48 protein-coding genes, 1 pseudogene and 2 riboswitches (2 of these 51 running past the window's edge) are annotated in these 57671 nt (G+C 42.3%); of the genes and pseudogenes, 25 read left to right on the top strand and 24 right to left on the bottom strand.

Annotated elements, in window-relative coordinates; all coding sequences use genetic code 11:
- Window positions 1–1056, top strand: partial view of a TonB-dependent siderophore receptor gene (locus H5123_RS13320; RefSeq protein ID WP_182698278.1) — the 3' end only. 1077 nt of this gene lie to the left of the window's left edge; 1056 of the gene's 2133 nt are visible here — the last part of the coding sequence; the start codon falls outside the window, past its left edge; its stop codon occupies window positions 1054–1056.
- Window positions 1057–1246: 190 nt separating this feature from the next.
- On the opposite strand, the gene H5123_RS13315 is transcribed toward H5123_RS13320, so the two are convergent.
- The gene (locus H5123_RS13315; RefSeq protein WP_182698277.1) at window positions 1247–2035 is read right to left on the bottom strand and encodes a helix-turn-helix domain-containing protein; all 789 of its coding nucleotides are present in this window, start codon (window positions 2033–2035) and stop codon (window positions 1247–1249) included.
- Window positions 2036–2152: 117 nt separating this feature from the next.
- Between H5123_RS13315 and H5123_RS13310 the strand changes: the two genes are divergently transcribed.
- The gene (locus H5123_RS13310) at window positions 2153–3352 is read left to right on the top strand and encodes an MFS transporter (RefSeq protein WP_310736142.1); all 1200 of its coding nucleotides are present in this window, start codon (window positions 2153–2155) and stop codon (window positions 3350–3352) included.
- A gap of 56 nt (window positions 3353–3408) precedes the next feature.
- Here H5123_RS13310 and H5123_RS13305 read toward each other — a convergent pair whose 3' ends face one another.
- The 4 genes from H5123_RS13305 to H5123_RS13290 all read right to left on the bottom strand — a co-directional run bounded on the left by H5123_RS13305 (window position 3409) and on the right by H5123_RS13290 (window position 6051).
- Window positions 3409–3576, bottom strand: coding sequence for a hypothetical protein (locus H5123_RS13305; protein ID WP_182698275.1), 168 nt, complete (start codon window positions 3574–3576; stop codon window positions 3409–3411).
- Window positions 3577–3612: 36 nt separating this feature from the next.
- Window positions 3613–4821 carry a CynX/NimT family MFS transporter gene (locus H5123_RS13300; protein WP_182698274.1) on the bottom strand — a complete coding sequence of 403 codons (1209 nt, stop codon included), beginning with the start codon at window positions 4819–4821 and terminating at the stop codon, window positions 3613–3615.
- A gap of 72 nt (window positions 4822–4893) precedes the next feature.
- Complete coding sequence (gene cynS / locus H5123_RS13295) at window positions 4894–5364, bottom strand: cyanase (protein WP_182698273.1); 471 nt, start codon at window positions 5362–5364, stop codon at window positions 4894–4896.
- A gap of 24 nt (window positions 5365–5388) precedes the next feature.
- Window positions 5389–6051 carry a carbonic anhydrase gene (locus H5123_RS13290; protein WP_273698276.1) on the bottom strand — a complete coding sequence of 221 codons (663 nt, stop codon included), beginning with the start codon at window positions 6049–6051 and terminating at the stop codon, window positions 5389–5391.
- A 107-nt stretch (window positions 6052–6158) separates the two neighbouring features.
- Between H5123_RS13290 and cynR the strand changes: the two genes are divergently transcribed.
- The 5 genes from cynR (at window position 6159) to H5123_RS13265 (ending at window position 15479) form a co-directional block, all read left to right on the top strand.
- The gene (gene cynR, locus H5123_RS13285; protein WP_182698272.1) at window positions 6159–7070 is read left to right on the top strand and encodes a transcriptional regulator CynR; all 912 of its coding nucleotides are present in this window, start codon (window positions 6159–6161) and stop codon (window positions 7068–7070) included.
- 687 nt (window positions 7071–7757) lie between these two features.
- Window positions 7758–9050 carry an aerolysin family beta-barrel pore-forming toxin gene (locus tag H5123_RS13280; protein WP_182698271.1) on the top strand — a complete coding sequence of 431 codons (1293 nt, stop codon included), beginning with the start codon at window positions 7758–7760 and terminating at the stop codon, window positions 9048–9050.
- Window positions 9051–9683: 633 nt separating this feature from the next.
- The gene (locus tag H5123_RS13275; RefSeq protein WP_182698270.1) at window positions 9684–11573 is read left to right on the top strand and encodes a S8 family peptidase; all 1890 of its coding nucleotides are present in this window, start codon (window positions 9684–9686) and stop codon (window positions 11571–11573) included.
- A gap of 634 nt (window positions 11574–12207) precedes the next feature.
- Entirely contained in the window at window positions 12208–13179 is a 972-nt protein-coding gene (locus H5123_RS13270; RefSeq protein ID WP_182698269.1) for a GGDEF domain-containing protein, read from the top strand.
- Window positions 13180–13607: 428 nt separating this feature from the next.
- Window positions 13608–15479: a methyl-accepting chemotaxis protein gene (locus H5123_RS13265; RefSeq protein ID WP_182698268.1), complete on the top strand. Its 1872-nt coding sequence runs from the start codon at window positions 13608–13610 to the stop codon at window positions 15477–15479.
- A gap of 190 nt (window positions 15480–15669) precedes the next feature.
- Here H5123_RS13265 and H5123_RS13260 read toward each other — a convergent pair whose 3' ends face one another.
- Window positions 15670–16452: a class I SAM-dependent methyltransferase gene (locus tag H5123_RS13260; RefSeq protein ID WP_182698301.1), complete on the bottom strand. Its 783-nt coding sequence runs from the start codon at window positions 16450–16452 to the stop codon at window positions 15670–15672.
- A 130-nt stretch (window positions 16453–16582) separates the two neighbouring features.
- Between H5123_RS13260 and H5123_RS13255 the strand changes: the two genes are divergently transcribed.
- Window positions 16583–17428, top strand: a complete 846-nt coding sequence (locus tag H5123_RS13255; RefSeq protein ID WP_124016746.1) for a 23S rRNA (adenine(2030)-N(6))-methyltransferase RlmJ — start codon at window positions 16583–16585, stop codon at window positions 17426–17428.
- A gap of 268 nt (window positions 17429–17696) precedes the next feature.
- Here H5123_RS13255 and H5123_RS13250 read toward each other — a convergent pair whose 3' ends face one another.
- The 5 genes and pseudogenes from H5123_RS13250 to H5123_RS13230 form a co-directional block, all read right to left on the bottom strand.
- Window positions 17697–19055, bottom strand: a complete 1359-nt coding sequence (locus tag H5123_RS13250; RefSeq protein ID WP_404948313.1) for a M28 family peptidase — start codon at window positions 19053–19055, stop codon at window positions 17697–17699.
- 91 nt (window positions 19056–19146) lie between these two features.
- Window positions 19147–19770 (bottom strand): annotated as a pseudogene (locus tag H5123_RS13245) (lytic transglycosylase domain-containing protein); the annotation flags it as partial.
- 361 nt (window positions 19771–20131) lie between these two features.
- On the bottom strand, window positions 20132–20671 hold the full coding sequence (locus H5123_RS13240) for a hypothetical protein (protein ID WP_124016744.1): 540 nt from the start codon (window positions 20669–20671) through the stop codon (window positions 20132–20134).
- 419 nt (window positions 20672–21090) lie between these two features.
- Window positions 21091–24246, bottom strand: coding sequence for an efflux RND transporter permease subunit (locus H5123_RS13235; RefSeq protein WP_124016743.1), 3156 nt, complete (start codon window positions 24244–24246; stop codon window positions 21091–21093).
- Window positions 24247–24255: 9 nt separating this feature from the next.
- The gene (locus tag H5123_RS13230) at window positions 24256–25404 is read right to left on the bottom strand and encodes an efflux RND transporter periplasmic adaptor subunit (protein ID WP_124016742.1); all 1149 of its coding nucleotides are present in this window, start codon (window positions 25402–25404) and stop codon (window positions 24256–24258) included.
- 972 nt (window positions 25405–26376) lie between these two features.
- Here H5123_RS13230 and H5123_RS13225 point away from each other — a divergent pair.
- A complete protein-coding gene (locus H5123_RS13225; protein ID WP_124016741.1) occupies window positions 26377–26994 on the top strand; it encodes a TetR/AcrR family transcriptional regulator C-terminal domain-containing protein in 618 nt (205 codons plus the stop codon).
- A 24-nt stretch (window positions 26995–27018) separates the two neighbouring features.
- Here the strand turns inward: H5123_RS13225 and H5123_RS13220 are convergent, their stop codons facing one another.
- Both H5123_RS13220 and H5123_RS13215 read right to left on the bottom strand, forming a co-directional pair.
- Window positions 27019–27708, bottom strand: coding sequence for a DNA-3-methyladenine glycosylase I (locus H5123_RS13220; RefSeq protein WP_124016740.1), 690 nt, complete (start codon window positions 27706–27708; stop codon window positions 27019–27021).
- A 100-nt stretch (window positions 27709–27808) separates the two neighbouring features.
- Complete coding sequence (locus tag H5123_RS13215; RefSeq protein WP_182698266.1) at window positions 27809–28339, bottom strand: thioesterase family protein; 531 nt, start codon at window positions 28337–28339, stop codon at window positions 27809–27811.
- A gap of 270 nt (window positions 28340–28609) precedes the next feature.
- Window positions 28610–28780: riboswitch (FMN riboswitch) on the top strand.
- Window positions 28781–28873: 93 nt separating this feature from the next.
- Between H5123_RS13215 and ribB the strand changes: the two genes are divergently transcribed.
- The 5 genes from ribB (at window position 28874) to H5123_RS13190 (ending at window position 31853) form a co-directional block, all read left to right on the top strand.
- Window positions 28874–29530, top strand: a complete 657-nt coding sequence (ribB, locus tag H5123_RS13210) for a 3,4-dihydroxy-2-butanone-4-phosphate synthase (protein ID WP_011639277.1) — start codon at window positions 28874–28876, stop codon at window positions 29528–29530.
- A 611-nt stretch (window positions 29531–30141) separates the two neighbouring features.
- The gene (locus H5123_RS13205) at window positions 30142–30528 is read left to right on the top strand and encodes a DUF3703 domain-containing protein (protein ID WP_182698265.1); all 387 of its coding nucleotides are present in this window, start codon (window positions 30142–30144) and stop codon (window positions 30526–30528) included.
- A 102-nt stretch (window positions 30529–30630) separates the two neighbouring features.
- Window positions 30631–31017, top strand: a complete 387-nt coding sequence (locus H5123_RS13200; RefSeq protein WP_182698264.1) for a VOC family protein — start codon at window positions 30631–30633, stop codon at window positions 31015–31017.
- A 37-nt stretch (window positions 31018–31054) separates the two neighbouring features.
- Window positions 31055–31414: a MerR family transcriptional regulator gene (locus H5123_RS13195; protein WP_259395666.1), complete on the top strand. Its 360-nt coding sequence runs from the start codon at window positions 31055–31057 to the stop codon at window positions 31412–31414.
- A 58-nt stretch (window positions 31415–31472) separates the two neighbouring features.
- Window positions 31473–31853, top strand: coding sequence for a carboxymuconolactone decarboxylase family protein (locus tag H5123_RS13190; protein ID WP_182698263.1), 381 nt, complete (start codon window positions 31473–31475; stop codon window positions 31851–31853).
- 100 nt (window positions 31854–31953) lie between these two features.
- On the opposite strand, the gene H5123_RS13185 is transcribed toward H5123_RS13190, so the two are convergent.
- A complete protein-coding gene (locus tag H5123_RS13185; RefSeq protein ID WP_259395665.1) occupies window positions 31954–32616 on the bottom strand; it encodes a PilZ domain-containing protein in 663 nt (220 codons plus the stop codon).
- A 215-nt stretch (window positions 32617–32831) separates the two neighbouring features.
- Window positions 32832–34871, bottom strand: coding sequence for an oligopeptidase A (gene prlC / locus H5123_RS13180; RefSeq protein WP_182698262.1), 2040 nt, complete (start codon window positions 34869–34871; stop codon window positions 32832–32834).
- A gap of 470 nt (window positions 34872–35341) precedes the next feature.
- Between prlC and H5123_RS13175 the strand changes: the two genes are divergently transcribed.
- From H5123_RS13175 to gorA, 3 genes are all read left to right on the top strand, one after another.
- Window positions 35342–36001, top strand: a complete 660-nt coding sequence (locus H5123_RS13175) for a hypothetical protein (RefSeq protein WP_259395297.1) — start codon at window positions 35342–35344, stop codon at window positions 35999–36001.
- A 72-nt stretch (window positions 36002–36073) separates the two neighbouring features.
- A complete protein-coding gene (locus tag H5123_RS13170) occupies window positions 36074–36595 on the top strand; it encodes a hypothetical protein (RefSeq protein ID WP_182698260.1) in 522 nt (173 codons plus the stop codon).
- A gap of 88 nt (window positions 36596–36683) precedes the next feature.
- Window positions 36684–38039 (top strand): glutathione-disulfide reductase, encoded by a 1356-nt coding sequence (gene gorA, locus H5123_RS13165; protein WP_182698259.1) that lies wholly within the window; start codon window positions 36684–36686, stop codon window positions 38037–38039.
- A gap of 122 nt (window positions 38040–38161) precedes the next feature.
- Here gorA and gbpA read toward each other — a convergent pair whose 3' ends face one another.
- Together gbpA and H5123_RS13155 are read right to left on the bottom strand one after the other, a co-directional pair.
- Complete coding sequence (gene gbpA / locus H5123_RS13160; RefSeq protein ID WP_182698258.1) at window positions 38162–39607, bottom strand: N-acetylglucosamine-binding protein GbpA; 1446 nt, start codon at window positions 39605–39607, stop codon at window positions 38162–38164.
- Between the two features lie 130 nt (window positions 39608–39737).
- Window positions 39738–39836, bottom strand: a riboswitch (cyclic di-GMP riboswitch).
- A 423-nt stretch (window positions 39837–40259) separates the two neighbouring features.
- A complete protein-coding gene (locus tag H5123_RS13155; protein WP_182698257.1) occupies window positions 40260–40892 on the bottom strand; it encodes a TetR/AcrR family transcriptional regulator in 633 nt (210 codons plus the stop codon).
- A gap of 121 nt (window positions 40893–41013) precedes the next feature.
- Between H5123_RS13155 and H5123_RS13150 the strand changes: the two genes are divergently transcribed.
- Window positions 41014–41880 carry a LysR family transcriptional regulator gene (locus tag H5123_RS13150; RefSeq protein WP_182698256.1) on the top strand — a complete coding sequence of 289 codons (867 nt, stop codon included), beginning with the start codon at window positions 41014–41016 and terminating at the stop codon, window positions 41878–41880.
- Window positions 41881–41913: 33 nt separating this feature from the next.
- Here H5123_RS13150 and H5123_RS13145 read toward each other — a convergent pair whose 3' ends face one another.
- The 3 genes from H5123_RS13145 to H5123_RS13135 form a co-directional block, all read right to left on the bottom strand.
- Window positions 41914–43215, bottom strand: coding sequence for an anaerobic C4-dicarboxylate transporter (locus H5123_RS13145; protein ID WP_182698255.1), 1302 nt, complete (start codon window positions 43213–43215; stop codon window positions 41914–41916).
- Between the two features lie 344 nt (window positions 43216–43559).
- Window positions 43560–43913 carry a cytochrome c3 family protein gene (locus H5123_RS13140; protein WP_124016726.1) on the bottom strand — a complete coding sequence of 118 codons (354 nt, stop codon included), beginning with the start codon at window positions 43911–43913 and terminating at the stop codon, window positions 43560–43562.
- A gap of 28 nt (window positions 43914–43941) precedes the next feature.
- On the bottom strand, window positions 43942–45462 hold the full coding sequence (locus H5123_RS13135) for a flavocytochrome c (RefSeq protein WP_182698254.1): 1521 nt from the start codon (window positions 45460–45462) through the stop codon (window positions 43942–43944).
- A gap of 290 nt (window positions 45463–45752) precedes the next feature.
- Between H5123_RS13135 and H5123_RS13130 the strand changes: the two genes are divergently transcribed.
- The 4 genes from H5123_RS13130 to H5123_RS13115 are packed head-to-tail and all read left to right on the top strand — an operon-like array spanning window position 45753 to window position 49365.
- Window positions 45753–46556 carry a hypothetical protein gene (locus H5123_RS13130; RefSeq protein WP_259395296.1) on the top strand — a complete coding sequence of 268 codons (804 nt, stop codon included), beginning with the start codon at window positions 45753–45755 and terminating at the stop codon, window positions 46554–46556.
- A gap of 25 nt (window positions 46557–46581) precedes the next feature.
- The gene (locus H5123_RS13125) at window positions 46582–47340 is read left to right on the top strand and encodes a hypothetical protein (protein ID WP_124016724.1); all 759 of its coding nucleotides are present in this window, start codon (window positions 46582–46584) and stop codon (window positions 47338–47340) included.
- A 43-nt stretch (window positions 47341–47383) separates the two neighbouring features.
- A complete protein-coding gene (locus H5123_RS13120; RefSeq protein ID WP_182698253.1) occupies window positions 47384–48061 on the top strand; it encodes a response regulator transcription factor in 678 nt (225 codons plus the stop codon).
- The gene (locus H5123_RS13115; RefSeq protein WP_182698252.1) at window positions 48025–49365 is read left to right on the top strand and encodes a HAMP domain-containing sensor histidine kinase; all 1341 of its coding nucleotides are present in this window, start codon (window positions 48025–48027) and stop codon (window positions 49363–49365) included. Before H5123_RS13120 ends, H5123_RS13115 begins: the two co-directional genes overlap by 37 nt.
- Before the next feature lie 63 nt (window positions 49366–49428).
- Here H5123_RS13115 and H5123_RS13110 read toward each other — a convergent pair whose 3' ends face one another.
- Window positions 49429–50964 (bottom strand): DUF3612 domain-containing protein, encoded by a 1536-nt coding sequence (locus tag H5123_RS13110; RefSeq protein WP_182698251.1) that lies wholly within the window; start codon window positions 50962–50964, stop codon window positions 49429–49431.
- A gap of 152 nt (window positions 50965–51116) precedes the next feature.
- On the opposite strand from H5123_RS13110, the gene H5123_RS13105 reads away from it, so the two are divergent.
- Entirely contained in the window at window positions 51117–51629 is a 513-nt protein-coding gene (locus H5123_RS13105) for a malate synthase (protein WP_259395664.1), read from the top strand.
- 156 nt (window positions 51630–51785) lie between these two features.
- Here the strand turns inward: H5123_RS13105 and ccoG are convergent, their stop codons facing one another.
- The 3 genes from ccoG to H5123_RS13090 all read right to left on the bottom strand — a co-directional run bounded on the left by ccoG (window position 51786) and on the right by H5123_RS13090 (window position 55718).
- The gene (gene ccoG / locus H5123_RS13100; RefSeq protein ID WP_182698249.1) at window positions 51786–53249 is read right to left on the bottom strand and encodes a cytochrome c oxidase accessory protein CcoG; all 1464 of its coding nucleotides are present in this window, start codon (window positions 53247–53249) and stop codon (window positions 51786–51788) included.
- A gap of 172 nt (window positions 53250–53421) precedes the next feature.
- Window positions 53422–54864, bottom strand: coding sequence for a sigma-54-dependent Fis family transcriptional regulator (locus tag H5123_RS13095; protein ID WP_182698248.1), 1443 nt, complete (start codon window positions 54862–54864; stop codon window positions 53422–53424).
- A 203-nt stretch (window positions 54865–55067) separates the two neighbouring features.
- Window positions 55068–55718, bottom strand: a complete 651-nt coding sequence (locus tag H5123_RS13090; protein WP_182698247.1) for a paraquat-inducible protein A — start codon at window positions 55716–55718, stop codon at window positions 55068–55070.
- A 160-nt stretch (window positions 55719–55878) separates the two neighbouring features.
- Here H5123_RS13090 and H5123_RS13085 point away from each other — a divergent pair, with 160 nt between their 5' ends.
- Both H5123_RS13085 and H5123_RS13080 read left to right on the top strand, forming a co-directional pair.
- Complete coding sequence (locus H5123_RS13085) at window positions 55879–56574, top strand: methylamine utilization protein (RefSeq protein ID WP_259395663.1); 696 nt, start codon at window positions 55879–55881, stop codon at window positions 56572–56574.
- Window positions 56564–57671, top strand: partial view of a bifunctional diguanylate cyclase/phosphodiesterase gene (locus H5123_RS13080; RefSeq protein ID WP_182698245.1) — the 5' end (the start) only. The gene runs 1202 nt beyond the window's last position; the window shows 1108 of its 2310 coding nt (coding positions 1–1108); the start codon lies at window positions 56564–56566; the stop codon falls past the right edge of the window. The genes H5123_RS13085 and H5123_RS13080 overlap by 11 nt, the downstream gene beginning before the upstream one ends.

Below are 57671 nucleotides of genomic sequence, written 5' to 3'. Positions count from 1 at the left end.
TTTACCGTGTTTGGTATCGAACCCACGACAAGTCTTCTTATTGATGGCGATATCAGTCAGCATATTATTGCTGGTGTACGTTACGTTAATGAAGACATTAGTTATCAACTTAACCACATAGACAAATCGTCACAAGTCGCAACTCGACCACGTGACTGGCAGATGGATACCAATGCCATGGCTTACTATGTCAGCAACAAACTGGGCTTTTTTGATGATACATTATCGATTACCCCAGGCCTGAGATATGAAGATGTTCATATGACCTTTAGCAATCTTGGTCAAGACTATAGCCAAGATAACCATGTTACCGAATGGCTACCTGGGATCACCTTAGGTTATGAATTCAGTTCAAATTGGTTTGCTTATACCAATGCGCAACGTTCACTTAGAACACCACAAATTTCACAGTTATGGCCTAAAGATCAAACTCTGGAGTCAGAGCTATCTTGGAACTATGAAGCCGGTGTGCGCTTTACCCCCACACCAAGAAGTAACTTAAGTATTGCGGCATACCGTATCGATTTTGAAAACAAAATTGAATACGACAACGATATCAGAATGTTTGTGAATATTGGCCAAACGCGTAACCAAGGTATTGAATTAGAAGGCACATATTCACCAATGGCTCTTCCAGATTTGATATTAAGTGGCAGCTATAATTATTTAGATACCGAACAACTTGACGGCGAATTTGCGGGGAACGAATTAGCATATGTGTCTAAACATCAACTGTCTGCCAGTGCTATGTATAGCATCAACGAGATAGATTTAGGCTTGATGGCGTTCTACTACAGCAAGTCATTTTCTGATCTGGCTAACACAGTAGAAGAAAATGTTTCAGGCACAGCAGGCGAAGTGCCTGCTTATACCGTGGTTAACTTCAATATTGGCACTGAGTTTTTCAAACAAGATAATCACGGCTTAAAAGTCGGTTTATCGGTTAACAATCTATTTGATAACCAGTATTACTTTAGAGGCTTAGATGTTTCTCCCGCTGGACGAGTTGCCGCGGCAGGTCGCTCACTTAGCTTAGATGTTGGTTATACCTTCTAATCAAGCAAGGTTGCTAAGATGAGTATTGTCAGCTCAACGAGCATATTCATCGCATACCAAACTGCTATATAAAACCCAGCCTCAACACAAATGTTGGGGCTTTTTTATCCGTTATTCAAATACCATTTTATGCTAAAATATCACCAATAAATTGCAGCCGAGTTGCTTGTTTGATAAGCCTAGATTGAGGCTAGTAAGCCTTTAATTCGCTCATGTATTTCATCGGCGATTTTTTCATGACTTTTTTAAACATGGTAATAAAAGCACTGACCGACTCATAGCCTAATAACTCAGAAACATGCTGCACACTGTGCTTATCTGATAGCGCTTGCAGTGAGGTAATAATATGAATTTGGGTGCGCCACTTTCCAAATGTCATACCGGTTTCTTTTTTGATCAGCCGCGCTAATGTGCGCTCGGTTAATGCAAATTGTTCGGCCCATTGTGGTAGTGTTTTTCTGTCGCTAGGTTGGCTTATCAATTGTTGACTCATCGCCTGAATAACAACATGTTTAGACAAGGCAACATCTAAATGCTGAATAGGCATCTCAATCAGTTGATCCAATAAAACCTGCGCTAATCGTGCCGTGTTACTGGATAAATCATAATGCTGATCACGCCCTGCAAGCTCACACATCAGCTCTTTTACTAAGGGCGTAATCGCCAAAGTACAAGTATTGAGCGGCATTTTGAACATCGTATTGTCAATAAATAAGTGACATAACTGGGCATTGTCTGATGCGCGGTTACTGTGGACTTTATTTGCCGGGATCCAAATGGCACTATGGGTTGGCACCATCCACATTTTTGCAGACACCTCACAGGTGACATAACCATGCAAAGCTAAAATCAACTGCCCTTTAGGGTGAGTGTGTAACGGAATTTCGTGGCTGGCACAGGTATGCTCAATTTTGGCGATAATAGCTTGCGGCATATCTTCAAAATTCTTGATTTCATCCCAGCCAATTGCATCAAACATCGTTTTGTCAGTTTTCAATCATTAAATGTCACTATTTCTAAATTATAACGTCCGGCAAATCTTTATACTAGCGACCATTATTGACGTTAAAAACAAAAAAACGGTATGACTTCAGCTATCTTACATAACAAACCGAAATCGCGCTTCTCAGGCATATTACTGGTGCTGGGCATTTTGCTTATTGCAGCAAATTTACGCGCGCCTTTTACTGGGATTGCCCCAGTACTGGAGCAAATTATTAGTCACTTTGGCCTGACCGGATCGCAAGCAGGCTTTTTAACGACATTACCGTTAATTGCCTTTGCCGTTATTTCACCGATGGCGGCAGTGTTTGCTAGAAAACAAGGTTTAGAACACGCATTATTTACCGCGTTAATCTTGATCTTCTTAGGTATTGCCGCTCGGTTTATCGACTCCTCAACCATGCTCTTTATCGGTACCGCTATTATTGGTGTCGGAATCGCGATTGCCAACGTGTTATTACCCAGTCTGATTAAACGTGATTTTGCCACGAAAGTAGCACTGATGACCTCAGCCTACGTGCTGACTATGGGAGTCACCTCTGGTGGGTTTTCAACCTTGGTATTTCCCCTTAGCCAACTCAATGGTTTAGGCTGGCAATTTGCTCTGGGCTCGGCAGCCATCATTACAATTGCCAGCTTAATCGTCTGGACAGCTCAGCTGGGTAAACACACTAAACCAAGCTATTGTGCACATCAATCGGCTGCCTCAAAAAGTGTTTGGCGTTATCTTTTAGCCTGGCAAATTAGTTTGTTATTAGGCCTAAACTCATTTCTGAATTACATCATTATTACTTGGTTGCCAAGCATACTGACTGATACTGGCCACTCAGCCGTTGAAGCCGGGGCGTATCATGGCGCTTTTCAAATTGCGACAGCACTGCCAGGCTTAGTATTAATTCCGTTACTGGCTAAGTTAAAAGATCAAAGTGCGCTGAGCTTTATTCTGGCACTACTCAGTGCGCTCAGTGCCCTTGGTCTGCTGTATATGCCTCACTTTGCTTTTGTGTGGACACTAATGCTGGGCTTTTGCTCTGGGGCTTGTTTTATTTTAGGCTTATCGTTTATTAGTTTGCGCACCGATAACCCGCACCAAGCCGCATCACTTTCTGGTATGTCACAAAGTGTCGGCTATTTACTGGCAGCCGTTGGACCTATGGTCGCAGGCGCGCTACACACTGCAACCGGCAGTTGGGATGTTCCATTATGGTTATGTGCGATTGCAGGCGTATTGTGTGCTTTATGCGGTTTAGGTGGTGGCAGAAACACCACCTTAAGCAAGTCAGTTCGCGGATAAAAAACCACCAAGCGGCTATTACAACATCGTTATAGCCGTTATGTTATTAGCAAATATTACACACTGCGGTTGAGATATTTAAGCGCTTTTTTATTGCCTAATTCAGCACTTTGTTTTATCCATTTATCACCCTCAGCTTGATCTTGGTTGGCAATTAATCGTGTTCCCAAAACATATTGAGCATCGCTCTGCCCAAGCTCAGCAGCTTTAATTGGCGCGCTCAAAGCATCCCTATAGTATGTAACTCTAACCATAAGCCTTTAAGCGGCGGTTAAATTCATTGCCTTAGCATATCTGCTAGGCGAAAACGTTATGGTAACCAAAAACATAAATGTAAGGGTCACTATCACCATAAGCCAGGAAGTTTGAAAACTGCCACTCCATTGGCGAAGGGCTCCAGCGATATAAGGGATAACCGCTGTCACGATAAAACCAACACCTTGGACAAAAGCGGTTAATGCTCCGGCCAGTTTAGGTGAAGATAAGTGGTCAAGCGTTACGGTCAGAGTCAGCGCAAAGCAGCCACCAAGGCCGTAGCCGATCATCGCAACCCATGAGGTTAACATTAACTCAGGCGCTAACATTAATCCGCAAAATCCAACTAGCTGAATACCGACCGCAAAAAATAACCAAGGACGTCTATCAAGACGACCAGCAGATAATGCCGGAGCTGCCAGAGCACCAACTACTTGAAATATCGTCATAATCCCAATGAGTTCACCGCTATCTTGAGCGCTCCAACCTAATTCCTGAGCATAACTTGGTAACCATGCAATCATGCAGGCGTAACCGCCGTTAGCCAGCCCAAAGTAGCAAGCCAGTAACCATGCACGGCGATTAGTAAAAAAATTAATCTTAACGCTATTGTCGCTAATATGTAGATTTTCTCTGGGCCTTGTCCACCACAATAACAGTGCTATCAAGGCCGGTATTAGCCAAATACCAAGCCCAGATTGCCAATGACCTTGATGGTTAGCCACTAGCGGGCTAATGACTGCGGCTATACCTCCACCAGCCATAAGTGAGGCAGAATATCCTCCCATTGCTAGTGGCACACGTTGTGGATACCAGCGTTTAACTAAACCAGGAAGTATCGCCTGTACAATTGCGATGCCTGTACCCGCCAGCAATGCACTGGCAATCAGCGCGCCACTATCGTTGAGCCATAAACGCCAAAAACTCGCCAAAGCAATTGCAACAAGGCCTGCAGTTATCCACACACTCTCGCTAAATAATCTGCCCAACCAAGGCAGCAATAAGGCAAATATCCCCATACATAACATAGGTAACACTGTAAGTAAGGATGCGGCTTGTAAGCCTAAACCGGTAGTGGCAGTAATGTCGTCCAGCAAAGGGCCTATGGCGGTAAGTGTCGGCCGTAAATTGATTGCCATCCCAGCAATAATGAGCATCGGCCACAACATGGATAATACCGACTGGCGTGCTGCGGTAGTATGATCTTCACTCATGAGTAATGGATAATCCTATTGGTGAAAAAAATAATCGGCACTAAGTGCCGACTATGGTGAAATGATTTGGTTTTAAAAAGGCTTGTAGGGTAAGAATTTACCATCAAGGGTAATCACTGCGCGCGAGCCACCTTCAGGATCTTCAACCTTCTTGATATCCATTTTAAAATTGATTGCGCTGATTATCCCATCACCGAACTGTTCGTGCACTAAGGATTTTAAGGTCGTACCGTATACTTGCATCATCTCGTAGAAACGATAAATCGTCGGATCTGTAGGGATACTATTTTCAACACTGCCGCGTAATGGGATAGCTTGCAGCAACGTAATCGCACTAGCATCAAGACCAAGCGTTTCGCCAACTTGCTTAGCGGCGTCGGCTGGCAAAGGCTGCTGACCTAGCAAAGCCGCTGTAACGAATACATCACTTAAGCCAGTACCCTGGGCGATTTGTTCAAATGAAAGATTCTTTTCTGCTTTGGCTGCAATAATGAGATCGGTTAATGCTTGGCGAGCAGTATGGCTAATTTGTGATTGGATCATAATAATACCTCTATTGTGTTTTATTTACACAGCAACCTTTAGCTGTGTGTGGGTTGCACGGACATCAGGATAGTCCGCAAGGGAAACGAAAGTATTGGTGTGGTAGTCCAAGGCATCAATACTGCCTGACTCGATATCGTAGACCCAGCCGTGCAAAGCCAGACGGCCTTCTCCTAACGCGAGGCGGACCGAGGGATGCGTTCTAATATTATCAAGCTGAGCGATGACATTTTCTCGCACCATAGCTTCAATCCGTGCGCGTTCACTTGTGTGCTGGCGGGCTTCATTGACGATACGAGCAGAGTCGGCATAGCGCAGCCAACTGCCCACCGCAGGCATGTGATCCATACACTTGCAGGTGGCAATCGCGGTCATCGCTCCACAATCAGAATGTCCACAGATAACAACGTCGGTGACTTGTAATGCGGTTACGGCGTACTCCACCGATGCCGAAACACCGCCGGGTTCAGGCCCATAAGACGGTACAATATTACCGGCGTTACGAATAACAAACAGGCCACCCGGTTCATGCTGGGTCACCAACTCAGGCACTAAGCGACTGTCCGAGCAAGAAATGAATAATGTGCGTGGATGTTGGCTGGTAGCCAAACTCTTGAACATCTCTGCACGTTCGGGGAATACGTCAGTTTTAAACTTTAAAAAACCTTCAATAATATTTTTCATCATAGTGACCTCTGCCTTGCAATACAGTGAATGCTACGCCCACACTAGAATAAGGTAAAATACTGGTTTATTATGATATCGATAAGCAATACTTATACATCGGATCGCATATGCTATTACGACACATCAACTATTTTCTCGCGGTGGCGGAATATCGCAGCTTCACTCGGGCTGCAACTTCACTGTATGTTTCACAACCGGCGTTATCTCAGCAGATCAAACAATTAGAAGAACAATTAGGTTGCCAGCTATTTGATCGTTCAGGACGCAGCGTACGTCTAACAGATGCTGGAGAAATGTATGCCCGCTATGCGCGTAACGCCCTCCAGGATCTACAAGAAGGCAAGCGAGCGATTAATGATGTGAAAAACCTCAGTAGTGGAGAACTGCGTATTGCTATTACACCAACCTTTACGACCTACCTTATCGGTCCTTTGATAAAAGTATTTCATGAGCGTTACCCCAAGGTGACACTGAGCATGAAGGAAATGTCACAGGAGCAAATGGAACAGCGATTGCTGGAAGACGAATTTGATGTCGGTATCGCATTTGAAAATGTGTATTCTGCGGATATTGAATCGCAGACTCTTCTGGTAGAAACCTTGGCATTAGTCGTGAGAAAAGATCACCCTCTTGCGCAAGAGTCAGTCGTTAATCTGCAAATATTAAACCAGCAGTCAATGGTATTATTAAGTAATGAATTTGCTACCCGTGAACAAATTGAACGTTATTGCCGTCAGCATCAAGTACAACCAAAGGTGTTGATGGAGGCTAACTCACTCAGTGCAGTTATTGAGATTGTGCGCAATACTCAGCTTGCCACTTTGCTGCCGTCAAACATTACTGGCGAGCGAGATGAACTCGTCGCTATCGCCCTAACCCCCTCTTTACTGCAACGTACAGCAGTATTGCTCCAGCGAAAAGGAGCCTACCAAACCGCGGCGGCGAAGGCGTTTATAACCTTAGCACATCAGCATTGTCAGCCAGATAACTGTGTTGAAAGCGACAGCGAACAACATTAGGTCGCTAGTTCAGTGATTATGGCTGTGTGGATCAAGCTGTTTATTAATGTGGTAGGTATTTTAAGGTAAGGTATTGGATTATTATAATTCGCAGTGACCTATTAGCTATCGTCGCTGCGATTTTCGACGGCAATATATACTCTTATAAACTTTCTTCACTAAACGAAGATAAATAATAGAAGACTTATTTAGATAATATTAGAAAACCTATCAATATATTACCCTACTTATGCTACTACTATAGCTTTCTCTTAAAATAGATAAGTAAACCATGACAATTAACATATTAAGTATGCCATGCTATTAAACCCATACAACACATCATATTGTTTAATGAATTAAATCGATTATATTACTTAAGATATTAAGCATGCCGTATTATTTAATATAGAATAAAATTTACTTTAAAGTAAACATACTAATTACAGCGTAAATAAATCATTAAAAATAAAGTAAATACACTATTAAAATAAAGCGGGATCAATTTAAAAACCACACTAATTAACAAATTTAACAATAACAAAACAACTTTAGATTTAATATATTTTTATTTTGTTTAAAAAATATAAAAGTGTTAGCTTTTAAATGCGCATAGTAGTAATGATTAAATATATGTTTCCTGAGTACATATAATATCTATTTGCGCGCTCAATGAAGGACACTTTTAATTAAAATAAAGGAATAATCATGAGAACAAAATCAAATATAAAAATATTAACCTTATCCTGTTTAACTGCTTTAGGAGCAACCTCTTACTTTGTGGAAGCTGCTATCCCTAATACTATTCCAAAACTGTCTATGGTAGAGCACGCCGCCCCTGATCTTGATTCACTTAAAAATGATGTTATTTCTAACCCATCGTTTATCAGCTCACTATTCTCCCTAGGTCATCACCTTGGGTATGCTTGGGCTGGTGGTACCGCATCACAGTATGTTGGTCAGGATATAGAAGTAAGAAGAGAATCGGGCAACGAGTATAGTCTCAAAGCACGCTATAATAGCAATGATCCACATGCTGGCGGCTACCGCTCAAGTGAGCGTTTGAAGGTTAATTTACAAAATATACATTTTGTAACTAACCCTCAAGACTTACGGTTAGGTTCTGCTCAAGTTTATGATCGCGAAGCTATTTATACTGCTCCCGTGGTGATTTATAACTGGGGAGACACCGAAGATACCGGTGTAGCCACCCTAAATTATGACTACACCACCAGTTGGGCAAAAACTGATAATTTCTCCTTCTCTGAAAAAATTGGTGTCACCAATAAATACGAAGTGGGTATTCCTGGAATTGGCGGAGCGAGTTCTGAAATCAGCGCCGAATTTTCTGCAAGCCAAGGCTGGAGTGAAACCGACGGCAAAAGTACAACGATTTCTAGCCAAGCACAATATCGAGCAATGATGCCGCCTCGTAGCAAACGTTATATATCAATCACCCTATTTAAACAAAAGGCGGATGTTCCTTATACCTCCAGTTTATTTATGATGTACGATATAAAATATGAGAACTTCTTAAAATGGGGTGGTAATGCGCATATTGATCATCCGACAAATAGACCTAACTTCCCTTATACTTTTGGTGGAGCGAATGCGAATAATCTTAATGGGCCAGAAGCCTTAGTTGATCAATATCTTCATCAGGATATTAACGGTTACGGTGTATGGGATTGGCCTACTGCAGTTAACTCCGCAAACAGTAAAAACAATTTCGAATGGATATTGGCTAATATTAGTCGACAACATGGTGCGCCTATTAGTGGTAAGTTTACCGCTATCGATTCGAGTCAATTTAATATTGATGCTAGTGAAGCATATCCACTAACAGCTGAAGATATCGCTAACCGTCCCGAAAATTTACAAAGATCAGGACTTAATAGCAATATTCAAATGACTGTCGGTGACATCCAAAATGATGACTACGACGGTTTAATCAGAAATCTGAATATTTCGAAATCAAACCAAGTCATGTTAAATAATTAAAGTACCTTATACTTTTACCTAGTCAATGCGTTACAAAAAAGCTACTCATTCGAGTAGCTTTTCTTTAGCAGTTATTCCTGCATAATTTAGTTATTCAATAAAGTCAGTAAACTTTTATACGATCCGCTTAATATAAAATCAAAGTGATAAGTTAAGCCTAGATAAAAATGATTCGGGCTGAAAGTTACCGACTGAGTATCACTAAGTCCACAACTTTAGGATGACAAATTTGAGAGTAAGCAGGCGACGTTATGTTATTAAGTGTAAAAGATTTCACAAAACGATGCATTTACAACTTATGTATGACGGCATAAAAACTTACTCAACCTAAAGGCTGACAAATTTCAAGCTAACTGAAAAAATTTAACATCAGAATACTAAACCATAATAAGCAATTCATTGTCATTATTGATATTTTTTAAGTATTTCGTTGCCACCTACTTTTGTACTAAGACTTTTTTTACAACGTTTATCCTAATAAGGTATTTTAAGCTCGAGATGTAACTAAATAGTTACAATTGATAATCGTTTGTCATTTCCTAATCAAACCATTTTTAATAAAAATATGGCTGCATATCCTACTTTTTAGAGGTCTCGTCGTTTATGGAGACTATAAAAAAAATGGAGAATCGTATGGAACACAAACATAAAATAGCCCTCGCAGTATTGGCAGCCCTGAGCACACTTCCAATGCAATCCCAAGCAGCACAATTACTTCCAGTGAACAGTAACAAAGCCATTAAAGATACCTATATAGTGGTCTTTAATACCCCGAGTATTTTAAATCTACAAGATACATCCGCGTTAGCTAATTTTTCCACTCAACAAGCCAACATTCTCGCTAATGATTACAATATTAGCGTGGTGAAAAACTTCGGTAACGCACTAAATGGCGTATTGATTAAAGCCAATGCCAAGCAGATCGCTGAACTTCAAGATGACCCTAAAATTAAATACATAGAACAAGATCAAATGATGTCGATCTCCCCTATTATGTCTGCCAGTAGCGATCAAGGCAGTCCAACGTGGGGCTTAGACAGAATAGATCAGCGAGATCTGCCTTTCGATAACAACTACCATTACGATTATGATGGTACAGGGGTCACCGCCTATATTATCGATACAGGGGTACTCAATAGCCATAATGAATTTGGTGGACGAGCCACCAGTGGATATGACTTTATCGATAACGACTCAGATACCACAGACTGTAATGGCCATGGTACTCATGTTGCGGGCACAATCGGTGGTGCCAGCTATGGGGTTGCAAAAAATGTCAATATTGTTGGGGTACGGGTACTCAGTTGTAGTGGTTCAGGCAGTAACTCTGGAGTGATTGCAGGCATTAATTGGGTCAAAAATAATGCCTCTGGTCCTTCTGTAGCCAACATGAGCCTAGGTGGTGGTGCATCACAAGCAACAGATGATGCCGTTAATGCTGCGGTTGCTGCAGGGATTAGTTTTGTGGTTGCTGCAGGTAATGACAATAGCAATGCTTGTAATTACTCTCCAGCTCGTGCCGCCGATGCGATTACTGTGGGATCAACAACCAGCTCTGATTCACGCTCAAGCTTTTCAAACTATGGTACTTGTCTTGATATTTATGCCCCAGGCTCAAGCATCACCTCGGCTTGGTACACTTCAAACAGTGCAACTAACACCATTAGTGGTACTTCAATGGCCGCGCCACATGTTGCGGGGGTTGCTGCGCTATATCTTAATGAAACCCCCAGTATGACTCCAACACAAGTGACTAACTTGCTGGCGACAAGAGCAAGTAGCGGTAAGGTATCTGATGCAAAAACTGGATCGCCAAATTCACTGCTGTTCTCACTGGATGGCGATGGTGGTTGTGGTGATAACTGTCCGCCGCCGCCTTCTGACACTGAACTTCTTGATGGTCAAGCTATTGCAACAAGCGGGGGCCAGGGCTCAACAAGTTACTATTTCATTGATGTGCCAACCAATGCAACCAGCCTTGCGGTTACCTTAGCTGGTGGTTCTGGTGATGCCGATATGTATGTCAGCCAAGGGGTTAAACCGACCATTAATAGTTATCAATGTCGTCCATTTCAAAATGGTAATAATGAAAGCTGCGACTTCACTAATCCTGCTGCTGGTAAATGGTACGTTATGATCCAAGGTTACTCAGCCTTCGCTAATGCTAACCTTACTGCGGACTACAATCTAGGTGGCGGAAGTAGTTGTACAGACAGTGATTGTCTTGTTAATGGTGTTCCAAGAACAGGATTAAGCGGTGCAAGCAGTTCACAAACCTTTTATAAGGTCGTCGTACCAGCTAATAACACCCTCAATGTGACCATGAGTGGTGGTAGCGGTGATGCCGATATATACGTCAAAGCCGGCACACAACCGACCACAGGCAGTTTTGATTGTCGTCCCTACAAAAATGGTAACAATGAAAGCTGTTCTTTCACCCCAACGGTTGAAACGACTTATCATGTGATGCTAAGAGGTTACACTAACTATTCGGGGGTAAACCTAGTAGCAAACTATGAGTAAATAACCTTAAACGAGAAGTAAAAAATACCGGCTATTTCTGATTGAAGTAGACGGTATTTTTTTCACTAAACATTTGCCGCTTTAGCGCACGTTTATTCGTCACTATAAAAGTCTTTATCCGATTTCACTCTGCACGATTATGCTCAAAATATCGGCTTGAATAACCGATAATCATCCATTTTAACTATTATTCATAGCTGTAATTTAATTGTGGCCAAATACCGCCCAGATGACATTCAGGTGGTATTTATACCGACAATATAGAACAAGCATTCTGATAGACAATGTCGATAATAGTTGGCGAGCAACCGCTCAAATATAGGCTTAATAATCAGTTTTCTAAATCACTAAAGCAGAATAATTTGAATACCCCTGCTCATTTATTATCGCCTTAAATTATCGTTAACAGCTGAGTGTGGGCTAGCTTGGTTATATCATTCCCAATGACGTTGCTAACCTCACCGGACAGTAAAGTGACAGAAACAGACATGTATCTAGGCATCAGCATTGAATCTCAATTGGATAGCATTTTATGTAAACAAATTGCTGCTGACATATTTTCAAGTAAAAAAGGTTTCCACTTGGTAATATGTAGCCTGATAAGAATAATCATTCATTTTACTGCGAGAGCATTATGATCAATCAACTACAGCAAAAATATCAACTGTCATTATTTTTGCTACTGGGTACTGTGGCTATAATGGGTGTTTTTCCATTTGTAGTAATACGTTACCTCGATGGTAACTTTATTGCTGCTGGTATTGATATAACGCTCATACTAGGCATAGTCGCATTGGTCGCTTATGCATATTTCTCTAAAAAAATCCGCATAGTAAGCGCAATAGCAGCGGTATTTATTAATACCGGTGTTGTAGCCATAGTGATAGCAAATGGAATCGACAGTTTTTTGTGGGTTTATCCTGTCTTCGCAAGTACTTTTATTCTAGTCAGACCGCTTGAGGCCTTATGTATTAATTTCGTCGCTGGCGTTGCTATGGTGGCCATGTCTGATATTTTTAATACAATTTCATTAAACTCCTTTGTTATAACAATCTTGATGTTATCAATGAGTGCATTTATTCATGCCAGTCATGGCGTGAAGCAGTTTCTCTTACTAAAAAAGCTCAACACTATTGATGAACTCACTGGCGCATTTAATCGCCGCGCCATGAGCTCAGATATAAAAGCGGCTTTATCTAATGCAGAAAATAATGGTATTGAGCAATTATTGGCTATTCTAGATTTAGATTACTTTAAGACAGTCAATGACAAGTTCGGCCATGCTGTTGGAGACCAAGTACTAAAAGATTTTGTAACTATCACCACCTCACATATTGGTAAATACGATCGACTTTATCGGTTCGGGGGCGAAGAGTTTGTATTATTAATTCCCAATATGAGTGATCAACATATGTTTATTGATAATCTTAAAACGGCGATTAAGCAAGAGTTGAAAACACCAGATGGCAAAGAAATAACCGTGTCATTTGGCGTTGCCCCATGGGTACCGGGTACAACGGCTGATACTTGGCTTCAACGCGCAGATGAGGCACTTTATCTCGCAAAAGGACAAGGTCGTGACTGTGCTGTGTTCAGCAATAAGTAGCTTTTGCTAGACTTAGCGATTAATAGCAATATGTAACAGTATGCTTATGACCGCAAGCTACAGTAATGGATAAATATCAATCTATCCTGATAAACAGATTTAAAGCCTTTTTAGTATAAATACACTAGGTGTGAATACTTTAAACAAAAAAAATACAAGTTGGATTTATATGTCTTTTAATATTTACATTAATAGAATTTTAAATTAAAAATTAACATTCAGAATCAGTGAATATTTTATAAACATGACAAAAACGACATTAATATTGTTATACATTGATTTTAATTTTGTTGCTTTATTATGTGTGCGAAAATAAAAGCAAGATTGAGATGACTCTCCCTTATCTCAATTCATATTCTAAATTCAGCAACCACAAAGCTGTATTTATTTTCGTATCTCAATTTAAATAAACAGTATTAACATCCCATATGAAGTCATATTCACTAAAGCAAAAGATATTACTATCGGTTGTCCTCGCCCTTGCGGTTGTCATTGGACTATTATCGTGGCACAGCTATTCAACCCAAAAAAGCTCGTTACTGCAAAGTAGTGTTAATCAGGTAAGTGAATCTGGTAAACAACAGGCAAAACTAATTGAAGGATGGTTGTCTGATCGTAAACGGATCATCAGCTCAGTTGCCACTAAGGTCGAAGGTGATACGCTTAATGCTTTGCAACAAGCAAAAATCTCCGGCGATTTTCAGCTAACCTATTTCGGTAACAATAATGGCATAATGATTGATTCAGACCCGAGTATTGATCGTACCGGCTATGATCCTAGATCGCGTCCTTGGTACCATCAATCGCAACAAGCACGTAAAACAATTATTACCAAACCTTACGTAGATGTCGCCTTTAATGTATTGGTCGTCACTATCGCTAAACCGACCAGCAATGGCGTAGTCGCTGGCGATGTTTCAATTGCTAGCTTAGTCGATAGCGTCAACAGCATGTCCCTGCCAGCCAACGGTTATGCCATAATGATGCATAAAGACGGCACTGTGATTGCTTATAAAGACGCAAATAAATTGATGGGCAAAATTACGTCTATTGATAATAAGTTAAGCAGTCAATTGATCCAATCAAGTCGTCAAACAGGCAAATTAGTACCTGTCTATTTTGATACTGAAGGCAGAGATAAATTACTCTGGAGCGAAGAGATACCGAATACTGATTGGCAACTGGTTTTTGTACTCGACCAACAAACCCTAGAAGCACCACTTGCCAGTTTAATGTTTACCCAACTAGGATTGGCTGTATTAGTACTGATTATCAGTGTGTTATCAATTTCATGGTTATTAAGCCTGTTACTTGCACCATTAAGCCGTGTATCACAAGCATTATCCCGCATCGCTGACGGCAATGGTGATTTAACCCAACGCATCACTGTCGACAGTCAGGATGAAGTCGGGGTGCTAGCCGATAACTTTAACCGCTTTGTGAGTAGTCAACATCAGCTGATCAGCCATATTCGTCATCTGGCGCACGAACTGCATTTAGATGCAGAGCAGAGTTTACTTACAAATCAAACAAGTGTTGATGAGCTACAACGCCAACAGCAAGAAGTCGCAATGGTTGCGACTGCAGTGACGGAAATGTCATGCGCAACCCATGAAATTGCAGCCAATGCTGAAAGTACTGCTGCGGCGGCACAACAGTCAACCCAAAGCAGTATTCAAGGTAAAGGTTTAGTTGATAAAACTCGCACGACCATTAATTCGTTGGCATCAGAAATAGATGAAACCACGACCGTCATTGGTAAATTAAGCCTACATGCACAAGCCATCTCTAGCATTTTGACAACAATTCAAGGGATTGCTGAGCAAACTAACTTATTGGCATTAAATGCAGCCATTGAGGCTGCTCGTGCGGGTGAACAAGGTCGTGGTTTTGCCGTAGTGGCTGATGAAGTGCGAGTATTATCTCGTCGGACTCAAGACTCAACGGCAGAGATTTATACCACTATCGAAACCTTACAAAGCACAACCAAACAAGCTGTTTGCTTGATGGACAGTAGTAAAACATTAGCCAATAACAGTGTTGATGATGTTAACGCTGCGGCAAACGCTCTGGAAGAAATCACTGAAGCGGTCAATATGATTTCTGATATGGCGGGTCAAATAGCCATAGCAGCAGAAGAGCAAACACAGGTGACGAACGAAATAACTAAAAATACTGTTGCGATAAAAGATGTCACTGATGAGATCACCTCATCGGCGATGACTCATTTAGACCAAGCCACAATGCTCAAAGACCGTGCGACAGATTTGAGCAACAAAGTCGCCACCTTTATTTTGTAACCATGTTTTATTGGTCTAGTGCAGGCATATTGCTAAGCAAGAATATCCTGCCGAGTTCCAACGACATTTGGATGAGTCTTTTGAGGTAAAAGCCAGTTAGCTTTCCTCAAAGACTCAACAAAATCAAGATTCGCAATCTAAAGCCAATAGTAATAACCTAAAACACTAATATTTAATGCTCGACTAGAGGTTATTTCATCGCGGATTTGATGTATAAATCGAAGCGATTTTTTTTAGTTTCAATCACAGAATGCGGCTTTACACCGTCTAAATCCTCAGCGTAATCAGGGCGTTTTACAACAACACGTTTGGTGGCTAATGCGATAGCAGGTGCCAGTAATCCATCGGCATCAAGATCAGCCCCAACTAAGGTTTGGAATACTCGCATTTCTTTTTTTACCAGCGCTGACTTTTCACGGTGTGGGTACATGGGATCAAGATAAACCACATCAATCTCGCTGACGTTAGTGCTCGTTTTCACCGCATCGGCTAATGCATTTAGGCTGGAACCATGGAACAAGCTCATACGCTCATGCATCCATTGGCCAATTTCAGCATCATCATACGCGCGGCGTAAACCGTCTTCGAGTAGCGCGGCAACCACAGGGTTTCGTTCAACCATAATGACTTTACAACCTAGGCTGGCCAATACAAATGCATCACGGCCTAAGCCGGCAGTTCCATCCACAACCGTTGGCGTTAAGCCTTGTTTTAATCCAACCGCTTTGGCGATAGATTGACCTCGCCCGCCACCAAACTTACGCCGATGAGCAACCGCACCAGAAACAAAATCAACACTAATGCCGTCTAGTTTAGGCTCATCTCGTTTATGCAAACTTAGGCAGTTTTGCTCAAAGCGCAATTCAAAAGCAGCATGCTGGTCCCACACAAGCTGCCAGCGCTGGGCAATATCGACTAATGAAGGATACTGCTGATTAAAGAAGATAGGTGTCTGCAACAAGATGATTACCATGCCAATATAAGAAACTACGCCATTATGCCAAAAGCCATCACCAGTGAACACCTATACCTCGCGCGCTAGAAAACTTATAATGTCGTTATTACACAGTTTTTGCTGTCTCATTTAGTAAATGGAAATGCCCATGCTCAGTTATCGCCACGGTTATCATGCAGGCAATTATGCCGATGTGCTTAAGCACTCAATGCTTATTCAAGTATTAAAAGCGATGCAGAAAAAAGATAAACCTTATGTGTATATCGATACTCATGCAGGTGCCGGCGCCTACTCATTGACCGATGAGTTTGCTCAGAAAACGGGCGAGTATTTAGACGGCGTGGCTAAATTATGGGACCACGCAAATTTACCTACTGCATTGGCTGATTACGTTGAGACAGTAAAGCACTTTAACGCTGAATTTGATGGTGAATTAACGGTTTACCCTGGTTCACCTGCGATTGTCGATGTCGAACTGCGTCCACAAGATCGTATGGTATTGCACGAACTGCATGTTACTGACCACGAGTTACTGGAAAATTATTTCATTGACGACAAGCAAGTAAAAGTCATTCGAGGCGATGGTTTAAAAGGATTAATTGCCGCGGTTCCTCCATTAGAGCGCCGTGGAGTCATATTAATTGATCCCAGCTATGAAATGAAAACTGACTATCAGGATGTGGCTGAAACCATTATTAAAGCTCATAAACGTTTTGCGACTGGGACATTTGTTTTATGGTATCCAGTGGTAAAACGTGAGCAAACAGAAGCTATGTTAACCTTGCTAAAAAACAGCGGAATTAAAAAACAGTTGCGTATTGAGCAAGCCGTTAGCGCTGACAGTGACGAGTTTGGCATGACAGCTGCTGGCTTATGGGTTATTAACCCACCTTGGCAATTAGATGTATTAGCTAAAGAAGCATTAGATTATTTAACCCCATTATTAGGTCATGCCGATGGCCATACGACTGTGAAGTGGGAAGTCGGCGAATAATTTAGCCTCTGCAGGGTTTATGTTGCTGTGGCGTGTAAATGATTAATGATTTAGTGGCTAAGATTATTTAACGCCGTTATTAAATCTAGATCATGCCGATGGCCATACGACTGTGAAGTGGGAAGTCGGTGAATAATTTAGCCTCTGCAGGCTTTATGTTGCAGTGCAATGTGAAGAATGATTACTGATAGTAGATAATAGAAAATGCCCAAACCGTAGCAACGGTTTGGGCATTTTTGTTTTTATCTTAAAATCATTTCAGGTCACTTTATTTAAAGAATGCACCTGCTGCACCCGGAAACACTACTGGGCTGATATTGCCATTCGCGGCAACGCTGGCCACGCCATATAAGTAATTATCGATAACCATATTATCCAACGTGAACTGATTAACCTTGCCGACATAGCGACTGTGAGTCCATTGTGGCACTGTGGTTAAACGCCAATAGACGCGATATCCAACAACAGTTTTATCATCACTTTTTGCCCAACTTAAGGTGGTACTCGGTGATACTTGCCCTGCAATGGTAACCTTGGTTGGCGGTGCTGGTGCCCACGCTTGAGACGCTAAGCTCAGTGCATTAAGTGCAGTCAGTTTGGCTGTAAAGTCAAAATCGACACCTTCAATCACATCACCATACGCAATGCCATCTTCAACGCGAATATCTTGATGCTGACGATTATAGTTCTCGTTGGTTTCCATAATCCGTACGGCAGGCAAGCCAGCCTGATTAAACGGTAAATGATGTCCACCACGACCAAAACGGTCGAGGCGATACACTAGCATCACCTCTAAATTAGTCATGTACTGGTCTGCTAACGATTTAATTTTACGGGCTAAATTACGTGAAGCAGAATCATTTTCGCCGCCACTAAAATAGCGTTCTTTGGCTTCATCTGCGGTTTCGGCAATACGTACACCTTCAGAAAATACCCGCACACTACTGTTATTCACCACGCTATTAATGCCTGATATATTGCCAATCATGTCATTATTTAATACTGCTTGAACCTGCCAATTTTGCGCTTTAGCATAGTCAGCTAAAATATTACCGCCATACAGGCCTTGCTCTTCGCCCGACAACGCAGCATAAACGATAGTGCCGTTAAATTGATATTTTGATAATACGCGAGCAGCTTCTAGCGCTCCCGCAACCCCCGACGCATTGTCATTAGCGCCAGGAGAAATTGAGCTGGCATCTAATACATCACTGACACGTGAATCAATATCACCGCTCATCATCACTACGCGCTTAGGATCTGTTTGACCACGTTGAATAGCAATAACATTAACCACTTCGGTTGGGTTCGCAATTCGTTTACCTTGAACGGTATCAGCCACAGTCACCACTTCTAAACAGCCGCCACACTCTTTAGATATACGATTAAATTCAGCTTCAATCCAACGTCTTGCAGCACCAATACCCTGGGTATCAGATTGAGTATCAGACAAGGTATGGCGGGTTCCGAAACCGACTAAAGTGCGAATATCTTGCTCAATCCGCTGGGCTTGTGGTGCAGTCGCGATGTCGTATAAACGCACATCTTCTTGCGATGGCGCAGCTGATGATTTATCGGCAGCAACGGCGGGGACAGCTACAGCGCCCAATATCAGTAATCCGGCCATACTAGTAAGGCCATAGCCCTGAGTGCGACGGAACGGGATACGCTTGGAGTGAAGTTTATCAAGTAAATGATTCATTAATAATTACCTTAAATTAACTGGCTAATGCCTTTTGATAGCGTTTTAATAATATTTTTACACGCTTTACATAAGCTTGTGTTTCAGGATAGGGCGGTATGCCGCGGTATTGCATCACAGTAGTCGGGCCAGCATTGTATGCTGCACACGCAAGATCAATGTCGCCGTTGAATTGGCTGAGTAACAGTGCAAGATAACGACTGCCACCGCGAATATTTTGCTGAGCATTAAAAGGATCATCAACGCCCATATCGCTAGCGGTCGCAGGCATTAACTGCATCAAGCCTTTGGCACCCGCTTTTGATAGTGCACCCATTTTGAAAGCCGACTCAGCATGAATAACGGCCCGAATAAGTGCAGGATCCAGCTGATATTGGCGCGCTGCTAAAGCAACATCGGCAGCAAAAGGTGAAGTAAATAATGGAATTTTATACCAATCGATAACCGAGTCGACACGACATGCAAAACATTCATACAACAGCACTTGGTAGTCATCACCCTGCGGTTGTACATCGCTAAATACCATCACGCCATTGGTTTGCTTATATTGGTAAACTTTACGTTTTTCAACGCCTAAATCACTCACGATACCATTGTCGGAATAACTCGCCTTAATGCGCTGCTTACTCGGTACACTGGCCGACGGCTTTAACGGGTAGTCATTCGTTAAGGTGCGCGGCTGCGGTTTTTCATCGACATAGCCTGCTGTTAATGACAATGGATCTTTGATTGAATCAACCTTGCTTCGACTCGTCATCTTATCCATTTCTGATGCCGGAGCGGTGTTTTCTGCAACGGGTGCAGGTTGTGTAGGTTGTAACGATAACTGTTTTTTAACTGCAGCTTGTTCAGGCAAGTACTTAGCTTTGAGTTGTGGCTTGTCAACTTCTTCTACGGCGGGATAAATCACTTGTTTGGCTTGCACCTGCATGTGTAAACCAGCGCAAGCCAACAATCCCATGATACCCAATAGCGTCTGTCGATTACCCCATATCATTGGGTTAGTCCTGCACTTGATCGAATATTGGCATCGGCGCGATACGCGCAAATTTAGCCACAGCAGATCCAGGAAAAATTTTAACACCGCTGTTTAACTCGTCGACGGCTTTGCGGTAAAAATCCTCTGCATGGACAAAATCGAGTTCTAACTGTAAATACTCGGCAAGCTGGTCAGCACACAGTTTGTCTTTATTTACCGTTGATAATAACGCCTCTAAACCTTGATCAATCTGTTGCCACGCAGCAATAGATACCGACAAGGAGCCGCCCGCTACGTTTGATTCTTCTATGGGTTGTTCCCAATCATGTTGGGGCTGCATTTGTTTAAGTTGCAACAATTGAGCTTGTTGATCATCAGTTAGGGGGTGTTGATACGACTTTTTTTCCTGGCACAGTTCAGTGAACAACATTAATCTTTTATCAATTTTTGCGTCGATCACTTTCAGCGCTTCAATGGCTGAAGTGCGCTTTTTAAGTAGACTGGCATACCAAAGATAAGCCAGAATAGCGGCTAAAGTGAGGCTAATAAATAGCGCCTGCATGGTGACATCCTTTATTATTGTTATTCACTATCATAATCATAATTTAATCAAAAGTTCATCTTTATCGATGATAGCTTAGCTAAAAAATAACCATTAAAGTATCAGTAAAGCACGAATAGATGTTAATAAGCTGTTTTAATTAACATTTTGACTATAACACAACAAATCTGCACATGTGTGACCTAAAACCGTACCGTTTACAATTAAATAGCTAACTTTATCAAACACCTAATACAATTTTAACCAGAGTGTTTTTTAAACACATTTTCAGTTTTCTATTGAATATAAACCAAAATACCGTTTAATAATGCCGACTTAATACCTTTTGAGTCAGTTTTCACTCTCTGTATCTTTTCAAAAACAATAGTCATAAAAAAGCCCAGTTAAACTGGGCTTTTTACAATCAATAATGTAAAAAATTAAATATTTTTTCTATCGTTATCGACTTTTTCATCTTCCTCTTCCGTTGGTTTTTCACGCTTACTGAAAATGCGCTCAACCACCACAAAGAATAACGGCACAAAGAAGATACCTAAGAAGGTGGAGGTCATCATACCGCCCAATACCGCAGTACCGATGGCATTTTGACTACCAGAGCCAACTCCAGAACTAATCGCTAATGGCACAACACCTAAACCAAATGCTAATGAAGTCATTAGAATTGGGCGTAAACGCACACGTACCGCATGTAATGTTGCCTCAATTAGCCCAGATCCTTTTTCGTAATATTCCTTGGCAAACTCGACAATTAGAATGGCGTTTTTAGTCGCCAGGCCCACCGTGGTTAACAGACCGACTTGGAAGAATACGTCGTTAGGTAAACCGCGACCATTCATTGCCAATAGCGCCCCAATAATCCCTAGTGGTACCACTAAAATCACCGATAAAGGCACTGACCAGCTTTCATACAGAGCAGCCAATACCAAGAACACAATTAGGATAGATAAAGCATACAAACTAGGTGCTTGATTACCCGACAAACGTTCTTCGTACGACAAACCATTCCACTCTAAGCCGTACCCTGGAGGAAGCTGCTTGGCCATCTCCTCTAATGCATCCATCGCGTCACCAGTGCTATAACCCGGTGCTGTTGAGCCTTGAATATTGACCGCGGGTACACCGTTAAAGCGCTGTAATTGTGGTGAGCCAAATTCCCAAGTACCGGATGCAAATGCCGAAAACGGTACCATTTCACCATTATTGTTACGTACATACCAAGAGTCTAAATCACCAGGTTGCATACGATATTTAGCATCCCCCTGAACATAAACCTTTTTAACTCGGCCACGGTCAATAAAGTCATTCACATATGACCCACCCCATGCGGTACCCAGCACGCTGTTGACGCTATTAATATCAATATCTAAAGCACGCAATTTAGCGTGATCAATATTAATTTTGTATATCGGCGCATCTTCCTGACCATTTGGACGAACCCCAACAAGATTCGAGTTTTGTGAAGCCATGCCTAATAATTGATTACGCGCTTCAATTAACTTGGCGTGTCCTTGACCATTTAAGTCTTTCAGGTAGACATCAAAACCATTTGCAGTACCAAGCTCAATCACTGATGGCGGTACAAAGGCAAACACTAACGCCTCTTTAATTTGCGCAAAGTGACCCATGGCTCGTCCTGCCAATGATTTAACATCTTCACCCGGTGCTTCACGTTCAGACCAATCTTTTAAACCCACAAACGCAAGTCCCATATTTTGCCCAGAACCAGCAAAACTGAAACCTGAAACGGTAAAGACTGACCTCACAATGTCTTTTTCTTCAGTAAGATAATAATTAGAAACGTCTTTTAATACCTTAACCGTGCTTTCTTGGGTGGAGTTAGTTGGCAAAATCGCTTGTGTAAACAAGATACCTTGGTCTTCATCGGGTAAGAATGCCGTTGGCATGCGTAAGAAAATCCAACCCACAGCAATAACTAAACCAACATAAATCAGCATGACTCTAAAAGAACGCTTAAGAATACTGCCGACACTTGATTCATAACGCGATGTCATTGCATCAAACTTACGGTTAAACCAGCCAAAGAACCCTGTATCTGCGTAGGAATGACCTTTTTCGATTGGTTTTAACATGGTGGCACATAATGCCGGCGTTAACACGATGGCGACAAACACCGATAAAGCCATCGCTGAAACAATAGTAATAGAGAACTGACGATAAATGACCCCGGTGGAGCCAGACATAAATGCCATTGGTACGAACACCGCCGACAAGGTCAAACCGATACCGACTAAGGCACTGGTAATTTGATCCATTGATTTTCGGGTTGCCTCAAGCGGACTTAAGCCTTCTTCAGACATTACGCGTTCAACGTTTTCAACCACAACAATCGCATCATCTACTAGCAAACCAATCGCCAATACCATGGCAAACATGGTTAAGGTATTAATGGTAAAACCGGCTGCAGATAACACAGCAAATGTTCCTAATAACACCACAGGCACAGCGATTGTTGGAATAAGTGTTGCTCTAAAATTTTGTAAAAACAGGTACATGATCAAGAACACCAACACTATGGCTTCTATCAATGTATGCACCACACCTTCGATTGATTGCTCAACGAACGGCGTTGTATCATAGGGATAAACCACCTCAAGCCCTTGAGGGAAAAACTCTTTCATCTCATTAACTTTGGCTTTAATACCCTCTGCAGTGTCTAACGCATTCGCACCGGTGGCTAATTTAAACGCTAAACCAGATGCGGGTTTACCATTATAATATGAGTCTACCGCGTAGCTTTCTGCGCCTAATTCCACTCTGGCAACATCGGCTAGAAAAACGTTGGCGCCCGACGAATCAGATTTAACAATAATTTTCTTAAACTGCTCTGGTGTTTGTAAGCGGCTTTGTGCTGATACCGTCGCGTTAAGCTCTTGACCCGCAACCGAAGGCGCACCACCTAATTGACCCGCTGATATCTGAGCATTTTGCTCACGTATTGCAGCAATGACATCAATACTGGTTAGTTTGTATTGGGTTAACTTAAGCGGGTCTAACCAAATACGCATTGCGTACTGCGCACCAAAAAGTGTCAGTTCACCCACACCAGGTACACGGCTCATTGGGTCTTGTACGTTGGCAGCAACATAATCGGCAATATCGCTTTTCCCCATTGAACCATCAGCAGACACAAAGCCAAGCACCATTAAAAAGCCCGAGCTGGACTTGTTAACTTGTACACCTTGTTGCTGAACTTCAGTGGGTAATAACGGAGTAGCCGCTTGCAGCTTATTCTGAACTTGTACTTGAGCAATATCAGGATCGGCCTCAGCATTAAACGTCAGGGTAATCTTCGCATTACCAAAACTGTCACTGGTCGATGAGATATAACGTAAGTGATCCAGCCCGGTCATGCGCTGCTCAATCACCTGAGTAACCGTGTCTTCCATGGTTTTAGCCGAAGCACCAGGATAGAAAGCACTGATCACCACTGTTGGCGGTGCAATACTCGGATACTGTGCAATGGGCAAGCCTTTAATGGCTAACACACCCGCGAGCATAATTAATAATGCAATCACCCAAGCAAAAATAGGGCGATCAATAAAAAAGCGAGCCATAATGATTCCCTATTTTTGTGGTTGGTCAGCCGTTAACGCCTGAGCTGAAACAGGTGCACCAGGACGAATTTTTTGCAATCCTTCGACAATTAATTTATCGCCAACAGACAAACCATCAACGATGCGCCATTGATTACCAATCACTTCAGCTGTTTTTACCACGCGCATTTCAACATTACTGTCTTGATTAACTATCATTGCGACAGCTTCACCTTTAGAGTTACGTGTAATGGCACGTTGTGGCACTAAAATCGCTTGTGGATCTTGGCCAGCATTGAGCAATGCACGAACATACATACCCGGTAACAGTATTCCGTCTGGGTTAGGAAACTCAGCGCGAAGGGTTACAGAGCCAGTCGTTTCATCAACGTTAACTTCAGCAAATTGTAGAATGCCTTGTTGTTCGTAGGTGCTACCATCTTCAAGGATTAAGGTTACTTTAGCATTTTCACTTTCCAGTAACTGCCCAGAACGTAAGTTAGCTTTTAAACGTAACAGCTGCGCACTTGACTGCACTATGTCGATATTAATGGGATCAAGCTGTTGAATTGTCGCTAACGTATTGCTTTGGTTTGCCGTCACCAAGGCGCCGGCAGTCACTGATGATTTGCCAATACGACCAGAAATCGGTGCTTTAACTTCAGTATATTCAGTGTTAATTGTCGCTGTATTAATCGCGGCTTTAGCAACCACAACCGCAGCTTGTGCTTCTTTATATGCCGCTTCAGTCTCGTCAAAATCTTGCTTACTGATCGCATTGGTTTTAACTAACTTGTCATAACGCGCGGCTTTGGCTTTGGCTGAGGCTAAACCAGCATTGGCACTCGCAAGATCGGCTTGCGCACTTACCAGTGCTGCTTTATAGGTTGCGGCGTCAATTTGATACAGTGATTGACCTTGCTTAACTTCAGTCCCTTCAGTAAAGGCACGTTTAGTGATAATACCTGTGACTTGCGGTCGTACTTCGGCTTCTAAATACGCACGACTGCGGCCAGGTAGCTCAACTTGAATCGCTTGCGAAATCGCTTCAACGGTCATCACGCCAACAGGTGTAGGTGGTCGCGGTTGTTGTGACTGGGCATTTTCATCCCCTTTACCACAAGCGGTAATCCATAATGCAGCAGAAATAACTGCGGCGACTTTCAATGCTTTGTGCATGAGTGCTCCTACTCCAATTTATTTTCAATATGCGCCACTCGATCTTGAGTAGCCGATTTGAAAATAGCTAATATTAAACTTTAAAATTTTCTGTGTACTTTATCGCATAGGTATAAAATTCAAACAACTTAGCTGATGCGAATAAATTGTAAATAAATAATAAGCTTACGTTATATATACTTAAAAAGTTAACAAATTGTGCTATTCGAGTGAGTAATAAAACAAGCTCGATCAATTATTTCATTCTTAACACTATTTATTAACATCTCAGCTGGATCAATTTGTGGGTTAACAACCGCACCAATGTTCACCAGTAATACACTAACCTAGTGGTTGTTGATGACAAGCTTATTTAAACCATCAATCTTTTATACTGCAAGCATACTATAGCCAGCATTACTCGCCAGCTTGAGAATTAGCCAACCATTTGAGCATCATTAAAAGTCAGCAAGCTCATATTATATTTAGTTAATTGACTGATACGCCCAAAAGACTCAAACCAATCATGTAATGGTAAATTAAACTGGCTATTTTACTGACTTTATCACCTTAGCGTTAACATCAATATGCGTCTGTGAGCATGGCAATGACAACATCTGGATATCGCGTGGTAATTTATTATAGGCGCCCATAGCAAACATGCTGAGTCAAACAGCCAAAAAGAGTCATCAATTTGTAAAAGCCATTAAAATAGCCAGTGTTAAACAATATCTTGTGCTATAAGCCTTACATGCCATCAGGCGATTTAATTTCAATGCCCTTTGTGGCTGACTAAGATGATCCTCTGCCACCACCAATAGCTCAAAGCAGTCTGATTAAAAGTTTGAGGAACATAATGATAGTGTTTATCACCCTAAAATCTGCAACTATTTTTAACTATTGCTTCAAAAAGTAAACTACACAGTGTAGTTTAATAATCCATTGTTGAAAAGTAAACTGCTCAGTGTAAAATATTACAATAAGATCGCTTAGATGAAACCAATGAACTCAGAAAAACAAACACGTAGCCAATTAAAACGTGCTGCGATTATAGAGGCCGCCAGAACAACCTTTAAATCATTAGGGGTTACGGCTACCAGTATGGATAAGTTAGCCGAAGTGGCTGGGGTGTCTAAACGAACAGTCTATAATCACTTTGCGACTAAAGAAGCGTTAGTCATGACTTTAATGACTGATTTGTGGGAGCAAGCATTATCTCAACCCACTGTAGCGTATGACGCACATCAACCTTTAGAAGCACAATTACAGCAGTTAGTACGTGACGATATGGACTACTTACAATCAAAAGAACACATTGAAGTGTCGCGTATGTTGATTGGTCATTTGTTCTATACCACTGAAATGCAGCAAGAATTACAAAAAGTGATCAAAGAAGAGAATGCCATTTTACGTTGGATTAAAGCGGCCACGCAAGATGAGCGATTAAGCGTGACAGATGTCGAGCAAGCGCAAGCAGAATTGCAGAGTTTGATAAAAGGCCAATGTTTTTGGCCATTAATCTTTCAAGTTGAAGAGCCATTGAACGATGAACAAAAACAACAGATTGCCGCCAATATTACTGCCATGTTTTTATGTCGTTATAAGGTTTAACCGCATCGTTTAAAGCATGAAAAATTAAACGCGATTATCGCCCACGCCCAATGAAATCGTCCGGCTAATTTGCGCCAAGCTCATGCCCGACTCTTGTTGCCAATGATTAAAAGCCGCTTGGGTTTGGCGTAAAGCAGTTTGCGATGTAAAGCCAGCATCAACCACGTTATGGCCAGTTAAATAGGCTTGAACATCTTGGCTTAATAAAAAGGTATCTTTACCAATTGCCCGTAAAAAATAGGGCCCAGTATTACCGCCTAAACGAGTGCCGCGCTTTTTAAGCACTTGCCATAAACCGGTAATATCATCGCTTGGCCAATGAGCAATAAACTCCGCAAAACTTCCATGCTCTTGGTTAATGTGTTGGATCATATAGGCATTATCAACAATCGCCTGTGTTTTCTTTTGATGACGAATAAGCTCAGGGTCGGTTGCACGCTGTTGAATTTGATCGGGTGAAAGCATCAGTACCTTCATCGGCTCAAAACCAAAAAAAGCTTTCTCATAGGCAGGCCATTTGTTATCAACCACTCGCCACACAAATCCACTTTGAAACACCCGCTTGCTCATCACAGACAGCAATTGAGCATCAGTATATTGGCTGATTTCGTCAATATCGAGAGTATCCGGTAACATCGACTTCACTACCGCAGGTCCGCCTTTACGCTCACAGGCTCGAGCCCAAATATCGCTGAATTTTTCTAACCTTGCCACGCTTCAACCTCACTACAATATCAATTATATAAACACTCATCACTGGTACGTAATCTTGTACCATCCAGTTTACTTTAGAATGTTATTCACATAATGATAATTAAATATTACGTTGTTTTTTAAGCTGTAAAAACTGTTTCCATTTAACCACTTCCGCTGGCAACTCTGGCACATCGCCAGTGAAACCGGCTGCCGCAATTAAGGTTTCTATCGGCACTTGTTTACCCCGACACATAAATACACCGCGTACATGAGCAATACAATGTAAGCCGCGCTCGGTGTGCATCCGATGCTCAATATAAAAATACTTTTCATCCCAGCCGACAATTTTGGTGTTTATGGTAAATTTTTCAAATGGCTTAATATCGCGGATATAAGTAAACTCAGCAGCATTCACAATGGGTAACCATCTGTTTTTTAAAAATGCCTTCATCAAGCCCATTTCGGCTATCAAATAAGTGCGGGCTAGATCCATAAAGGCTGGATAGCGGGAGTTAGTCAGATGTAAATTGATGTCACAATCTAATGGCAACACACGATAATCAATCCGGCTAGTACCTAAAAAACCGATGCTTTTACAATGCCCTATACGCCATATAAACAACCAAATAAAACGAAAATACAAATTCATTAACTGTGACTCCTGATATAAACGCATCAGGCTAACAAAGGTCATACCAGTGAGCAAGCTCGTTCAACTCATTAAACAATAGATATTTGCATCCAGTGATTAAGATAACTGAACCTAGGTATTGCTGCGCTGTAAAATAAGCATTAGTAATGCTTTATTACATTAATGAGACCGATACCCCTTTTCATCTTAATCTTAACTGATTAACATAGTTGCGTGTTTTGCTGAGCCAGCAGTCTGAGCTTAGATGTTTAACACACACATATTGTTTTTAATTCTCAGGGCGGGGCGCAATTCCCCACCGGCGGTATACTTGAAAAAGTGAGCCCGCGAGCGCTCGATTCGTCGAGGTCAGCAGATCTGGTGACTTAGGTATTTACTCATGAGTAATGTCTAACAGTCCAGAGCCGACGGTTATAGTCCGGATGAGAGAGAATAGAGATACATCAATTAGCCTAGGCTATTGATGCAATTTGTTTTGGATTTAGATCCCTCTTTACAAGCCCTGATTCTGGTCATTTTAGGAGTACAACCATGAATCAGTTATCACTACTTGCCGAATTTGGCGAACCAATCACCCGTGTAGAAAATGCATTAGCAGCGCTTAGAGAAGGCCGAGGCGTATTACTACTCGATGATGAAGACCGCGAAAATGAAGGCGACATTATTTATTCTGTCGAGCACTTAACCACAGCCCAAATGGCATTAATGATCCGCGAATGCAGCGGCATTGTGTGTTTATGCTTAACCGACGAACACGCCAACAAGTTACAATTGCCGCCAATGGTTATCAATAACAACAGCGCCAACCAAACTGCGTTTACCATCTCCATTGAAGCAAAGCATGGAGTGACCACTGGCGTTTCCGCTCAAGATCGTGTCACCACCATTAAAACTGCGGCAAACCGCGATGCCAAAGCATCAGACTTGGCTCATCCTGGACACGTATTCCCATTACGTGCTCGCGCTGGCGGAGTGATGTCTCGTCGTGGTCATACCGAAGGCACCGTCGACTTAATGCAAATGGCAGGCTTAATGCCAGCTGGCGTATTATGCGAACTGGCCAACGAAGATGGCAGCATGGCCAAAACACCAGAAATTATCGCCTTTGGCCTTAAGCACAACATGCCTGTACTCACCATCGAAGACATGGTGATGTACCGCAACCAGTACGATTTAAAACTGGCATAATATGTTACTAATACGTCATTCATAAGCAGACTTATCTGCAGTGAATGAAGATGAAATAACAAGATTAAGAGGTGCTAAGCACCTCTTTTTTTATGTTTGAAATCATGAAGATTATAGAAAATAAGGCCTTATGAGTTAATCCTTGTATAACTTGTTATTTGCCATCCATAACCTCTCCCCCTCACCCCGAGGACTACCACCGCATAACTCTCATTTGAACTCAACGAGTATGTTTAAGTTATGCAATACTTTACATTGAAGACTGAAAAAAGCAGGATAAATAACCTCAACAGATATTGCTCACGGCTACCCTTGAGAATGAGCCAACATGAAATAAAGGACGCTTATGAGTAAATAGAATACCACTAGCACACTCTCGCTGTACTTAACGCTAATCTGCTCAATTAGTGTAGCCAGTTTTGTGACATATTCGTTGGAAGATAATTTTACCGGTTTATCTGACTTACCGCGTATCGTTGATATCGGTATTTATGCCGCCCTAATGACAGCGCTTTATTATTTTTTTGGCCAATTTTTAACTGGTTGTACTCTGAAGTTCAAAAAAATAACGACGAAAATTCAGCTGAGGATAATAAATTGGAGAGGTAACATTGAATAGTTATACCAAAAATATCACTCCTTACGTGCAAGAGCAGTTATCTAAAGCAGATCAATCCGACCGTTTAGGTAATGTTGCAGATTCATTTGTTTACCTTGAGAATGCTCACGTGCTTGGGCAGGAATCAACCTATTGGCATGTAAAAGTGCATTGTTTAATGCTGCGTTGGGCAATAAAACAGCGTGATATGAATAAAGCCATAGGTCAAATGATTCGTATCATTGGGGCGGTTTTATTCACTGCAATAAAAGGCGTACCAACGGGGAACACTGGCGGTAGCAATGTTAGTCTCGTAAAAGTCATGCCCATTAAACCAGAGCATGCCGAGATCATAGCGAAAGTAAAAAAACAACATAACTCAACGAACGAAAAAGATTAATAGACGCCTTAGCTACATCATACTGTAAGCCAATAATGGAATGTTAAATACATTACCAGGTAACACAAAGACATCTCTAAACATGGTACATGGGAGGTTCACATGAAACGAGTCACAGGTATCGGCGGCATATTTTTTAAAGCAAAAGATGCACCTGCATTACAAGCCTGGTACAAGCGTCATCTCGGCATTGATGTTCAGGAATGGGGCGGCACGGCTTTCTCCTGGAGCGACTCAAATAACAAGCCCGTAGGTGGAACGACTATCTGGGCGGTGAGTTCAGAGAAAAGCGACCAATTTTCCCCAAGCCAAGCCCCATTTATGATCAATTACCGAGTTGAAGACCTCAAAGCTGTCGTCGCAGCCCTAAAAACTGAAGGCTGTAACGTCCTCGATAAGATAGATGAGTCTGAATTTGGCAAGTTTGCGTGGGTGATCGATCCTGAAGGTAATAAAGTCGAATTATGGCAACCGCCTTTAGGTCAATAATAATGCTGAATGTAGCCATTTGCAGGGTAAAAAATAAATGATGAACATGAAAGCATTTTCGACGTTAGCCGGATTATCTTCTCATACGCTGCGATATTATGAAAAAGTCGGTTTACTCAACAAGATTCAGCGAAACAGCAGTGGCCATCGAGTCTACACAGCCAAAGACTTAGAATGGATTAATTTTGTCAAACGCCTGAAAGACACTGGGATGGCTTTAACCAAAATTCAGCAATATGCCCAATTGCGAGCATTAGGGCCAGGTACAGTGTTAGACCGCCAACAACTACTTGAGTGTCACAAAGACCAGTTACAGGCTCACATTGCACTTCAGAAAAATCATTTACTGGCGCTAGAAAACAAAATTAATTTGTATAAAGCTAATAAAGTCAGTTGACTTAGAGTTAACTCTAACTTGTAAGGTGTGACTTCTACTTATCAATAGGAGTACATCAATGTCAAATTCAAGATTCACTTTAGGTCTGGAACAGTTGTCCAAAATTGACGGTGAAGCAGGTCATAATGTTATCGAAAGCCTACAAGATATCTGCCCTGACTTAGCCCGATTTACCATTGAATATCCGTTTGGCGATATATATACCCGACCCGGTTTGGATGTAAAGTCGCGAGAAATAGCCACTGTTGCCGCACTGACCGCATTAGGTAATTGTAAACCTCAGCTCAAGGTTCATCTGAGTGCGGCTTTAAATGTCGGTTGCAGCGAAGAGGAAGTAAAAGAAGTATTATTACAAATGTCAGTATATGCTGGTTTTCCTGCGGCATTAAACGCTATGTTCGCCTTTAAAGAAGTGCTTCAAGAGCGAAAACCAGAATAAACAAGTTGCGATTAATTGTGAGTCTATACCAAGGGCCAGCTTAGAGCCGCTTATGCTCCAACACTGACGTTAACGAAATGATTATGCCCAAGACTCTAGCTTATAACTCAATAGAAAGCTGATTCAATATGGCCCTAACTTGTTCATCATCTTCTGCAAATTGAATACCTACGTTAACTTTTCCGTTCTCAAAGCGACTATTGCACACCTTCGCGGGAATGGTTATTTCAGTATCGTTGGGTGAACGCATAATGATGAAAATATCTTTCGGATTAACTTTAACTTTCGAGTTATCAGTTTTGAATACAAAACCACAGCCTTTGGCAGAAATATCCGAAATAATGCCTTTTAATTGGGATATTTTTTTTACATCATCATCGTCTCTTGTGACAATAGATGCAGGTATATGAGTCACAAAACGTTGATGAGTGCGAAGCTGACGGTTTTCTATTTTAGCGGGATAACTTAAGAAGATAAATTTTTCAGGGATTTTAGTGATATTTCTAATTGCCGATCGAAATGCATAACACTCGCCTTGCTGGCCCTCCAATAAATAACGAACCACCACAACATTACCTTCCACAAGCACATCACTGTAGTTACTCATATTCTGAGGAGCTGGATGCTTGAGGATAATATATTGACCTAGATCGTACCCGACCAACATTGCTTTAAGACGCAATTTAACGGGATGGTCGATCTGTAAATCAACAATTTTTCCGGGAGTTAACTCGAAAAATATAGCGTTGGGTGTGGTTGTCAATGTTCTGGATCCATGGGAGTTTAATGATAAATTTACAACCGTAAATGTATGCTGTGAATAAAACCAAAACAATAGTTATACACAGTTTAAAACTAAAAAGATGTCGCCAAATTAAATTAATTAATCTTTATTGAATATTCATTACTCAATAAAGATTAATTAGTCAGTTAATAAGAGGCACGAGTTAAGTACCTCTTATGTTTGAATCCATCCTATTACACCGCAATACCACTGTGACGCAGTAACGCATCAGTGTTTGGTTCGCGGCCCATAAAGCGTTTAAATAACGCCATCGGCTCTTCACTGCCGCCCATCTCAAGAATGTTGTTTAAAAAGCTTCTACCAGTGTCAGCATTAAAAATACCTTCGGCTTCAAAACGCGAAAAAGCATCAGCGGAGAGTACTTCGGCCCACTTATAACTATAGTAACCTGCCGCATAACCACCAGCAAAAATATGAGCAAAACCATGCTGAAAACGATTAAAGCTTGGTGGGGTTAATACCGCAATCTGGCTGCGTACTTGGTCTAAAATGCCTTGAATATCGACACCTTTTGCTGGGTCAAATTCGTGATGCATTCTAAAGTCAAATAATGAAAACTCAAGTTGGCGCACCATCATCATGCCAGACTGGAAGTTTTTAGCTGCTAGCATTTTATCCAGCAAGGCTTTTGGTAATGGTTCACCAGTTTCATAATGACCAGAAATTTCCGCTAACGCCTCTTCTTGCCAGCACCAGTTCTCCATAAACTGGCTTGGTAACTCTACTGCATCCCAAGGCACACCATTGATACCAGACACGCCACCAACATCTACCTTGGTGAGCATATGGTGAATGCCGTGGCCAAACTCATGGAACAAAGTGGTTACTTCATCATGGGTAAATAATGCCGGTTTGCCATCCACTGGGCCATTAAAGTTACAAGTTAAATACGCTACCGGTTTTTGCAAACCCGTAGAGGTCATACGGCGACCGCGACAATCATCCATCCATGCGCCGCCACGCTTACCGCTGCGAGCATATAAATCTAAGTAGAAGCTACCGCGGTGGTGTTTTTGATCATCAAAAATATCAAAGAAACGCACGTCTTTATGCCAAGTGTCGACACCTTTCTGCTCACTAATAGTTAAGCCGAATAAACGGTTTACAGTATAAAATAAACCTGACAAGACTTTATCTTCAGGGAAGTACGGGCGTAATATTTCTTGTGACACTTGGTATTTATGCTGTTGCAGTTTTTCAGCGTAAAAACTTAAGTCCCATGATGCCATTTCGCTCACGTGATAATGCTCTTTAGCAAACGCACGTAGCTCGGCTAATTCAGTGGCAGCCTGATCTTTAGAACGCTCGCCTAATTCATTTAAAAAGCCCAGTACTTGCGCTGGATTTTCTGCCATTTTAGTGGCTAATGATTTATCAGCGTAGCTAGCAAAGCCGAGTAAATTAGCTAACTCGTGACGCAGTGCGACGATTTCATTCATATTGTTGGTGTTATCAAACTCACCAGCATTAGGGCCTTGATCAGACGCACGAGTCACAAATGCACGGTAACATTCTTCACGTAACTCACGATTTTCGCTGTAGGTCATCACAGGTAAATAAGACGGGAAATCAAGTGTGAATAACCAACCTTTTAGCTCTTTGGCATCCGCCATTGCTTTGGCAGCTGAAATCGCTGATTCCGGTAAACCGGCTAAATCGGCTTGGTCAGTAATCAACTTGGTCCACGCTTCGGTAGCATCTAACAGTTGATTCGAAAAGTGACTAGTTAACTCAGATAAACGTTTAACAATCTCACCATAACGTGCTTTTTGGTTATCGTCTAAGCCGATACCAGACAATTCAAAATCGAGTAAGCTTTGCTCTATGACCATTTTTTGCGCTTGGGTTAACGCAGTAAATTCAGCAGATTGATGGATCGATTTGTACGCTTCGTACAAGCCCTGATGTTGACCAACATAAGTGCCGTAATCAGACAAAAGCGGCAAGCAAGCATCGTGTGCATCGCGTAATTCATCACTACTGATCACTGAGTTCATGTGCGACACAGGTGACCATGCTTTACTTAATTGATCATCGATTTCTTCAAGGGGTGCAATTAGATTATCCCAAGTGTATGAGCTATTTTTAGCTAATAGCTCATCAATGGTTTCACGACATTTGGCAATCGCTTGCTCAACAGCAGGCTGAATGTGTTCAGGTTTGATTTTTGAAAATTCTGGTAATTCTGCGCCACTTAGCAATGGATTGCTCATAAAGATTCCTCGAAATATTTCGCGTGAGTATTTAGCTTATATTGGGTTAAATAATGCCATTTTCAAGCATTGGAGCAATTTATCCTAACAAATATAACCAGCATTTCTAATACACCCGATGATATTTCCATTGCCCATTTTCGAGGGTACTCTCGCAGATCCATTACAGCATATGCTTTCTGCTTAACCGATTTATCAAGGGAATAGAATGACCAAGCTCCCACTTTAATTTGCTACTTGAGCAAAATATCTAATATTGAACAGAAGTCTCAAATAAGACTTATTATCATTTAATTAATTTTTAAAAAGGCTAACATACGCGGCATCAATATCTCTCTAGCAACATTGTAACTATGAGCAAGATAAATATGCCCTTTGATTGTTACCTGCCAAGTCAGAAGCATTGTGTCTGCTATTTTTGGGTTGCTCTCTTTATTGTAATAACGTTTCCCTTAACATCCGCGCTTACCATGGCGGAAGACCAGCCAATAATGGCGTTCGATGTTGCCTGGAATGATCATTATATTAGCCAAGGACGCAATAACTTAGCCAACGGTGGGATTGTTTGGGGTGTCGCCAGTGTTGCACAAGATAACTTAGTCGCTTTTGCCATTGCTGGACGCGCGACTCAAGTTCACTATATTGAATGGAATGCAGGTCTAGAATACACCCTCCAACTTCATGATGAAGTTGATCTCTCCCTGGGTTATCAGCGCGTAGAGTGTTATGGCGCTGAACGCACATCTGACAATGAATTTTTCAGTTCATTAACCTATAACGGTATTCGCTGGCTGGTACCAACCATTAACTACACGTTTGCCACTGAAGCGGCGGGCTACTTTGTGGAGCTCAGTTTACACAGTCCATGGGATATTAACGAGCGGCTCACATTAACCCCCTATTTAGTACATGGCGTTGATTTTCAGTACAGCAGCGAACAACACAATGGCGCTAACCATGTGCAATTTGGTTTAGAAGCACTGTACCAATTAACAGCTAACCTAACGGTCTCAGCACAACTTAGCCGCACTATTGCTCTAGAGGACATCAAGCTGCAAGCCCGTACCGAAAATCATCAAGGCAGTCTAGATACAACCTATACTGGCGTGCACATAGGCTGGACGTTTTGAAGCATTAGGCTCGCAATTTAATCATCTGCGACTACACTTAATGACCAAGATTAAGCTATGCAAGGAACGCATATGTTTACCCGCCAAGTGCAATTCGCCACCTTATGTGTCGTGCAATGGATAACCTTATTAAGTGCTCCAATATTATATGCTGGAGAACTCAGTGAGTTAACTCAAGCATCGACGAATAAAGCCGTATCACTCACTAATGACAACGCCAAAAACTTACCACTACAATCTGCCAGTGATAGCCAAGGTAATACGATTAGCTTACCCAGCGACACCCGCTCAGCATTAGAATATCGCGCCGATGAAATCTACCTCAAACCTAGCCTACAAAGGCTTATTAAAGCCAACCAACAAACCAATACCTCATCACGCCAAGCTGGCATCAATGTTGTGGACGATCCTAGCTGTCGTTGGCTAAATAACCGTATAAAGCACTTAACCAAACAACAAAGACAAAATCAAAACAGTCAATTTAGTCATTATCAAGATGAAATTGATATTAGAAAAAGCGAATGGACCTGTCTTAAGTGCGCAACTACTGGCCCCAATGACGTTGACCGAGGGGAGTGCCAACATAAACGCTGACTCATTTAGCATAAAGCATTGAGCTAACGACTAGATTGCAAACACAATCCCCCCTACAATGGACGCATTAACCGTAGTGGAGATCATCATGGCTCAACATTTTGACTATATCGCGCTTGGCGCAGGCAGTGGTGGTATTGCCTCTGCAAACCGTGCAGCAATGCGTGGCGCAAAAGTATTAATTATTGAAGCAAATCAGGTTGGCGGCACTTGCGTAAACCTTGGTTGTGTCCCCAAAAAAGTCATGTGGTATGGCGCTCATATTGCCGAAGCACTTAACCTTTACGCCAAAGACTATGGTTTTGACGTTACCGTCAACAAATTCGATTGGAACACTCTAGTTGATAGCCGTGAAGCATATATTAGGCGCATTCATGATGCCTATGGCCGTGGTTTTGCCAACAATAACGTGACCTTATTAGACGGCTATGGCCGCTTCGTCAATAACAACACCATTGAAGTCAATGGTGAGCATTACACAGCCGACCATATTATGGTTGCTACTGGTGGTGCACCGACGATTCCTGATATTCCAGGCGCCGAATACGGTATCGACTCAGACGGTTTCTTCGCTTTACGCGAGCAACCTAAACGCGTTGCTGTGGTAGGTGCGGGTTATATTGCGGTTGAAGTTGCCGGGGTATTACATGCCCTAGGTAGCGAGACACATTTATTGGTGCGTAAGCATGCTCCACTTCGCAACTTCGATCCTATTCTAGCGGATGCATTAGTCGATGCTATGGCCGCTGATGGTCCAACGCTGCACACCCATAGTGTACCTAAGTCGGTCAGTAAGAATGTCGATGGCAGTGTCACCTTAGAATTAGAAAATGGCGAAAGCTTAACAGTTGATTGCTTAATTTGGGCCATTGGCCGCTCACCATCAACGGGTAATATCGGTCTAGAAAATACCGACGTGCAGTTAGATGCAAAAGGCTACGTCATTACTGATGAACAACAAAATACTACCGCAAAAGGGATTTATTGTGTTGGCGACATTATGGCAGGTGGTGTTGAATTAACCCCTGTTGCCGTTAAAGCGGGTCGTTTATTGTCAGAGCGTTTATTCGGTAACATGCCCGATGCAAAAATGGATTACAGCTTAATTCCTACTGTAGTCTTTAGCCATCCACCCATAGGTACTATGGGCTTAACAGAGCCTGAAGCGGCTGAAAAATATGGCCAAGACAATATTAAGGTTTATACCTCGACATTTACTTCAATGTACTCTGCAGTAACCGCACATCGCCAAGCCTGTAAAATGAAGCTAGTGTGTGCAGGTGATAATGAAGTCGTCGTTGGTATTCACGGTATCGGCTTTGGTATGGACGAAATACTACAAGGCTTTGGCGTGGCCATAAAAATGGGCGCGACTAAAGCAGATTTTGACTCAGTAGTAGCAATACACCCAACGGGTGCTGAAGAATTTGTTACCATGAGATAAGTTACTGATAATCAATAAAAAACCGTGAACTCCTTAATCGATATTCACGGTTTTTTTATCTTTATTTAAACCTAAAAAAGAGCTTTAAACCTATTTGAATCTCTTAATATGATGTTCCGATTTTACAATTCAGTCCATGCTACCGCCCAAGAGGCTCCTACGCCCGGCTCATAACTGGTAGCAGAAGCTGACCACTGCATACAGTAGCCGCCGTATGGGAAAGGTTTACATTGATAAACCTTACCTGTCTTAGGCTGCAAAACCTTAGTACCGGTAACATAACGCGTCACTTCAGCTGGAAACACGAAGTCGGCTTCTGGTACTGGTAGCTCATCCTTTAAAAACACATCAAAGTTCTGCTGGATGACATCCCCTTGCTGAGGTTCACCTTTAACTTGTAAGTGATAATGGCCAACTTTAGGTGCTACAACCTCCAGCACTAAACTCGCATTGGTATTATTAACCGCTTGACTCACAAATCCAGATGCAACGCCATCATGATTAAATAAATAAGCTGACACTTGCATAGCGGAATTGGTTGTCACATCAAAACTCACTTGAGCCGCACCATCGTTGATTTGAATTGCATCAGCAAGCGAGGTCACATCGAGTTGATTCCCTGGGGCAGGCGCTAAATCAAACTCGACTTCGACACGCTCAATACCTGAGTCAGTTAGGGTAAAAATATCATTTTTACCGTAAACCGGCATGATACTGCCAGCAGCATTCTTTTGTCCTGCTTTGAGTTGTGATTGCTGCGCATTAATAGTGCTGGCAAGAAGGAAAGGCCAATTCTGTTTATCACCTTGAGTCGCATCGGTAATTGTAATCGTGGTTTGCTTAGAGAGCTGCTCGCCATTAGCATCAAATACCCTGGTCATCACTTTGTCACCAGCCTTGAGATCCAGTGACGGATTAATGTCACCCACATCTTGCCATTCGTTAGGGATTCCCGGGCCTGAACTCAAATTGACATCAATAGCATTATAGAAACTATTGCTGGTGTCACCGACTTGCCATACGGCTAAAATAACGTGGTAACCACTTAGTCCCTCTGGCACATAACAGTCATGAGTAACTAATTTAGGTGGCTGAACCATGCCACCATCGACCACACAAAAAGGCGCTAAATCGAAACTCGCGCGGCTTAAGGCTTGGTTTTGGTCCCACCCCTGGCGAGTAATATAATAGCGCCAGTTACGGGTGACATGGTTAGCGGTAAACTGCCAAGTAAATTGCTGCCATCCGGCGTTGATATCCGTTTTAGACCAACGGACCGGACTCTGAACATCTAGAGGAGAAAAGGCACCATTTGCAGCGCTCGCTAACTTACCATCTTCAGGGCCTAATTCAGGGAATCCCGAAGGCCCTTCAACACTTTGTGGCTCCCACTGAACGGCGCCACAGCTTGCATTATTGCCAGTTTTACAAGCGTATGAGCGTGACTCTGGCGATAGCACATAACCATGCGCTTCAACAGACAGACTGACGAAAGAATTTGCAGCCATGAGTGAGGCTGCGAGTAGGCTTAATTTAGAAACATGAGGTAAAACAGGAAGATTTGCCACTTAAATGCACTCCATTGGTTACCTATTACTTAAAAATAAGTGATAGGCCTCGATATCAATATCAAAGTGGTATTTTGGCAAACAACAGCGTTAAAAAAACGGCTGTTCGTTTCACGCAGAACCTGAGCTCTGCGGCAACTCCGCTATCTTAGTTTCGTAAAAATTAATTTACCACCTTAGACCGGAAGCTTTGCGTCCTAACTTTTCAATTAGTTTGCCAAATACTATGAGTGTTAGCTTGGTGATAACGCTATTTATAACAAGGTATCAACTAACACGACTAACCCAACAACAAATATCAACCGTGTCAAAAAATATAAAAACAATAAATACAAACACTTAAAAAGTACATTCAGTGTTGGCGTGGGCTCAAGGCGACATGATTTTTATCTGCTACTCTCTAGCATTTAGGAGCTCAGGTTCATGCTGTTGTAAACATAGCATCGCCATATTTTACTGATGTACTAAAACACGATTGTGTGAGTAGATAGGTAGGTGGGCCATTATCGATTTTAGTTTAGAAAACGCTTAAATGACTGCGATTAATAATTGTCCCAAGCTGGCCAAATGCGCTCCAGAGCAAGCCGTTAACTGAAGTTAAGGGATCCATGCCGTGCATGGCATTTAGAGTTCAAGAGCGAAGATAAATTATTTATGCGGGTTTACCGGCTAGCCACTGCAAGAATGTATTAATCGTGGGCATGCGTTTGTGTGAATGGCCCATGAGCTGGGTCATGGCAAAACTAAACTGGTAGTACATTTCAGCATCGTCGGGATGCTTTTGTGCATCGTCACTGTTGATCATAGCACCGCGTAAATAGTCACAAAGCAACTCACCACGATTAAAGCCACCAACCTCACCAATCTCTGTCAGGGTTTGTGCATTCCATTGTTGATATTGTTTAAGTACTCGCTCAAAACGGGCACGATAATAATCGCTGGCTTGTATTAGTATTGACTCGTTGGGGATCACTCTAGCAATAACAAATGATTGTTCTGATAAAATACGGTACAAACGTTGGCAATGATGAAAAATAAACCGTAAATAGGGATCACTATATTGCTGTGTATCTTGTTCGGCTTGAATTAACCAATGACGATAATCTGCACTGGCTACGGCCACAATTAAATCGGCCTCTGAGGTAAAGTGATTATAAATAGTGCCCTTGGATATCTGGCTGGCTTGAACTAGATGCGAGCGGCATAAATCAAAGGTTTTATGGCCTTTTAAACAACGTTGTGACACTTCAATCAAGTAGTTCCCACGATCCTCCCAGCTACCCATTCCTTACTCCAAGATATTTTAATTAAATAACCATTAACACCTCACAGTTACACTATAGCAAGCTTTGTGGATAGCCTAAATTGAGTAATACTTATACCACTATGAACTTACTCAATAGCCCATGTTAAAAATTGACTTACTTGAAAGTTTTATCGCTGTTGCTGAATGTGGCAACTTGTCAAAAGCGGCTGATAAAATTTGCCGAACCCAATCAACGTTGAGCCTACAAGTTAAAAAGCTTGAAGAAAGTGTCGGTCAAACTTTGCTGATTAGGGACAACAAAGGCGTCACCTTGACCGAGTCAGGTGAAACCTTGCTGAGCTATGCCTATAAAATGATGCAACTTAACTTACAGGCACTTGATGAGTTAAAAGATTGTCAAAATCGCGAAGTGATCCGCCTTGGTGTGCCAACCGATTTTATCAAGTGCTACCTAAGCAGCTGCTTATTAGAGTTTATTCGTGAATTTACCAATATTGAATTAGTTATCGATACCGATGTAAGTGGCAATTTATATAAACGACTCCATCAAGGCGAGTTTGACGTGATAGTCGCAACTCACTGGCAAGCCCCCGTCAACGGCGAACTGTTATTTACGCGCCGCTTTCATTGGGCCGCAGCAGCTAACGGTAACGCCCATAAAAACAAAACCATCCCCGTGGGCTTATACCCAGAAAACTGCCCTATTCGAGCACAAGTATTCGCCAATCATCAATTATCTATGCGTCCGATAAGGGTATTACTGTCAACACCATCCCCACAAGCGTTATCGATGGCGGTCGAAAATGATCTTGTGATTGCACCGGTAGCCGAATTTAGAATAAACGATAAAATGCAAATTTTAGATCCACTTGAACATGGCTTACCGCCACTGCCGATGTTTAACGAATCACTTTACCTCAACCCAGAGACTCAAACCTATGCGACCTTGCAATTAATTAATTTAATAAAAGCCAATGTTGAGCATAAAGGCTATCAAATCAACTAACATCACTACTATACCAAGCCGCATACTGTGAGGTTACAGAATCAAGCTGCCAAACAAAAAGGCCAATAACACACTCGATACTATGGTCACTACGCCTGGGATTAAAAATGGGTGGTTAAACACCGCCTTGCCAATACGAGTGGAGCCAGTGTCATCCATTTCTACCGCCGCCAATAACGTCGGATAAGTCGGTAATACAAATAACGCACTCACCGCCGCAAACGAAGCAACTGCCGTTAATGGACTCACCCCAATTGCCAATGCAGCTGGCATTAACGCTTTAGTGGTCGCACCTTGAGAATAGAGCAACATAGAAGCAAAAAATAATGCCACCGATAATAACCATGGCTGACTTTGAAGCAAGGTTCCCGCAACCGCTTTTATCTCGTCAATATGATTAGACACAAAGGTGTCACCCAACCAAGCTACGCCCAACACACAAATACACGCTGACATGCCCGACTTAAACGTTGATGCATTAGAAATCTTGCTGGCATCTAAACGGCAAAACCAAGTGATCGCCGCTGCGGCAGATAGCATAAACAACATAATCGCCACATCGCGCGACAGCACTGGGTTCACAATTAAGCCCACTTTGTCAGAAATGGCTGTGGCGTAAGACATTACCGCCACTATCGCGACTAGAAAAATAGCCACCGACCTTCTAGCGCCAGGTTGCAAAGTGACTTGGGTTTCACCCCGAATATTGACGAGTCCGCTGGCTAAACGCTGTTGATAAATGGGGTCTTGCGCTAACGGTTTACCGAGCATCGAGGCAACAGCGGCACCAATTAAACAAGCAATAAAGGTTGAAGGGATGCATACGGCTAATAGCACTAAATAATCCACCCCGAACGGTTCTAAAATACCCGAGAAAAACACCACTGCGGCAGAAATAGGAGAGGCCGTGATGGCAACTTGCGAGGCGACAACTGCGATAGATAGAGGCCGAGATGGTCGTATGCCCTGCTCTTTGGCGACTTCGGCTATAACTGGTAATGTCGAGAATGCAGTGTGGCCCGTTCCGGCAAATAAGGTCATAAAATACGTTACCATTGGCGCTAAAAATGTGATGTGCTTAGGGTGTTTACGCAGTAGTTTCTCCGCTATTGACACCAAATACTCCATTCCTCCTGCCTCTTGCATCGCAGCAATCGCGGTGATCACTGACATAATAATCAGCATCACGTCGATAGGGATCGCACCAGGTATTAATCCTAAACCGACGGTAAGAATTAATACCCCTACGCCGCCAGCAAAACCTATCCCTATACTGCCCATTCTTGCACCAAGGTAAATAGACCCAAGCACAATTATTATTTCTATTATCATCATAGTGTTAACTCTATTCAAACCAAAATACGTCAATGAAATAGCAGCGATTGCTACTTTAAAGATCGCGATATTACTCTGTTGAGCTTGGCCGAATGTAGACCTGGATCAATTAACTGCATTGCAATCCAAAAGAGGTGTTTTGTCTGCAGGTTTATTAGTCAGTTAACTGAAAAAAGTGTGATTGCACTTAGATGTTAATGTGGGTAAAAATAGAAAAAAACCAATCTATGATTGGCATTTAAGAGGGGATAAAAGTGAAGCGTGGCTGTCTAGCGATTAAAATATAAAAGCCACATTAAATACTTAATATGTGGCTTATTGAACTAATATAAATTTAAATTAGTTTAGCCTTTATGCTTATCAAACTTAAACGTATGACAGTTACTGCATAATGGTTTTTTAGGTGTATGTTCGCCATGACACTCTTGGCAAGGTACATCTTTGCCATAGTGAAGGTTATTGTGTGGGTTCTGCCACTTGTCTTCTTCACTTCGGGCGGTTTTCTTTGCTAAGTCATCAACATCATGACACTGCAAACAGGATTGATCAGATGGAAACTGCTTGATGCCATTGTCATGACAGGTTTTACAGTCTTTACCGATAACCTCTTTATGATAGTCACGGATCTCTGCTGACTGTACTGATAAACTGGTTAATCCAAGTAGTACCAGCCCAAGTATAATATTAAAGTTTTTCATTAATGATTCCTCTTGTTCACTGGTCTAATTAAACTTTCATGAGACTTCTAGCTGCAGTCATACCCATCACCATACATTCTGGAATAGAACAACTCCCTAGACGACTAACACCATGAATACCACCACACACTTCACCAGCGGCATAAAGGCCAGTAATAGACTTACCAGTAAAACTATCTGTTACTTCGGCTTTGGTGTTTACTTTTACACCGCCTTGGCAGTAATGCACTTTTGGCCACAAGCGAACGACAGTAAATGGCGCTTCGATCATTTTATTTTTCGCCAAGGTCATATCTTTACCAAATTGCTTATCTTCACCCGTTTTTACATAGCCATTGTATTCAGCGATTTGTGCTGTTAAGCCCGCTAAAGGCACACCAAAGTGTGTTGCCAACTCTTCAACTGAATCAAACTTCCAGCCGACATTGTACTTAATCACTTTTTCGGTATTTGGATGCGCTTTAGAATCTTTAAAGCTTGAAATCAACAGTGGTGGTACAGGATTGCCTTTTTCATCACGGTTACTTAATTCAGCATCAGCACGTGTTTTGCGATCGGCAATTTCATTCATGAAACGCTTACCAGTTGTCCGGCTAACGGCAATTGAGTGAGGTAAATTGAAAATTGAATAGTTAGACACATAACCAAAGCCACCTTCATCAGGTGAAGCCCAAGGACCAGATTGAATGTGAGCTAAATGCACAGGGATAGCCCCTAAACGGAACATTTCAAACATGCCCTCGCCTGTTGCACCTGGTGCGTTGGTGCAACCCACATCTGCAGTTAAGGTTGGATCTTGCGCCATCCGTAAATCAACGTTTTGCGCAAAGCCACCAGTAGCCATAATCACACCACGTTTGGCGCGAATATTGAGAACCTTACCAGGCTGATCTTCGCCAAAGTGATAGTTTTGACGCATTTTAACACCAACAACTTCGCCTTTATTACCGACGAGGAATCCTTCAAATTTTGAACGATTGTGGGTGTTTACACCAATACGTTTACACTCTTTGTACAATGGCTGAGTAATACCGGCTCCGCAACTTACCGTCGTTTGGTAAGTACGTGCAACCGAGTGACCGCCCAGTTGTTGTAAGTAAGGATGGTATTCAGAACCCGCATCTAAGGTCATTTGTAACGCTTCAACCGCATGAGATGCGACATGACGTAATAACCCTTCATCGGCAATGCCACGGCCAGACAATAATTGGTCATTAACCATTTTGTCTACTGAGTCTTCAACGCCTTCTTTCTTTTGCATCGGCGTGCCTGGTGCGGCAAAAAGCCCACCGTTAATTGCCGAGTTACCGCCAAAATAGGACATTTTTTCAAATATATGGACGTCTGTTGCACCATGTTTGGTGGCTTCGATTGCGGCAGCTAAACCCGCAAAACCAGAACCAATAATGACGATTTCAACTTCTTTGTCCCATTTAACTCCTTCTGCCTTTTCAGACACAGCCATTGCTGGTGCTACCATCGCTGCACCAGCAGCAATGCCTAGACCAGCAATAAACTTTCGGCGCCCTAATAGATCGATATTGCTCATAGGTTATCACCCCTTTTTATATTATTGACGCTTCATCATATCGATGGAATCAATTCCAAAACGGGAACTATTGTTAATGTTTGGTGAAAATAACAACAAATATCGACTTATCAATTATGAGTAGAAATTTTAGCGGGATCTGTTACCAAGCAGAGATATTGGAATGCAGTCCAAACGTTGAACTCATCTGGCTAACATATTTATGGTTGATATCACCGCCCTATGTTTGGCCTAAGTATTGCGCGGCAAGATAGTGCTAAATCTGTTTCACTGTTGGATCAGGAGTCCTTATGAAACCTTTAACCAAAGCATCATCTATTCATACAACACCGAATGACCTATCACCAAATACTTGGCTTAATAAAGTGCCCGAAATCACGCTGATCTTTTGGGTAATAAAAATGATGTCGACCACGGTGGGAGAAACCGCAGCAGATTATCTTAGCTTCCATCTTCATGTAGGCATGATTAATACCAGCATCATCATGGGGATATTATTACTTGTCGCCTTATTGGTGCAGCTTAAGCAAACTCGCTATCGCCCATATGCTTATTGGGGTGTAGTGGTACTTATCAGTATTTTTGGCACCTTAGTCACCGACATTCTCACAGACAAACTTGATGTGCCTTTGCCAGTATCGACTGCGGTGTTTAGCCTATTATTAGCGGCAACATTTGCATACTGGTTTAGCAAAGAACGTACTTTATCGATTCATTCCATTGTCACTCTTAAGCGTGAATTATTTTATTGGCTGGCCATTCTCATTACCTTTGCTTTAGGCACTGCAGTCGGTGATTGGGTATCTGAAGACATGAATGTTGGCTACGGCCTTTCGGCTTTGATATTTGGTGGTTTAATCACCGTCATTAGCGTGGCTTTTTATCGCTTCAAAGCCAATGCAGTATTGTGCTTTTGGTTGGCATATATCTTAACCCGCCCACTGGGTGCCTCTATCGGTGATTTATTGTCACAACCGGTTCGTAAAGGTGGCTTTGGGTTTGGCACCACCAGCACCAGTATTGTTTTTTTAGCGATTATTGTTGCACTTGTAGCTTACCTTTCAGTGCGCGCCAAACAGCAAAAAAGCCAATAATGGATCAACATAAGTGAGTATCGATATGGAAACACTACAACAGCAGGCGCGGGCTAAAGTGCCACAAGTCACCTTAATATTTTGGCTGGTTAAAATACTGGCGACCACCTTAGGCGAAACGGCAGGTGATGCTTTATCGATGTCGCTTAACCTCGGCTATTTAGTGAGCTCAGTTATTTTTATCGGTTTATTCGCGATAGCGGTAGCAATACAAATTCGCAGTAAACATTATTCTTCGAGTATTTATTGGGCCACCATTATCGCCACAACGACTGCAGGCACTACCATGGCAGACTTTGCCGACCGCTCATTAGGCATAGGCTATACCGGGGGCACACTGTTACTGGTGAGCTTATTGTGCATGTCATTTTCAATTTGGTACGTCAGTGCCGGTAGCCTGTCTAATCAATCGATAAACAATACCAAAACCGAATGCTTTTATTGGGTCACGATTTTACTGTCACAAACCCTAGGTACAGCTTTAGGCGACTGGACTGTGGATAGCGCCGGTTTAGGTTACGATGCCAGCGCGCTTATCTTTGGTAGTATGCTATTAGTATTATTAGCCGCCTATCTTTGGAGCCCAATATCTCGCACACTGTTGTTTTGGCTTAGCTTTATTTTAACCAGACCTTTAGGTGCTGTAGTCGGTGACTTTTTAGATAAACCCATTAGCCATGGTGGATTAGAATTTAGTCGCTTTACTGCATCGGCGGCACTACTCTTTGGTATGGTGTTGTGTTTAATGCTATTTAAGCAGCAAGCTGCAACAAAGAATCATTAATTAAGACTTTCCACTGTGTGTCATTGTGTTCGATTGAGGTGCTATGCGTATTTTATTAGTAGAAGACGATAAAATGATTGGTGATGCCATGCAAAGTGCCTTAAAAGATGTCGCCTATGCGGTTGATTGGATATGCGATGGCGAAGCGGCGCTGCACAGTTTACGTTGCCAGCAATATGATGTGGTGTTGCTCGACCTTGGCTTACCTAAGCTGGATGGCTTGCAAGTGATGCAATATATTCGAGCTCAGCACCCCGCTCTGGCGGTGATCATTATTACCGCCAGAGATAGCTTAGAAGACAGAGTCAAAGGGCTCGATTTAGGTGCCGATGATTATGTCATTAAGCCCTTTGATATGAGCGAACTACAGGCTCGCATCCGTGCGGTAGCAAGGCGCAATGCCAACCAGCATACGCCTGAATTAACCAATAATATTGTGTGGCTAAACCCTGCCACACATGAAGCCAAAACCCTCGATCAAGATAATATCTTACTGTCTAACCGTGAGTTCGCTTTACTGCAAACATTGCTTATCCGACCCGGTTCAATTCATTCAAAAAGTGATTTAGAAGAACGTATTTATGCCTGGGGTGAAGAAGTAGAAAGCAATGCGGTAGAGTTTTTAATCCATTGTTTGCGTAAAAAACTGGGTACAGAAACCATTAAAAATGTCAGAGGTGTAGGATGGATGGTGTCAAAAAATGCCCCCGTAACTCGTTAAAAACGCGATTATCTTATTGGATTTCAGCAGCAATTTTGTCTGTTGCGATCATTGCTGCCAGCTTTACTTTTAGCAGTGCTTTTGAAGAAGCCCATGAGCTACAAGATGATGTATTGCAACAAATGGCTGTGCTATTTGACCGTTACTCGCTGACCCCAAACGACAGCAAACTAACCCCGTTAAGCCAAGATCAGTTGGAGTTTCAAGTTTCGGTGCAGTTATTGGGTGACAATCCAGCAAGCAATCCTATAGCGAAAAATATCCTAGCCTTGCCGAACAATTTAACTGATGGATTTCACACGGTTAATTTAGCCACACAGTCATGGCGAGTATTTGTGCGCACCTTATCATCCTCGCAGCGAATAGCCGTCGCCCAAGAGACCGCCATTCGTGACAACATCGCCTTTGAAACCGCGCTGCATACCCTAATGCCATTGTTAGTATTAATTCCGATTTTATTATTATTACTCGGCTATATTCTAGGTAAAATTCTGAGTCCAATTAGCATTTTAGCCCACGATGTAGACCGTCAAACTGAGCACGATTTACAGTTAATTCCCACTACTCAATTGCCGAGTGAAATTGTGCCCTTTGTTGAGGCGATTAATCGCTTACTCAGCAAAAACAGCCAGGTTATTACTAGCCAAAAGCGCTTTATTGCCGATGCCGCCCATGAACTCCGATCGCCTATCACGGCGCTGTCGTTGCAGGCTCAACGTCTTCAGCAAACAGAGTTAACCGACGATGCGCGTCAGAAACTAAATGCATTACAAGCTGGGATCAGTCGCAGTATCCATCTGCTAGAACAACTATTATCGATGGCGCGTCAACAAGACAACAGCATCCAACAACATCAACAAACCTCACTAAAAACAGTATTCACTGAGGTGATTGAAGAGCTATACCCACTTGTGGAAGCGAAAGAGATTGATTTGGGCTTTAGCCAAGATAGCAACGCCCAGCTCAACGCCAACCCTGTCCGTTTAAAAACCTTAATTCACAACCTGATCGACAATGCTATCCGCTATACACCTAGTGGCGGTAAAGTTGATTTGAGTATTATTGAAACCGAGCAAGGCATAGAGATGACCATCAAAGATACGGGCCCAGGTATCGCAAATACTGAAGTTCAAAAAGTGTTTGAACCTTTTTATCGCATATTAGGCAGTAATGAATATGGCTCAGGTTTAGGCTTAGCGATTGTGGCGAGTATTGTGCAGCAGATGGATGCAAAAATTAGCTTAACCCCAGCAGATCCTGTAAACAACTGCGGGCTTTGCGTGACGGTAAAGTTTCCCCTTTAGGTACATCAGATGTTGCTTGAAGCCGCATCAACTTATGTTGATGCGGCATACACCAAGGACGACTTAACCATGGTTTTCTTCACATAAATTACGCCCTGCGGCATAACAACTTGGCTGACGCGGGCACACGGCACCACGCGAACAAATTAACTGGGCATCTTTTTTAATCCCACGTTCAATCCAATTAATGTTCAGAATTTTTGCCACACTGGTGAGATCTTTTTGGATGTGTTTAGGGATAACGATAGAGCCGCCGCCCGTAGCACAAGCCTGTTTCAAATCATGAGCAATCGACTGAGCGTCTTTGCCTTGCGCTTCAATCGCCGGATTTAAATCTATTCCGGCACATAACACATGTGCATTGCCCGCCGAGTCGTCCACTTTAATCGATTCACAGCAATAAATACGTGGTTCATTACCAACATTTAAAATCGATATTTGCGCAGAGGTACCCTCGACTTGCTCGTTAAGCATCCTAAATACAGCCCAATGCTGACAAGGATCTTCCACTAGGCGCATATTGCCCCAAGGCAAAGGAATACCATTACCGCGATACACAGCTTTTAACTTACCCGGCGCATAGGCATCAAAATAATGCCAATGGGGATAAGGTGATACCACTGTCATGCGGCGCATAGCCACTGAAGCTGACACCTGCAATTGCTTATGCACACTAATCTCATAGCCATGACGATCCAGTAACTGTCGATACGGCACTTTTGGACACAACAAAGCACCGGCAAAGAAGCTTGATTCAAAATCGCGCCATGCATGTAAAATATCTTGTGCATTCAATGTATTGGATTGAGGGACAAGAGCATCATCAAAGTCATCACGGCGACCCGACATCATCACACTCTTTAAGCCATCTTTATTGTGTAATACACAATGACCTATGTGCACGGCCAAATCATAGCGCAATCTACTGGGTCTGTTTTTCAACATATTACTAATGTAAATAGTCCCCGGCGGCTCAAAAAATGAAGTCACTAACTGCTTAGCACTGACACCCATTTCGTTGATCACTTCTTGTGGAACCCGGTCGATCCATTTAATTTTTAAGCCCATGCCTTTGGCGATATCGATAATATCTTCAGTGGCAAGCGGCATGCGTTTTAAGCCGACCTCTTCGGCGGCGCGCTCTAAATCAGGAAAATGATTTTGATGATGCTCTTGGTGCGCGCGGATGAGTAAATGAGCAAACTGGCGGCCACTGGTGCCGGTTTGCGACAACATTTCAGGAATAGCAATTTGCAGAATGTCATTAGAAAACAAAAAACTCGGCTCCAGCGGCATACCACTAATGCCACCTTTATTGCCTTTTTCCGGCGTAATGGCTTCATCTTCTGGCACATCATCAAGAAACCATTCCACTTCTTTTTGAAAAACGACCGCAATTACCGCCAACATATCTGCACTCGGAACACGCTTTCCGCGTTCGATCATCGACAAATATGACACAGATGGCGAATTACCTGAATCAACACGTACACAACGAGCTGACAAGTCTTCCATGGTTAAGTTATTGCGTTTACGCAAGTTTCTTATCTTTGTGCCCAAAAAATGGGTCTTTCGCATTAGGCTTTTTTCATTTCTCATTTTGTATAATTCACACTGTAAAATTTTTATTGTGAAATTGTTTGTAAAAATAGCATAGACTAAAAATCAAGCTGCTAACAGAGCTTAATGATAAACAATAATGACAAAGGTTTCTGACCGACAACAACACGAAGAGGAATAAGGCGATGAATATGTCTACTCAAGCAAGCGCAACAGCCACCCAAAACCTTAACCGCTTCATTGGTGAGCAATTTGTGGCAACGACCAATCCACAGGATCGCAGCACAAATGCAAAAGACTTTTTGGATGCACAATTTCCATTAGCCGAAGGCTCACACCAAGATGTCAGCAGCTATGTTGTTTACTACACCCACTTATTAGCATTTTTGAAAGATGGTTCTCAGTGTGGTTTACAAAATCCATGTCAATTTGTGGCATTGACGGGTCATAAAAGTGAACCGACTTCAGTGGTGTTAAAGAATAATGATACCCATGTTGAGATTAGCTTCGACCGCCAAGGACAAATGGGCACCACAGACCAGGCTAATATTGAAGACATTCAGGTTGCGATTCCAATTAAGAATTTGCCGACGCCATACAAACAATGGATTAGCTTAATCCACACAGGCTGTCAGCCAACCGAAGGCAACTGTAAAGTGTTTACCGCTAAAGACGGCAGCGACTACGCACTGCATCAGCGTTAATACGTTAGCGCGATAACACTGCGACCATTTAGCAAAAAAGGCTTGTCCCATTAATAATGCGACAAGCCTTTTTGTTACTTAACCATGTTGCTGTGTTGCATCGAGTAAGGTCAGCACGTCTTTATGTCGTCATACTAAGATACAGAGATTACGAGATTATGGCCAAAAGAACCGTGATGTTTGCGAGGTCTGGTTCGCTGGTTCCGTTGGCGTTGGATTTTCCAAGCTTTGAATTTGGGTGACCCTAAATTGCACTGTTTGTTGCGGACTATCACTCGCTCGGTTACTTAAGCGGCCACTGACGGTCAACGGATAATCCAGTTGTTCTGCAGGTTTTATCGCAATCAAGCTGTCGGTAACGATTTGCAATACTTGCTCTTGAGCATCGTCACTGTGGATACTGATTTGATAAAAAGCCATTTGTTGCGTTTTATTGCGAATTTTGAGCTGATAGCTGTTTTCAACCTGGTCGACGCCCACTTGACGATACAAGGTTTGGCGATCGCGGATCACATTAAGCTGTATATGGCTTAAATGGCTTAAATCGCTAATGATCAGAATAATCATAATCAATAGTGCACTGGCATAACCGAGAGATTTTAGTGACCACAAACTGGCTTTTGCTTGTCCTGTTAAGGCATTCTCGCTGGTAAAGCTGATTAAATTAGCGGCATAACCAAATTTTTCCATAGTCTGATTACATGCATCAACACAGGCACCACAGTTAATACATTCGTATTGCAAGCCGTTACGAATATCAATCCCAGTTGGGCAAACATCAACACACAAATTACAGTCTACACAGTCACCTAGCTCCGTTTTTTGTGAACGTTTACGTGGCCCACGAGACTCACCTCTAGCAGCATCATAGCTAACCGTTTTAGTATTGGCGTCAAACATCACCGCTTGAAAACGTGAGTAAGGACAGCAATGCAAACACATCATTTCACGCATCCAGCCGGCATTTAAATAAGTGCAGATGGCAAAAAACCACACCCATGTGCCAGTCCAAAAGCCACTGCTTGCACTAAAAATATCAACATACAACTCGCGAGCAGGCATAAAGTAACCAATAAATCCGCAGCCGGTCAGCAAGGCAAACACCATCCACACCGCATGCTTAGTCACTCGTTTACGCACTTTACTCAACGACCATGGGGCTTTATCTAACGCCGCCCGATGATGATGATTACCCTCTACTTTGGCTTCAACCCACATGTAAATAAAGGTCCACGCGGTTTGTGGACACAAAAAACCACACCACACCCGCCCCCAGTAAACAGTAACAAAAAACAGCCCAAAAGCAGCAGCCATAAAAAACCATGCTAATACGGTAAAGTCTTGTGGCCACAAGGTGATATTGAAGAAAAAGAATTGCTGTTCGGTTACATCAAACAGAATGGCTTGCCGGCCTTGGTAATTGATAAATGGGATCAGGAAAAAAATCGTAATCAGTAAAGTATTACTGTGCTGACGCAGTCGTTGAAAAACGCCCTTCTGTTCTCGAACATGAATTTTTGTCGACGGCGTAGCAATTTGCACCACTGGGATCCGTTGTGAAATGGCAGCGTTATCGACTGGCATAATCACTGCCGGTGTTTGAGATGATAATTTAGGCATGAAGATATTCCTATAACACAATATTGCCCTGTTATAGCAAAGACTAAGCCAACTCAAGAATCACCTTAACAGCATAATTTTAAACAACTAAAACAAAAACCCCATAAATAAAAATCACGATATATCATCTTTTACGCGATATATCGCGACTTAATAAAGTGAGTAATAAAAATTAGCGCGTAATGGCTAACTTTTTCATCCGAGATCGCAAGGTACTCGCCGGCATATCTAGCATTGCAGCTGCACCAAACGGGCCAGAAATACGCCAATGGCTAGCATTTAATACTGTAATAATATGCGCGGCTTCGGCTTGTGCCATGGTTAACGTGCTGGCTGCCAACGGAGGGGCAACCACTGCGGGCAAAGTATTAAACAGTAAATGGCCACTTTGCGATAAAATCATTTCTCGCTCAATCAGGTTTTGTAACTCTCGCACGTTACCTGGCCAAGCATATTGCTGTAAGTTCTTCAGCCCTTTAGCACTCACTTTAGTGATTTTTTTTCCAAGCTTTTTACTCAGTGATGTGACTAAATCACTGACCAATTGTGGAATATCTTCACGGCGCTCTCGTAAAGGAGGCACGGTAATTGGAAATACGTTTAGGCGGTAATATAAGTCCATACGAAACAAGCCCTGTTCTACTCGTGCGGCTAAATCGTGATGGGTGGCAGCAACTAAGCGAATATTAACCTTAATGGTTTCACTACTGCCAACACGCTCGAAGCTTTGCTCTTGAATCACTCGCAACAATTTAGATTGTGCCGATAAACTTAGTTCGGCAATTTCATCTAAAAATAAGGTGCCATTATTGGCTAATTCAAATCGGCCTTTGCGACGCGCTGTGGCGCCAGTAAATGCACCTTTTTCATGCCCAAAAAGCTCACTTTCTAACAAGGCCGTCGAAAATGCAGCGCAGTTAACACTTACCATAGGCTGGTCTTTACGATGACTTAGCCTATGTAAGTTACGCGCAACTAACTCTTTGCCGGTGCCGTTTTCACCACAAATTAATACCGTACTGTCGGTATTTGCGACTAAGTGGATCTGTTGAATGAGTTGCTTGATAGGTTGGCTATTACCCGATATTCCTGAGGCACCTTGCTGACCTTGAAGCTCAGTGAGTAAGTATTGATTTTCTGATGCTAACCGTTCTGACAAAGCCTGCACTTGTGCCAATGCTTGTCTCAATGATTGCTCGGTATGTTTTTGCATGCTTACATCACGAAATATCGCGATAACACCGACGAGTTGTTGCTGATCATATACTGGGGTGGAACTGTAATACACTGGAAAGCTGCTGCCATCTTTACGCCAAAATACATCGTCGGTCACTTGCCGAGGGATAGCATCATGTAAGGTGCGATAAATAGGGCAATCATGCTGAGGATAATGACTGCCATCAGCATGACTATGATGATGACAGTCATGAATATTTCTGCCAATTAATTCGGCACTTTTCCAGCCGGTCATTTGTTCTGCCGCGGGATTGATAAATACTGCATTACCCGCTAAATCAAAACCATATACGCCCTCTGTCATGGCATTAAGCAATAGAGTATTTTCGGGTAGAAAATGATCAGAGCCAATATAGTCAGTGGTTGTAGAGTCAGTCATAGTCAATCTTAAGGTTACCAATGCATATGCTCATTATAACCATTGCAAAACATAAGTCGCGAAATATCACGACTTTGAATATCCAAAACAATAATGACTTATTTTCGTGTTATTCACGACTCATCAAGATAATAAGAAACTGATTTACGCTCTTTTTATTTTAAGGTCGATATTATCGTCGTCAGCCCAAAAACCCAGCAGCATCAGTCGTCAATATTAACAAAGGTACTCTGTGACTTTCGCGTCTGTGTCATGTCGATCATCATCTGGCTGGCGATTGAAAAAATACAGTAGCCTAGAAAATAATAGAAACCGATTTCAAACTGAGATTGAGTCTTAAGCATATCGCCCATACCGGCTGACGCATTACCTGCCATATAGGTCACGATAATAGCAACCACAAAAACATCGGCCATAGACCATTTGCCGATAGCACCAATCATACTGTTAAGCTGTTGTTTGATTCGCTGGGGCACTGGCAGCAGTAATATCAGCATAGTGATTAACTTCACTGCGGGGATCACAATACTAAATAACCCCACTAACACGGCGACGATTAGATTATGAGACTGGTACAGCGCCACTATAGTATCTATGATACTGCGACTATTGCGAAACACCTCCACCTCTCCCTCAAGTGTATCTAGGCCAAACAGACTGGCCGCAACATCGAGTATTCCACGGGTATTAGCACGAGAGTCCTCGGTGAGGTTTTGGGTTAACATGTCTTTACCCGTATCAAGCAACTGTGACTTTTCAATCGTTCCTGTCATCGTTAACATGGGCTCTGTTACACCGGGAATGAGTAATATTAACGATATCAATACTAAACTAATCGATAAATACACTTTCATGAACACCTCGGTTAATAATTTGTAGCAAAACAAATGGTCGTATTTTACTGTGATAATGATGTATTTTGAGTATGCTAGGTTATGATGTCATATTGTTCATATGATTAGCCATTATGTTGCAACCCGCTCTACTGTCTAATAATGAGGCGAATACATGCCAATGTTCCGGTTTACGACATGCTTACTCTGGTTAACTTATATTATTTCAGCATCAGTGACTGCAGCAACCTTAACGGTTGATGTTACCGATGCTCAAGGTAATATGCTCAGCGATAGCGTGGTAGAACTTATCTCGACTGCGCCACTTGAAGCCACTTCGACAACAGAAATAACACTGCCTGCTACAGCCCATTACGAAATGCGTCAACAAGATCGCGTATTTTACCCTTTTATATTAGCTGTACCACAAGGGGCAAATGTTGATTTTCCTAATTTAGATCGTACTCGACACCATGTTTATTCCTTTTCTGAAGCCAAACAATTTGAGCTAAAATTATACGTAGGCACGACCGCAGATCCGATTAACTTTGATAAAGCGGGTCTAGTCGCTATCGGCTGTAATATTCATGACTATATGCAAGCCTTTATTTACGTTGCTAAAAGCCCTTACTTCTCGGTAAGTGATGCGTCGGGGAAAATACAATTAACGGATGTACCGCCAGGAGAATATCAAGTTAAGATTTGGCATCCTTGGCAAATTGTTGCACCAGCATCATCTTCGATTATCCTTAATGATGGCGCGAATCAATTAGCGCTTAGTGTCGATATAGAACACCAAAATAAACCATCATCGCCACCTAGTGGATTTGGTGCTTCTGATCATGCCAGCCATATGATGGGACAACATGCCAAATAGTTTTCGCAGCAGATTGATCATTGCATTTTTACTCATATTAACTTTAATGCAGTTAACTACTGCCTTGTTTGTGTTAAGCGCAACTCAACGAGATTTCCGCCAACAACAAACTCAAAATCTTAAAATTGGCTCTAACGTTTTTGTCGAAATGTTGTCAAATCGCAACAAGCAGCTTAACCAAAGTTTGTCATTATTAAGTGCTGACTTTGGCTTTAAGCGCGCGGTCGCGACCGGCGAGCAAGATACAATATCATCCGTTTTAGCGAACCACGGCCGTCGGATTAATGCCGATGCCGCTATTTTACTCTCTCCGCAGGGAACCCTGCTGTCATCAAGTTTACAAGGCCTGACTAAAGCGAATATTGATGAGTTATTTGCATTAACAAAAAATCGCTCAACCACGTTCGAAATTTTTAATTATGATCACAGTAGCTACCAATTTGTTTTGCAGCCAGTTAAAGCACCTACATTAATCGCTTGGGTTGGTATGGGCTTTGCGATGGATAAAAACGTCGCCGACCAAGCAAAAACCATTACCGGGATCGATATTAGTTTCATTAACCAGTCAGCTGACAGAATTGAAATAGTCTCCACCCTGCCACCCGCTCAGCAACAAGATGTTTTAGCGCAGATGGATCAATTAGACCAAACTATCGATGTGGTCAGCGACGACGTACCACTGGGATATTTATCTACCACCATTGCATTAGACAACAATAGCGATAATCAATTAGCGGTATTACACCAATCAAATATTAAGTGGCAGCAAAATTACGATGCATTACGCAATAACATGTTACTTGTATTCGCGATAACCTGTTTACTGGCCTTTATGATTGCAGCCTGGTTTGCTGGCGGCTTAACCAAACCTATTTATGGATTGGTTAATTTTGCCCGCAAAGTGGGCCAAGGCGAAAATCCTCCGCCAATTAAAGGTGCTCCCGCAGAGTTACAAGTATTAGCCAACACCCTATCGATAATGCGTGAAAATATTGAGTCACGCAAAAATGACTTAGTGTACCAGTCACAGCACGATAACCTCACAGGCTTGTATAACCGCGTAGCAGCTAAACAACTCCTTAGTCAGCTGCTAAGCA

Origin of the sequence: Shewanella sp. SR43-4 (assembly GCF_014163845.1) — a bacterium.
Classification (GTDB): domain Bacteria; phylum Pseudomonadota; class Gammaproteobacteria; order Enterobacterales; family Shewanellaceae; genus Shewanella; species Shewanella vesiculosa.
The sequence above is the reverse complement of the archived record's forward strand: the minus strand, read 5'-3'. Positions and strand labels throughout refer to the sequence as shown.

Excerpts from the sequence above, each read along its gene's own strand:
- H5123_RS13200 (WP_182698264.1), top strand. The coding sequence starts at position 30,631 with ATGAAACGAGTCACAGGTATCGGCGGCATATTTTTTAAAGCAAAAGAT.
- H5123_RS13090 (WP_182698247.1), bottom strand. The coding sequence starts at position 55,718 with ATGAAAGTGTATTTATCGATTAGTTTAGTATTGATATCGTTAATATTA.
- ccoG (WP_182698249.1), bottom strand. The coding sequence starts at position 53,249 with ATGCCTAAATTATCATCTCAAACACCGGCAGTGATTATGCCAGTCGAT.
- H5123_RS13155 (WP_182698257.1), bottom strand. The coding sequence starts at position 40,892 with ATGGGTAGCTGGGAGGATCGTGGGAACTACTTGATTGAAGTGTCACAA.
- H5123_RS13135 (WP_182698254.1), bottom strand. The coding sequence starts at position 45,462 with ATGAGCAATATCGATCTATTAGGGCGCCGAAAGTTTATTGCTGGTCTA.
- H5123_RS13215 (WP_182698266.1), bottom strand. The coding sequence starts at position 28,339 with ATGAATTTGTATTTTCGTTTTATTTGGTTGTTTATATGGCGTATAGGG.
- H5123_RS13150 (WP_182698256.1), top strand. The coding sequence starts at position 41,014 with ATGTTAAAAATTGACTTACTTGAAAGTTTTATCGCTGTTGCTGAATGT.
- H5123_RS13290 (WP_273698276.1), bottom strand. The coding sequence starts at position 6,051 with ATGATGAAAAATATTATTGAAGGTTTTTTAAAGTTTAAAACTGACGTA.
- H5123_RS13315 (WP_182698277.1), bottom strand. The coding sequence starts at position 2,035 with ATGTTTGATGCAATTGGCTGGGATGAAATCAAGAATTTTGAAGATATG.
- H5123_RS13110 (WP_182698251.1), bottom strand. The coding sequence starts at position 50,964 with ATGAGAAATGAAAAAAGCCTAATGCGAAAGACCCATTTTTTGGGCACA.
- H5123_RS13115 (WP_182698252.1), top strand. The coding sequence starts at position 48,025 with ATGGATGGTGTCAAAAAATGCCCCCGTAACTCGTTAAAAACGCGATTA.
- H5123_RS13170 (WP_182698260.1), top strand. The coding sequence starts at position 36,074 with ATGTTTACCCGCCAAGTGCAATTCGCCACCTTATGTGTCGTGCAATGG.
- H5123_RS13300 (WP_182698274.1), bottom strand. The coding sequence starts at position 4,821 with ATGAGTGAAGATCATACTACCGCAGCACGCCAGTCGGTATTATCCATG.
- H5123_RS13230 (WP_124016742.1), bottom strand. The coding sequence starts at position 25,404 with ATGCACAAAGCATTGAAAGTCGCCGCAGTTATTTCTGCTGCATTATGG.
- H5123_RS13225 (WP_124016741.1), top strand. The coding sequence starts at position 26,377 with ATGAAACCAATGAACTCAGAAAAACAAACACGTAGCCAATTAAAACGT.
- H5123_RS13275 (WP_182698270.1), top strand. The coding sequence starts at position 9,684 with ATGGAACACAAACATAAAATAGCCCTCGCAGTATTGGCAGCCCTGAGC.
- H5123_RS13105 (WP_259395664.1), top strand. The coding sequence starts at position 51,117 with ATGTCTACTCAAGCAAGCGCAACAGCCACCCAAAACCTTAACCGCTTC.
- H5123_RS13240 (WP_124016744.1), bottom strand. The coding sequence starts at position 20,671 with ATGCAGGCGCTATTTATTAGCCTCACTTTAGCCGCTATTCTGGCTTAT.
- H5123_RS13085 (WP_259395663.1), top strand. The coding sequence starts at position 55,879 with ATGTTCCGGTTTACGACATGCTTACTCTGGTTAACTTATATTATTTCA.
- H5123_RS13265 (WP_182698268.1), top strand. The coding sequence starts at position 13,608 with ATGAAGTCATATTCACTAAAGCAAAAGATATTACTATCGGTTGTCCTC.
- H5123_RS13130 (WP_259395296.1), top strand. The coding sequence starts at position 45,753 with ATGAAACCTTTAACCAAAGCATCATCTATTCATACAACACCGAATGAC.
- H5123_RS13175 (WP_259395297.1), top strand. The coding sequence starts at position 35,342 with ATGGCGGAAGACCAGCCAATAATGGCGTTCGATGTTGCCTGGAATGAT.
- H5123_RS13140 (WP_124016726.1), bottom strand. The coding sequence starts at position 43,913 with ATGAAAAACTTTAATATTATACTTGGGCTGGTACTACTTGGATTAACC.
- H5123_RS13190 (WP_182698263.1), top strand. The coding sequence starts at position 31,473 with ATGTCAAATTCAAGATTCACTTTAGGTCTGGAACAGTTGTCCAAAATT.
- H5123_RS13280 (WP_182698271.1), top strand. The coding sequence starts at position 7,758 with ATGAGAACAAAATCAAATATAAAAATATTAACCTTATCCTGTTTAACT.
- gorA (WP_182698259.1), top strand. The coding sequence starts at position 36,684 with ATGGCTCAACATTTTGACTATATCGCGCTTGGCGCAGGCAGTGGTGGT.
- H5123_RS13145 (WP_182698255.1), bottom strand. The coding sequence starts at position 43,215 with ATGATGATAATAGAAATAATAATTGTGCTTGGGTCTATTTACCTTGGT.
- H5123_RS13235 (WP_124016743.1), bottom strand. The coding sequence starts at position 24,246 with ATGGCTCGCTTTTTTATTGATCGCCCTATTTTTGCTTGGGTGATTGCA.
- H5123_RS13195 (WP_259395666.1), top strand. The coding sequence starts at position 31,055 with ATGATGAACATGAAAGCATTTTCGACGTTAGCCGGATTATCTTCTCAT.
- H5123_RS13255 (WP_124016746.1), top strand. The coding sequence starts at position 16,583 with ATGCTCAGTTATCGCCACGGTTATCATGCAGGCAATTATGCCGATGTG.
- H5123_RS13270 (WP_182698269.1), top strand. The coding sequence starts at position 12,208 with ATGATCAATCAACTACAGCAAAAATATCAACTGTCATTATTTTTGCTA.
- cynS (WP_182698273.1), bottom strand. The coding sequence starts at position 5,364 with ATGATCCAATCACAAATTAGCCATACTGCTCGCCAAGCATTAACCGAT.
- cynR (WP_182698272.1), top strand. The coding sequence starts at position 6,159 with ATGCTATTACGACACATCAACTATTTTCTCGCGGTGGCGGAATATCGC.
- H5123_RS13125 (WP_124016724.1), top strand. The coding sequence starts at position 46,582 with ATGGAAACACTACAACAGCAGGCGCGGGCTAAAGTGCCACAAGTCACC.
- H5123_RS13120 (WP_182698253.1), top strand. The coding sequence starts at position 47,384 with ATGCGTATTTTATTAGTAGAAGACGATAAAATGATTGGTGATGCCATG.
- H5123_RS13260 (WP_182698301.1), bottom strand. The coding sequence starts at position 16,452 with ATGGTAATCATCTTGTTGCAGACACCTATCTTCTTTAATCAGCAGTAT.
- prlC (WP_182698262.1), bottom strand. The coding sequence starts at position 34,871 with ATGAGCAATCCATTGCTAAGTGGCGCAGAATTACCAGAATTTTCAAAA.
- H5123_RS13095 (WP_182698248.1), bottom strand. The coding sequence starts at position 54,864 with ATGACTGACTCTACAACCACTGACTATATTGGCTCTGATCATTTTCTA.
- ribB (WP_011639277.1), top strand. The coding sequence starts at position 28,874 with ATGAATCAGTTATCACTACTTGCCGAATTTGGCGAACCAATCACCCGT.
- H5123_RS13250 (WP_404948313.1), bottom strand. The coding sequence starts at position 19,055 with ATGGCCGGATTACTGATATTGGGCGCTGTAGCTGTCCCCGCCGTTGCT.